Source organism: Paenibacillus roseus (assembly GCF_016424485.1).
In the GTDB taxonomy this organism is placed as follows: domain Bacteria; phylum Bacillota; class Bacilli; order Paenibacillales; family Paenibacillaceae; genus Paenibacillus_D; species Paenibacillus_D roseus.
The window spans coordinates 57,672-115,342 of the sequence record NZ_JAELUP010000097.1 but is presented as its reverse complement, the minus strand read 5'-3'; the positions used below and the strand labels follow the sequence as shown (position 1 = coordinate 115,342).

The window sequence follows — 57,671 nt, the reverse complement described above, 5'->3', positions numbered from 1 at the left end:
TCGCGGATACGGATGAAAATCATGTTTCTGTCTTGCCTGGGAATGGAGATGGGACACTGAAGGCGGGCATTCAATATGTGGTTGGTGATCAACCGTTGTCCACAATTGTCGCGGACTTCAATGGAGATGGGAAACTGGATGCAGCAGTCGCGAATTTCGGTGATCATTCCATATCCCTATTGCTGGGCAAAGGTGACGGAAAGCTCGAAGATGCTGTGCGTTATGCCGTTGGACGTAATCCGATTTCTATTGCCGTTGGCGATTTTAATGGCGACCGGAAGCCCGATATTGTAGTTGCCAACTCTGGTCAGGGTGGAGATGGTTCCTATTCGATTTCGGTTCTTAGGGGCAAGGGAGACGGTACATTCGAATCAGAAGTCCACTATCCGGTTAGCGCTACACCGAGAGCTGTAGTCGTGGGCGATTTTAACGGAGACGGAAAGCTGGACGTGGCGGTTGCACATACCGGAACGAATACGATATCTGTATTACTAGGAGCGGGAGACGGCACATTCCCAACAATAAAGACTCACACTGGCGATGGGAATATCACTTCTCCGCGATCATTAGTGGCTGCAGATTTTAATAACGATGGCAAGTTGGATTTGGCGATTGCTAATGTGGGAGGGGAGAAAAAAGTCTATCTTCTTGAAGGTAAAGAAGATGGTACGTTCCAAGCAGGGGAAAATACTTACGGAGCAGCAGGCAGCATTCCCTACTCACTAGCAGTTGGAGACTTTAACCAGGATGGAAGGCCAGATATTGCCGTTGCTAGCGCCAATCCGAATCAGGTGTCCGTACTCCTCAATAAGGGAGACATGACATTTGAAAGTCGTGTGGCAGGCAGCTTCCCTGCGGGTCAGGTACCTGTTTCTGTAGCGGTTGGCGACTTTAATGGAGATGGGAACCTTGACCTTGCGGCAGCGATCCCATTCTATAATCGGGTCTCGGTTTTGGAAGGGGACGGTGCCGGAGACTTTGCAGCAGCAATCCCATACAGCACGGGCGATACACCGCAGTATGTAGTGACAGGTGATTTAAACGGAGACGACAAGTCGGATATCATCGCGGCCAATTTGTATGGCAACAATATAACGGTACTGCGAACCACTCCATCGAAGTGGAAGGTACGCCTGTCCTCCTCCACAAGTAGTGTTAATGAAAATGGCGGGAATGCTGTCGTATCCGTGCAGCGCGAGGGCAGCAGCAGCGGCGTATCCAGTGTCTCTTACTCGACTGTGAACGGAACGGCCCAAGCAGGCGTGGATTACACGGCTACATCTGGTGTTGTACATTTTGCTGATGGTGAGACGAGCCAAACGATCACGATTCCGATTTTGAACGATAATGTCTATAAAGGCAATCGAACTTTCAGTGTGAAGCTTAGCAATCCTACAGCAGATACGGTTTTAAGTGCACCGACTGCAGTTGTGGTAACAATTGTGGAGGATGAGCAGGAGCCGGGCACAGGGACTCCGTATTGGGGAAGCGGAGTGCAGTCTCCTAAGACGATTGAAATCGTCGTTGACGGAGTTGTACAAAGCGGGCTAGCTACGTCAACTATCCAAAAAATTGGTGACCAATCTGCGATTATCGTAACGCTGGATCATAGCAAGATCATTGCCAAGCTTAGTAAAGAAAATAATAAGCTGCTTTCTATTCCAGTGACATCATCGTCTGATATCGTGATTAGTGTGCTGAACGGAGAGCTTGTTAAAGTGATGGAAGATAAGGGAGCCGCTATTGAGATCAAGACAGATCGTGGTACTTATACGCTGCCAGCGGCTCAAATCAACATTGCACAGCTTGCGGCTCAGTTAGGCCAATCCGTAAAACTGGAAGACATTAAAATTAACATTACAATTTCCAAGCAACCGCAAGCGGACGTGGACTTGGTGAATGCTACAGCTAAGAAAGACGGATTTACGGTTGCCATCCAGCCGATTGGGTTTGAGATTACCGCGTCTTACGGAGGTAAGACGGTGCCTGTTAACGAGTTCAATGGCTATGTGGAGCGTCAAGTGTTCATCCCACAAGGCACAGACGTTAGCCAAATTACAACAGGTGTTGTGGTGAATCTGGATGGAACGGTCTCCCATGTGCCGACGAAAGTCGTCGAGAATAATGGGCAACCCTATGCTGTCATCAATAGCTTGACGAACAGCTCTTATGCTGTCATATGGAATCCGAAAAGCTTTGCGGATGTGGAGAAGCATTGGAGCAAGGCGGATGTCAATGACATGGGCGCCAGACTGATCATTAAAGGTGTAAGTGATAAGGAGTTTCAACCAGACCTAGCCATTACCCGAGCGGAGTTTACAGCTATTATTAGCAGAGCCCTTGGTTTGAAAACCACTTTGGCAGCGGGAATGTTTACGGATGTAGCGACAACCGACTGGTTTAAAACTACAGTAAACGCAACAGCAGCATATGGTTTAATTACCGGCTATACAGACGGTACCTTCCGTCCAAACCAGACGGTATCTAGACAGGAAGCCGCGGCGATTCTCGCCAAAGCAATGAAAATGATCAAGAAATCGGAAGCTGCCTTGTCTGAGAAGGAAATGAACAGCCAGTTGGACGTCTTCAAGGATGATGCGGCAATTGGAGAATGGGCGAGAGAAGCGCTCGCATCCACAGTAAAGGCGGGTCTACTGAAAGGCTACAACGATAAACTGGCGCCGAAGGAGAACGTCACGCGCGCTCAAGCGGCTGCAATGGTGAGAAGGTTGCTCCAGACTAGCAATCTGATCAACTAGGTTGAATATAGGCAATCGAAGTTAGCGGCGCTGACCATTACGAGGCGCCGCAATTTCAGCGCTCGTTAAGGTTGGTCTAATTTATTTTTAAGCTTTCTTTTTTATACTTATGTACAGAAGTGTAAAAAGAAAGGCTGAAAGACATGCAAATATTGGTGGTCGAAGACGATGTCTCATTAATTCATGCCGTGTCCAGTGTGCTGCGCGAAGAAGGGTTCCAGGTTCATGAATCGATGCGCGGCGACGAAGGCTTGTACATGGCGGAACAAAATATTTACGACTTGATCATACTCGATATGATGTTGCCAGGCATGAACGGCATTGAGCTTATCCATCATTTGCGATCACAGGGCGTGATGACGCCTATTCTGCTACTTACCGCGATGGACGCGGTCGAGAAGCGGGTCAAAGGGCTGGACGCCGGAGCCGACGATTATGTCGTCAAGCCGGTCGCGTTTCCAGAGTTGCTTGCCCGTTGCCGGGCCATACTGCGTCGGCACGGCTCGCTTGGCGAGGAGGGCGAAATTCGTTTCGGCTCCCTCACGATCAAGCCGAAGCTGCAGGAAGGCTACTTCGGCGATACGCCGCTTAAGCTGTCCATAAAGGAGTTCGAGTTGCTTGAATTTTTGCTGATTCACTGCAATCAAATATTGACCCGCGAGCAAATTTTGGATCGGGTATGGGGGTTTGATTCCGAGGCGGGCACGGGCATCGTCGATTTGTACATTCATTATTTGCGGAAAAAGCTGGCCGTTCATCAATGTGCGGAAATAATCGAAACGATACGCGGCGTCGGCTACATTGTGAAAGGCAAGCGCCATGTTCCGTAAAACAAGAATGAAATTGACGCTGCTTAACGCATCGGTCCTTTTTATCATTTTGCTTATGCTCGGCGCGGCTATGTACCTCTATTTGCGGTCCGCCATATTCGGTCAAATCGATGAAGCGATCGAGCAACGTGTCACACCGTTCACCTTGCAGACTATGATTCCATTGGAAAAAAATCCCGTTACGCTCAGCCCGCCACTGCCTATAGAGAGGGGAACTTCCGCGAGTACGTCGGCGCAAGTCGCAGTCACCGGCATTGTCGGCAAGATTACCCGAAATGTCGATACGGTCGCCTGGAACCGGGATCGCAACGTCATAGGCGTGTTTCCCGACCGATATTCGGAGCAATTGCTGCAACAATTTGAACGTGCTCTGGACAAGGAACGAATTGTAACAATCCGGCAAGGCGGAGAAACGTACAGGGTCAAAACGGTCAAAGCATCGAAACCGGAGATGACGATGGCGATCCCCGAGCCTTATGACGTAGGTGACAAGATAGCGCATTATCAGCTTGTTATGAATATTAGCGCGGAAGCGAATATGCTTGTTACGCTGCTTGTCTTGCTTGCCATCGGCATTGTATTGGGCGGAGCCGTCTCCATTCTGGCGGGTCTTTATCTCGCCGACCGGGCGCTGGTGCCGATCCGCTCGTCCTGGGACAGGCAGCAGCAATTTGTCGCCGATGCTTCGCACGAGCTGCGTACGCCGCTTGCCGTTCTGCAGACACATACGGAGCTTCTGCTTAGACATCCGACCCATACGATCGAGCAGGAAAGCCGCGAGCTGTCGACTATTCTGAAGGAAATTTCGCGTATGAAGAAGCTCGTTAACGGGTTATTGACGCTGACGCAGTTGGATGCCGACAAGATGGTGCTGCATCCAAAGCCGCTTAGCGTCGACAAGCTCGCCAAACAGGCGTTAAATCAATTCGCTCCCCTCGCTGCATTGAAGCATATTGCGCTAGACGGACGGATTGGATCCGATCTGAACGTTAACGGCGACGAGGAACGATTGCTGCAATTGTTCGTGATCATAATTGACAATGCGATCAAGTATACGCCGACTCACGGGTTCGTCCGACTCACTTGCAAAAAAGCGGCCGGCTCCGTTATTTTGCAAGTGCAGGATAACGGCATTGGCGTCGCCGCTGAGGAATTGTCTCGTATTTTCGAGCGGTTTTATCGGGGTGATAAGGTGCGAAGCCGAACCGAAGGGGGCAATGGTCTCGGCCTTGCCATCGCCAAATGGATCGTTACGCTTCATGACGGTAAAATCGACGCGGCCAGCGAGCTGAACAATGGGATGACGATTACGGTGACGCTGCCGGCTGCCAGTATCAATTGAACAAGAAAATACAGTGCAAGTCAAAGAAGATCGCTTCCGTCGCCATTTGGCAGACGGCTGGCGATCTTCTTTTTTATGTCGTAAACGTCGATTTTAAGGTTGCCTTAAGGTTCGCAAATGGTTTTCTAATTCTTTTCCGGCACCATAGACAATGTCCAAAAGATCTATTTAAAAGAGAGGGGAACACATAATGTATTCCATTTATCGAAAAGGGATTGTCTATTTCCTGCTTTTGGCCGTGCTGATTGCCGGTTGCTCGTCAAAGAACGAAGAAGCTTCTCAGAAGCCGGCCATCGATCCCGACACGCCGGTGACACTGAAGGTCGCTTATATGAACGAACAGATGTTTTATCAAACCTACGGCAATATTTTCAGCGCGAAATATTCAAATGTGCAATTTGAGGTCGTGCCGACGATGGAAGTCGCCATGAGCGACGATCCGGCTCAAGCGATGATCGATTTGATCGATGCCGAGCAGCCGGATATCGTCATGCTGTCGATGGATCAATACGAAACGTTGGCAACGGAAGGCAAGCTGTACGAGCTTGATGCGATGATTCAGCAAAGCGGCTTCGATCTGGATAAAATCGTAGGCGGAGTCGTTCAATTGCTCCGCGACGCCGGCGGAGGCAAATTGTACGGATTGTCGCCGACATTTAATACTAAGGCGCTTTATTACAACAAAGATTTGTTCGCGCAATATAACATTCAGGAGCCGACAGACGGGATGACCTGGGATGAAGTGATGCAGCTCGCGGCCAGATTTCCGAGCGACGGAGACGACGAGACGCGCATTTACGGCTTCTCAAGCTCAATGTTCGCAAGCGATAGCTTCAAGCTCATTCAGGATATGGCGGCTGCCAAAGGGCTTAACTACTTGAATGCCGATGCCACGAAGCTGACAATGGAGGAGCGGGAATGGAGGGACATCTTCCGTGCTGTCGTCGAAGGCTATCAGCAGAAGTACGTGCACATGCCGACGCCGCCGCAACAGCAAGGAGGAGAAGGAGGAGGCATAAGAATGGCGCCACTCTCCATGCTGTTTATGGAAGGCCGTGCGGCTATGGTCGTCGATAACTCGACGATGGTCAACATGCTTGGCGCTGGCGCAGGGAGAGGCCAGGTTGGTTCGGGCAAGGGAAGCGGCACTAGCGTCGGAGCAACCGGCTCCATGCAGCGCAAAAACATTAATTGGGGCGTGGTTACCGCTCCGGTAGATGCGTCCGCACCGAATATGACAAGCTCCTACAGCGTATCGCAAGTTTTTGCGATTAACGCGGCATCTTCGCAAAGTGCTGCGGCATGGTCGTTCATCCAGTACGTTCATAGCGACGAAGCGGCCAAAATCCGCTCGAATACATCAACGGAGCTGCAATCGCGCATCGGTTACGAAACGAATGCGAACGGCATCAATTTGGAAGCTTTTTATAAGCTGGACCCGCTTCCGATGGAAACGACGCGCTGGTTTCCGAAGGGCTTCCGCACCAGCTTCGAAGCTATTGCGAACGAAGAGGTCGCTGCGGCGGCGAAAGGTTCAAAAAGCATTGACGAGGCGTTCGATTCGATTTTGAGCCGGGGTGCCGACGCGCTGGCCGAAGCCAACTTGAGCGGCGAAAAAGAGCAGGGAGGGGCAACATTTGGCGGAGCTACAGGCGTCTTCATTGGCGGTTAGTGTCATCGGTGTGCATAAGCGCTTTCGCAACGGTTCGGCCGAGGTCCATGTGTTGAAGGGAGTTGACTTCAGCTTGGCGCCGGGGCAACTCGCCATGCTGAAGGGACGCTCGGGCTCCGGCAAGACGACACTTATGAACTTGATCGGGGGGTTGGATGTGCCGTCCGAGGGCAGCGTCATTGTTAATGGACTTGAGCTTCACAAGCTAAACGACAAGGAAAGGACGCGCATGCGGAGGCGCGATGTAGCGTTCGTGTTTCAATCGTTCGCCCTCCACCCGCTTATGACCGCATGGGAAAACGTCGAACTTGGCATGCGAATGGCCGGCTTGCCATCTGCTCAGTGGGCTGACAGAATTGAGTATTGTCTGGAGCAGGTAGGCATGGCGGAGCGGGCGCAGCATCGTCCTTACGAGCTGTCCGGAGGTGAGCAGCAGCGGGTTGCAATCGCGAAAGCGATTGCTCCCGGTCCCCGATTGCTGCTGGCCGACGAGCCGACAGCCGAGTTGGATACGAAAATGTCGGCGCGCGTTTTGAGCCTGTTCCAATCGTTGCGGGTCGAAGAAAAAATGGCGATATTGATGACAACCCATGATCAAACGATGCTGGAGGTAGCGGATCATGTACTTGAAATGGAAAGCGGGAAGCTGGCTTAAATTATGGACGGTCCGCGCGCCGCGCCGTTTGGTCGCGCTGGCGATGCTGGTCGCGCTGACCGGCTGCAGCTTTACTACTGCGACACCGGAGGCGGAGCTGCTGGAGTTGGTCGAACCGCCCAGCATCTCCAAAAAACCGGAATATACCGCTGTGAAGGCAACGATCGAAATTACGGCGAAAGCGACGGGCAAGCTGATGAGCGAGAAGAAGGAAAGCTTGCAATTTTCCGTTGACAGCGGACAAATTGCGGAAATTCTCGTCGCGGTGGGAGAAAAGGTAAGCAAAGGACAGGTAATTGCCAAATTGAACACGGCCACTCTCGAAATGCAAATCAAGCGAAAAGATATCGAGGTGCGGCAGGCGGAGCTAAACATGATCGAAAAGCTGCGAGATGATAACCGAACGGAGCGGCAGAATGAATTGGACGCGCTCAGTTTCGAGCTGCTTAAAAGTGAGTACAATGATTTGAAAGCACAGCTGGAAGCATCGATGCTGAAGGCGCCGTTCGATGGCACGCTTGAATCATTTAGCAAAGCGGTGGGCGAATCGATAAAAGCCTTTGAGGCGGTCGCCGTAGTTGCCGACTTGAATAAGCTGGCCGTTGCTGTACGATTCTCATCGTCTGATTTGGAAACGATCGCGCCGGGCATGGATGCGATCGTTAATATTAATACGGCTGGCAGCTATAGCGGAAAAGTGCTGCGCATGCCGATCGGCTCCTCAAACGACGAGGATTCCTTGGATCAATATGTGCTGATCAAGCTTAATGAACTCCCGTCCAATGTCCGTGCCGGCACGCCGCTAAGCGCTGCAGTCGTCACCGAGCGTAAAGAAAATGCAATTCTCATTCCGCCTGCGGCGCTCCGCAACGTTGCCGCTTCAGGCAGAAACTATGTGCAGGTTGTGGACGGGGAGGGTAACAAACGAGAGGTCGATGTTGAGGTCGGCTTGACGACGGCAACCGAAATCGAAATATTGAAGGGACTTGAGCCGGGTCAGAAGGTGATCGGCAAATGAGGCCGATGATACGTTTTTTGCGCCGCAAAATGTGGAACAACCGTGCGATGACGATCAGCTCCTTTATCGGCTTGCTGCTCGCCGTTTCCTTTGCGGCAGCGATCCCGCTTTATACGAATCATGCGCTGTCGCGGATCATATCCGTCTCGCTGGCCGAGGGAGACAATGCAGGAGCCCCGCCCGGCTCGCTGCTTACGCGTTATCAAGCGGCGCGAGGCGAATATACGGAGCCGTCGGCCATTGCCGCTCTGAACGAGTATATGTCAGACAAGCTGCCCGGCCGCATCGGCTATCCTCAGTTGCAGTCGGTTGCCGCTTATTCGTTGGCCCAGTCGCCTCTGCGGCATGTCGGCCCTGACGGTTCGGCGGATAACCGAAGGAGACAAATGTCGCTTATGGCGCAGACGGGGCTTGCCGATCACGTAACGCTATCGGCAGGCGCCATGTATGACCCGGAATCGAAGAATGAGTACATCGAGGCAATCGTATCGGAAACGGCGCTGGCCCGCAATTATTTAAAAATCGGCGACGTCTACCAATACCAGCTGCCGACCAAATTCGGCAACAAAACGATCGAAGTCAAAGTCGTAGGCGCGTTCACTCCAAAAGACGAGTCTTCCGACTATTGGCATCAAGGACTCGATGTCTACACGAGCATGCTAATGATCGCGCCGGAAACGTTCGTCTCGTCGCTGCTCGAAACGAATTCGGCGGTGATCGGTTCCGCTAACTGGTACGCGCTCTACGATTTGGCCGGGCTTGGAACGAGCGACTTGAACCGGCTCGAGAGCTTGCTGCAGCGATTGGAGACGGATATGTTCCAGATTATGCGCAATACGCGCGTGGATATCAGCTTTCTGGATTTGATCGCCGCTTTCAAGCGCGAAAGCTTGCAACTGCAGGCTATGCTGTTTACGCTGGCGGCCCCGATGCTGGCTATGTGCTTCTACTATATCTACATGAATGCGAGGCAGTCGCTGGAGAGACAACGCAATGATATCGCCGTGCTGCGAAGCAGAGGCGCGGAGATGGGATTGATTTACCGCATTTATTTGTTGGAAGGCTTGTTGCTTGGCGCGGCGGCTTGGTTGCTGGGCATGCCGATTGCGGGGGTCATGGCCCGATTAATGGCAGCGACCGACGGGTTTATGCAGTTCGCACCGGGCAAACAGGCGAATCTGGCCTGGAACTCGTCGGCCGGCGTATACGGGCTTGCCGCTGTCGTCGTGGCCGTGCTGGCGAGTACGCTGCCCGTCTCTGGCTACGGCAAGCAATCGATCGTCGACTACAAGAAGGAACTGGCGCGGGCCGACAGGGCGCCGTTATGGCAGCGTCTATATTTGGATGTAGCGCTTGCGCTTGCGGCTGCCGCCGGCTGGTATGCGTTTTATTCCGGCCAACTGCAAGCGGGGCAGCAGACGGAGGCGGGCGGCATGCAGCTTCATCCGCTCTTTTTCTTTGTGCCGGCCGTGGCGATCTTTGCCGCCGGATTGCTTTGTCTAAGGCTGTTCCCCATTGTCCTGAAGCTGCTGCATCGCATGCTTCGCCGCCGGATTCCGGTGGCGCTTCATCTCGTACTTGTGCAATTGTCCCGTTCGCAAAAGACGTATTTTCCGCTCATGCTGCTGCTTGTGATGACGATGGGACTCGGCATTTATCATGCATCGGCGGCTCGTACGATCGATCAAAACGAGACCGAGCAGCTTATGTATGCCAACGGCGCGGATGTCGTACTGCAACCCGTCTGGGAAGCCGAGGTCGAGCTTTACGACGCGGAGGGCAATTACATCCCGGAGGATCAGCCGAGAACAATTCATTACGCGGAGCCGCCTTCGGCGCCGTTTGAGCAAATGCCGGGCGTCGTATCCAGCGCCCGTGTGCTGACGCAGGACGGAGATATCGGCATCGGGGGGAAAAGCCTAGGCAAGGTCAAGCTGATGGGAATCGACAATGTCGGCTTTGCCTATACGGGATGGTGGCGATCGGACTTGTACAAAAACGCGCATCCGTATACGCTTCTGCGTTTACTGGGCGCGTACGAGCACGGAGCGATCGTATCGAAATCGTTCGCGTCCCGCCATGGCCTTGCGCCCGGTGATTTAATCCGGGTGACCTTGCAGGGCGAGCCGATCGAGCTCGTCATCGTGGCCATTACGGAATATTGGCCCTCGTTGGAGCCGTCAGCTCCTTTCGTTATCGCAAATATTGACTACGTGTACGACCATATCCCGCTTATGCCTTATGCGCTTTGGCTGAAAATGGAGGAGGGAGCGAGGATGATGCCCGTAGTCCAGCATTTGCGGGAGCATGGCATTGAGACGGCCAGCGTAAAGGATGCGCGGAACGAAACGATATTGCGCCGGCTGCAGCCCTCAAGGGAGGGCGTGTTCGGTATTTTGACGCTCGGTTTTCTCGTGTCAGTCGCCGTTTCGTTTATTGGCTACTTAATATTTTGGCTGTTCAGCTTGGCGCGCAGGACGCTGCAAATGGGCATTTTTCGTGCAACGGGCTTGTCCCGCGGCGGATTGACCTTCATGCTGCTGGTCGAGCAGCTGCTTACGACAGGCCTTTCGATTGCGCTTGGTCTGGCAATCGGCAGAGCAGCCAGCCGGCTGTTTCTTCCGTTTCTCCAGGCAAGCGGGCAAAACCAGACGCCGCCATTTGCCATCGTGTTTCATATGAACGATACTGTTCAATTGCTATCGATCGTTACGGTTATGATTGCGATCGGCGCATTTCTGTTAACGATGCAAATCAGAAGACTGCGCGTCCACCAGGCGGTCAAGCTGGGCGAAGAAAGGTAGGATCGCATGATCGATTGCGAAGGGCTGGTCAAAATATTCAAATCGGACGGCGTAGAGGTCGTTGCGCTACAAGGACTTAATCTGAAGGTGGAAAAAGGCGAAATGTTCGCCATTATCGGCAACAGCGGAAGCGGTAAATCGACTTTGCTGAACATATTGGGCGGTCTCGATCGTCCAACGGCGGGAAAAGCGATTGTTGGCAACTGGAACCTGCTCGAAATCGGCGAGAAGGAGCTTGTTGATTACAAGCGCAATACGGTCGGTTTCATTTGGCAAAATAATTCGCGCAATCTGCTGCCGTACTTGACCGTTCTCGAAAACGTGGAGACGGCCATGATGGTCGCCGGCGGCTGCGATAGCGCCTACGCGAAGCAGCTTATCGAGTGGGTAGGCTTGACCCCGCGCATAAATAACAAGCTGACGCAATTGTCGGGGGGCGAGCAGCAGCGAACCGCCATCGCAATCTCGCTCGCCAATCGTCCGTCCTTGCTGCTGGCGGATGAACCGACCGGTTCGGTGGACGCGCAAACCTCGGATCAAATTATGGGTATTTTTCGCAAGCTGAACAAGGAAACCGGGGTTACGGTCGTCATCGTTACCCATGATTTGTCGCTGGCGCGCAAGGTTGATCGCGTCGTCGCCATCAGGGACGGCATGACGAGTTCGGAGATGGTCAAACGTTCACCGTTGCTTGCGTCGGAAGAAGACGACCCGTCGGCCGGTGAGCATGAGGAATATGCGGTTGTCGATCGATTTGGGCGGCTGCAAATTCCGATCGAACTGCGCGAGCGTATTGGCATTAAAGATAAAGTCAAGCTAACGGCGGAAGGCTCGAAAATTACGATCGAACTGCCGGAGCCGTCTTAGATTCGGAGTACAAACTTAGATTAAGGATAAGGAGTTGTTAGGAAATGTCGGCTTTACGAGCGCGCGAATACGAAACGGTCGTTCGGCCCTATATGCCGGAGTTGCGTAAATATTGTCTTCATTTGTCGGATTCGGTTTGGGACGGCGAAGACTTATATCAGGAAGTGCTGGCCAGGACATTTCGTTATTATGCGTGCTCCGGACCGATTGCGGATGTGAAGCCGTATTTGTTTCGTGCAGCCAGAAACCTGCGTATTGATCAGTCCCGCAAGCGAAAGCGACAACGGATCGGGTGGACGGCGCTCGAAACGTCTTGGAGGGATAGCAGCTTTGTTGAAGTGAGGGGATGGGTCGAGTGGGTGTACCGACGGCTTCCCTATCGCCAGCTTGTCGTCTGGCTGCTTTCCGATTATTTCCGTTATGCAATGAGCGATATTGCGCACGGTATTGGAATGACGATGTCGGCGGTTCGCTCGCTGCTTCATCGGGCCAGATCCAAATTGCGCGCATGTGTGAAGGAGCGGTTCGGCGATGGCGAACCGACCGTCAAGGAGCGCTTCGGCCCGGAAGCAGGCAAGCTGATCGACCTTTGGATGACCTGTATCATGAAGGATAATCCGGCAGCGTTGCTTCGGCACGCCGCGTCAGTCGGCGGAACGACATTCGGATAAGCACGTACGCATGATTGCAAGGGATTTGCCGCGCAGGGCGGCAATTATACAAGCACTCCTATGTTGCGGATAATCCGCTTCGTACGAGTGCTTTGTTTATGCCTATGGGATAGAATCCGAGCTTTACCTTTAATACTGTCCATAATCGTTTCCCTTGCCCTGGGAGAACATTAGATTGCTCTTTATTTTTTCATTAATAAGTAGATGAAATACGGAGCGCCGATTATAGCTATCATGACACCAGCCGGAATACCGTCCGGGTCTAGTATATTGCGTCCCAATGTATCAGCAATTAACAGCATCCAACTGCCGATAAGAATCGCAATAGGAATAAACAGCTGATTTCTCGGTCCCACCATGGCTTTGGCGATATGCGGGGCCATGAGTCCGACAAAAGAGATCCCTCCTGTGACAGAGACAGCAGAGGCAGCGAGCGCTACGGCAGTCAGGATTAAACTGATTCGTTCTTTTTCTATAGATACGCCTACCCCAATGGATACAGATTCACTGAGCATTAACAGATTTAAACGGTTAGCCTTGTATAACGAGAACGGAATCAGGATAAGCAACCACGGGACAATCGCCCAAATAAAGGGCCAATCAGCACCCCAGATACTGCCTGACAGCCATCTGGCAATAAAATCTACTTTTGATCGTTCTGCAGAAGAGATAAGCATAATCATAGCGCCGGATAGTGCCATGGAGAAGCCGATTCCGACAAGAATCAAACGGATGGGCTGCAGGCCAGTCTTTTTGTTATAAGCAAACAAATAGATCACGCAGGCTGTTGCCAGAGCGCCAATAAACGCGGCCAGGGGCAGCATGTAGATGAATGATCCTGCATGAATAGGAAAGAACAGAAAGAAGACGGCGACCCCAACTCCAGCTCCGGAGTTGATTCCGATGATGCCAGGATCAGCCAGATCATTGCGTGTCACTCCTTGCAGGATGGACCCGGATAAGGCCAATGCCATACCGGACAATAGGACAATGATAATTCTAGGCAATCTTACGGAGAACAGTACAAACTCTTCTTTAAAAGTACCTTGACCAAGCAGAGTCGGAAGTATTCGGTCAAAAGATACGGAGGATCTCCCTAGTCCTGCAGCCACAATAGCTGTGATGAGAAGAAGAGCCAGCAGCGTGATCACCGTAATGCGTTGTTTTCTAATTACTGAAGGATGGATCATGAGAGCACTTTGCCTCCTTTGTGAACAATTATCAGGAAGAATGGCAAGCCGAGCACAGCAATAATAGCTGCCACAGGAGTCTCATAATGTGTGTGGACAGTTCGTCCCAGTGTATCTGCAAACAACATAAATGTTGCTCCTGACAGCACGGACATGGGTAAAATGAAACGGTAGTCCTTGCCTACGAAGAAGCGGACAATATGGGGGATCATTAACCCTATAAATGCCATATTTCCTACCAGTGCAACGGAAGCGCCTGCCAAAAGGATAATGACCAGATACAGCATCATTTTTATTTTCACTATATTTTGCCCTAGTCCGGCAGCTACTTCTTCACTGAGACTAAGAATTGTCAATTGTCTGGATAGAAAGAGCGATACAATGATCCCAAAGCAGATAAAGGGAACGATAACCTGGAGTTGAGCCCATGTTGTTCCGACTAAGCCGCCAGATGTCCATAAAGAGACATCCTTTGATATTTTGAAGTAAAGGGAAATGCCTTCAGCAATTGCAAATAGGAAGGCTGAGATAGCCGATCCCGCAAGTACAATGCGTAGAGGGGAGAACCCGCCTTTCTTCATTGAGCCAATACTGAATACTAGCAAGGTTCCCACCCCAGCGCCGATAAAGCAAGCAATCATGATGCCTAACGTGCTGAGAGAAGGAATAAATGCCAATGCAATAGCTAAAGCAGCGTTAGCTCCTGCTGATAATCCCAGCAAGCCGGGATCAGCCAGCGGGTTCCTGGTCATGCCCTGCATAATTGCCCCAGATACGGAAAGCGCTGCTCCTACAAAGGCAGCAGCTACTTCCCGAGGCAAGCGAATTTGGCGAATAATCGATATGTTGTCTCCCTGGGCATGTGGTGTCAGTGCAGACCAAAGTTCATGGAATGTAATATCCGCTGCACCAAAAATCATCGCAATGATAAACATAGCCACAAGCCCGATAATTCCTGCGAACAGTTTATAAATAAAAGGGATAAAAATCGCTCCTTGCAAGGATTATTTTCCTAGAAAATGCTCGATAAAGAAGTCCAGTTGATAATCCAGGGTAAGCGCATCATTGAAGTAAAATACTTTCGCATTTGCTTCAAATACACGATTATTTTTCACAGCAGGCAAGTTTTTGTAGATATCTGTATTCTGGAAACTGTTGTCTGCATCAGGGTCTTTACTGAAGATGAGGTAATCTCCCGCATATTGTGGAAGAACCTCCACTGACAAAGCGTAGTAACCGTCTTTAAGAGCGCTCTCTTTGACTTTCTCAGGCATATTCAGCCCCATTTGTTGGTACAAAATTTCTGTTCCGCGTCCCCAGTTGTCGCCAAATACATAGAGTTCTTTCATGGAACTTTCAATAACAGATACGGTTGCATCTGGCCCGATCTTTGCCTTGATTTCTTCCCCGGCCTTGGATGCCCGAGATTTGAAGTTGTCGATCCAGGCTTGGGCTTCTTGTTCTTTATTTAATGCTTTGCCAATCTCCAAATGTTGAGCCAGAAAATCCAGCTTGCCATAGGTATATGTTATTGTAGGGGCAATCGTTTTTAATTTATCAATATTTTTGGCGATTGAAAGCCCGATAATCAAATCAGGTTCCAGTTCGATGATTTTCTCCAGATCTTCGTCAGAGACAGATTCCACATCTTTAAGTGCTTCTGCAAAGCGTGGATTTCCCTTCTCCCATGAAGTCACACCTGCCAGTGGAACACCAAGCTGCATTACATTGCCGGCAAAACCTGCCAGGACGACAACACGCTGCGGATGAGCAGGAACCTCAATAGGTCCATCTTCGGATTGATAAGTGATCGTGTCTTTTGTATGATCGGAAGCAGTTGCATTGCCTGAGGCTTCTAGTGTGCGGGCCGTGTTGGCAGAGGTGTTATTCTGCTGGGCTGAATTGCTGCATGCGCTAACGGCCAGCACCAACAGTATCAAGGGTAGTAGGAACAACTTTTTCATAACTAGAATCTCCTTTTAATAAATTGTAGGTTACACACATAGGTTTTTTGGTTCGCTGATCGATGCCAACCCAATACTTACTTCTTCTGTATAGAGGCGAACCATAGAATATCCTCCGTAAGTTATTCATTAATACTGATAATCATTATCAACATTGATAAATATATCGTCATTCTTTTTTAATGTCAATTGTTTTCTTGAATTGAGTCGGCTCGGGCAATGCTCGCGTGCGCTGCGAATCGATTATAATTTAGCTTTTTCTTTCCAGTTGCTGAACAATCGGTACACCATGTCCGTTCACCAGCCTCTGGACGGACTCCATTTGCTGAATATACTTCTTTGGCGTTAAGAAACTGAACTCCTTAAACTCTTTTATGAAATGATTTTGGTCAAAGTAACCCATCTCGAAAATACGATCAAGCGCCTCATTGTATTGCTTACGCTCCAGCAAATGAAGCACATTCTGGAAGCGCACGATACGGCTGAGAAGCTTGGGTGACACCCCTACAAATTTTTCAAAGGTTTTCAACATATAACGGCTCGAATATCCGGTATCCTCAGATAATTCCTTTACATTCAATGCCCCCCGGGAAGTAATGATTTTCTCTGTTAAATACTGGACGAGAGGAGGAATCTTCAGATCGTCGCGAAAATGCTTCAGATAAAAGATTTCGAACGCACGAATTCTACCCTCGAAACTGGATTGCTCCGCAATTTTCTCAAGCAGTTCCGTGGCATGGGGGAACACTTCTTGCACCGGAATTTGCATCTCACTAAATTCGCCGATCGGATACTTAAAGAAAAACTCCGCGTATCCAGGCATGAAGCATATGACGAAATATTCACATTCCGAGCGGATAAAAACACCCTGCCTGCCTGTGAAGATATTCCCGCAAATATTGGCCGATGGATGCTCCCTGTGACAGCAAATCACGAGATGCAGGCATCTGTCGGGAGCTATGAATATCTGGTTTTTATTGAACTCATTGATATAAAATCCATAAAATAAAAGCCCGCCTTGAAAGAGGGGCGAAGCATCCGTTCGGCGTTCAATGTATGTGTCCAGAACCTTTTTGAAAATGTGCGGGTGATACGGATATGTTCTTCCATTAGCCGGCCTCATGAAAACCTCTCCCCTTTCTAATCCCAATAACTCCTATAGGATAATATTAATGTTTTATAATAATCACTTTCCTCTAGGTTGTCCTTTTTATAGTTCCGTTTTTTACTATATTTTCGTTCTAAATCCCCATATAATCTATTAAACCGAATGAGTTTACTCGGAATTGTAGTTTAAGGAGGCTTTGATATAACTCTAATTTAGAGTGATAAATAGAGGATTATCATTTTGGAACTAGGACTTGATTATCTTTTGAACACAGTGTCAGAAAGAGAGAGGCTATGAAACTAAATATATATAACGACTGTCTGAACCGGGACTGGGAACGTGTAGCCCAAATTATGAATTACTTCGGGTTATCCGACGCTCTGGACCAAGCCCATAAGCAGGCCTTCGAGAACAGCTACGTTGTTACTTTCGTTTATGACGACGAGACTTTGATCGGATTCGGACGCGCCATCTCTGACGGTGTATCCCAAGCTGCCATATATAATATTGCCGTAGCTCCAGAGTATCACAATCAAGGTATTGGCCGACTGATTATTGAGGATTTGTTGAAATTCGTCAAACACTGCACTGTCGTCTTATATACACACCCTGATAAGGTGAATTTTTACAAACGTCTAGGGTTTCGTCGAATGAAAACCGGGATGGCTATCTATCGGAACGAAGACAAGCTCGAGGAAATGGGATTTATTGAGTAGATTTGGATATTTGTCTAATCAAAGGGTAATTTAAGGGAGATAGAACGATGACGACAGAGAATTTGCAATCCAATGCCAATCCAAGACCAAAAGAAATCGAGCATGAGCTCGACGAAAAAGGATATTTTAACCGTCAAAAAAATCGTTTTACCACCCCGTTCGGCGATGGTGAAAGCAAACTTCCGATTGAAGCGGGGCGCTACCGTCTGATCTGGTCCAAAGGCTGCCATTGGTCAAATCGGACTTCGATCGTACGGGAACTGTTGGGTTTAGAAGAAGCAATAAGTGTTAATTTAGTGAAACATGGAGAACATGGGCAGGATGTTGGCTGGGAATTTCTCTACGATGAGAATGGAACCGACCCGGTGCTTGGCGTACAGTTTCTGAGAGAATTATATACGAATGCGGAGCAGAATTATGAAGGAAGGGCGACCGTGCCGGCAGTAGTTGATATTACAACGAAAAAGGTCGTCAATAACGATTACGTATGGTTAACCAATTACTTGGAGAACGAGTTCGCCCCGTTTCACAAGCCAGGGGCCCCTGATTTGTATCCCATCCACTTAAGGGAAGCAATCGACAAGTATAACGATTTTTTGTTTCACAACGTCAACAATGGTGTGTACAAGGCGATGTTCGCTCGGTCCATAGAAGCTTATAATGACGCCTATAACCAGCTATTTTCGGCGTTGGATACTATTGAAGAGACATTGGATACGAATCGCTTTCTCTTCGGCGACTATGTTACGGACTCCGACGTCCGGTTGTTTGTTACACTGGCCCGCTTTGACACTGACTATTTCAAATATTTAGGACCGCTTCGCAACCGTATCGTTGATTTTAAGAACATCTGGGGTTATGCGCGCGACTTATACGAAATTCCGGCATTTAAGAACAATACTTATCTGCGGGATATAGTCAAATCAAATGGAAACAAATCGATCCTTTTTGTAGATTTCAACACCCGGTTTTGGGATCAAATCGATTATGAAGGTCTTTGGTCAACGCCGCATGACAGACAAACTAAAAGCGCTGACCCGGAGCAAAAATTTTTTACTGGGCAGGCAGGGGGATTCTAAAAGATGAGAAAAACAAGCAAGCTCGCATTTGTTCTGACGGCCGCACTTCTGCTGATCGTCGTCACAGCCTGCGGAAATAACGCTGGCAAAGAAACAGCCAGCGGGGGACAGACTACTGTAAATATCGCCACAGGAGGCTCAGCCAAGCCTTTTACTTTTGTGAACGACACTAATAAAATCGACGGATACGATATTCAAATCGTAAAAGCGATTTTTGAAGGACTGCCCCAATACAAAGCAAATATTGAAACAACCGAATTCTCGTCCATCTTTGCCGGATTGGATACCGATCGTTATCAGATCGGCGCCAACAATTTGGGCAGCAATAAAGAAAGAAAAGAGAAGTACATTTATTCCGACCCAATTTTCGAAAATCAATTCGTGATTGCCGTCAAGGCAGGTCGGACCGACATCAAGACATTCTCTGATCTTGAAGGTAAAACGACCGAAGTCAACCCCGGCGTAAACTATACGATTGCTTTGGAAAACTATAATAAGGATAGCGCTAAAAAGCCGGTTGTATTGAAATACACAGAGGCCGAGCTGGCAGCCCAACTGCAGCATGTGGAGGACGGGGTGATCGACTTCTCTATATTGGATGGCCCTATGCTTCAGCTCTACATCAAGGAGTATCATCTCAAGCTTACCGGAATTCCGCTATCGCAGGAGGATTCTGATCGGATTGGCGTACCGTACAGCTATCTCATCCTCAGCAAGGGCAAGAACAGCGAACAACTGGTTAAAGATGTTAACCAACGAATTAAGGAATTGATTACGGACGGTACGATTTCCAAGATAAGCCAACAATATCTGGATGGTGACTTTGCGCCTAAAATTCAATAAAGGAATCTTATTATGCCTACTATTTTTGATATTGAGCTTGTGTTTAGCCTGATTCCCAAGCTGCTTAAATACTTGCCGGTAACGCTCGAACTTACCGTTATATCCATGATTGCGGGGCTCCTGCTGGGGCTCCTGCTTGCTATCATCAAGATGAAGAAAATCCCCGTCCTTTATCAAATTAGCGTTGTGTTTATTTCATTTATCAGGGGTACGCCTATCTTGGTTCAGTTGTATTTGTGTTATGCTGGAATTCCGCTGCTCCTGAAATACTACAACTATTATCATGAGACAAGTTACAATGTGAATTCCATTCCGGCCGTCTTTTATGTGTTGATTACTTTATCGCTTAATGAAGCGGCATACAATTCAGAAGTCATTCGAGCTGCCCTGTTATCCGTTGACAAAGGTCAGACAGAAGCTGCTCAATCGCTAGGCATGACGTATGGACAGGTCCTAAGGCGCATCATCCTTCCGGAAGCCTTCATCGTCGCTCTGCCAACACTGGGCAATAGCCTGATTGGACTCATGAAGGGAACCTCGCTTGCATTTGTCTGCTCGGTCGTCGAAATTACGGCACAATCGCGGATTTTGGCCGGAAATAATCTTCGGTTTTTCGAGTCCTATGTTGCGGTGGCCTTGATTTATTGGGCGATGACGATATTGATTGAGCGGGCGATTGTATTCTTGGAAAAACGACTTGATATTGATTTCAAGAGTATGAGGAAAAGAAAAGGGGATGTGATCCTTGATTGAGATTCGGGGCTTAACAAAGTCATTTCATCCTCATACCATACTGAATCATATTGACTTGACGATTCGAACAGGAGAGATTGTTGCCGTTATCGGTTCCTCAGGCGCGGGAAAATCCACATTGTTAAGATCCATCAATCTTCTGGAAATTCCGGATAAAGGAACGATCAAGATTGGGGAAGTTAAGGTTGACATTGTTAAGCGAACAAAAGCGGAGACACTGGAGCTCCGTAAAAGAACGGCCATGGTATTTCAGCAATTTAACCTATTTCGTCAAAAGACAGCCCTTGAAAACGTAATGGAAGGATTAATTATCGTCAAGAAAATTCCCAAAGAAGATGCGCGTAAAATTGCTATGCTTCAGCTTGAAAAAGTCGGCCTAATTCATAGAATCCATCATTACCCAAAACAATTGTCCGGCGGGCAACAACAGCGTGTAGCGATTGCACGTGCTTTGGCTATGCAGCCGCAGCTCCTGTTGTTCGATGAACCGACCTCGGCTCTCGATCCCGAATTGGCCGGAGAAGTGCTGGATACGATCAAGAAGACTGCCGAAGAAGGAAACACCATGCTGCTGGTTTCCCATGAAATGAGTTTTGTCCGTAAAATAGCTACGAGAGTGCTGGTACTCGATCAAGGTGCTATCGTGGAAGACGGAGCGCGGGAAGAAGTATTTTCAAATCCCAAATCGGAACGAACCAAGCAACTGCTGGCCAATTACTATCGAGACCGGGACCCGGAATTCGCAATCTGAAATGGACCTTCCACGTATTCATGAAGAAAAAAAGCTTCTAACACCGCTTATTTGCCTAATTATTTTTGTATACTGTTCCAAAAAATTTTAAATGACACATCTAGCGCATATTCGAAGGATTGTTTTGTATTGTATAACAAATGAACGATCAATCCATCGAATAAAATGATGAAGCTTAGAGAACACTCATCCGGTGTAAAATTGAGTGATTCTTTCTCAAAGACCTTTACGATTTCTGTTTTTAAAGAATCTAAATATAAAAGGTAATGAGATGAAACAAAAGATTCAATTTCTAACGGCGTAGAAAAGGAGAAGATTTGCAAAAAGCTTGAATTTATCTTATCGTGTGCTCGCAATTTCATCTCCTTTAAGAATGTATAAAGGATTTCTTTTGAAGGTTTACTTGATAAATGATTGAAAAGTTGTTGAGTGAACAAAATTTCTTCCTCTATGACTTCACTATAAATTTCCTTGAACAATTCTTTTTTTGAAGGAAAATGGTAAGACATAGATTGCTTAGTTATACCGGACTCATTAGCGATTTGCGCCATCTTAACACCTTCATAACCATGCTTGTAAAAATGTTTAATGGCTATTTGCTTTATTTTTTTTTAGACATTTGTACCTCCTATAATAAGTTGAACGAAAGAACCTTTCACACGCAGGCCTTGCCTGACTTTCTTTCGTTCAACTTATATAGCTTATTGGATTGCTGCTTTTTTAGTACCAAGTAACCCACATACATCATAAACATTAAAATATAAATGAATGTGGCTACAATATAGGTCACTTGATAAGATGTTGCTGCTGCGACTAGCCCAAGTATTAGAGAGCCTCCGCCAATGCCGATATCAAAAAAGTTAAAAAAAGTTGCCATAGCATGTACGTGTTCGTGTTCATCAACTAAATTGATAGCCCATGTTTTAAGCGCTGGTAATAGAGAGCCAAAACCAAAACCGTAGAAGACGGCTGCTGTAAAGAAGGCAAAATCAGTAGTAGCGATATACAAAGTACTTAAAGCAATAATCGAAAAAATGGAACCTGGAATCAGGATAATAGGTGGTCCATATCGATCAAAGAGCTTTCCGGAAATTAAGCGAATGAAGAAACTTGCTGCTGCAATAACAAAGAAAAATAATCCGACTTGTGAAAAGTTTTTTTCAATCGCATATAGGGAAAAGAATGACATGATTCCCCCTGCAGCTATACCTACTAATAAAATGAGAATTGCAGGAAAGAGAACCCTCTTTTCCAGTAATTTCATTTTAACCTCGGTTTCTTTATCTAATTGTTTTCCTTCCGGCGCTCTTTTAATAAGAAAGGCCATTACGGCAGCTAAAAGCAAAACGGCCAATCCCCCTAAAAACAACCTTTGGAAGTCGTAGAGTTCTAGTGTCATGGTCCCCAACATTGGACCAACAGATATGGCTACTGTTTCTCCTGCACCAAAATAGCCGATACCTTCCCCGCGACGTTGTTTAGGTACTATTTCGGCTGCAAGAGTAGCAAAGTACGTCGTTATGAGACCGAATCCTGCCCCATGAATCAAACGAATGATTAACAACATACTTATATCATTTGAAAGATAATATGCACCTGTTGCAAGGGCATTAATCATAATACCAAAAGTCAACAAAAACTTTTTATCCATTTTACTCGCAAGTAAGCCTGAGAATGGCCGGATCAGTATAGCTGATAGCATAAATATACCAGTAACTAAACCAACCTGACTAGCCCCGCCTCCTAAATTTTTAACAAACAACGGTAAGGTGGGCAAAAGCATTTCAAATATCATAAAAACTAAAGCGTTTGAAACTACAATAAAAATAAAGGATAATGACCACATTTTATGATTTACTTTTGTGCTATTCATACAGCATGTCTCTCCTCTTTGTTTTTAGCCGACAAGATCATTATATATGACCATAGTCACAAGTCAAGTGTTATAAAATAAGGTTTTTATTTTAATTTTATATGACACAAGTCATATAAAATGATTTTGCTTTGCCCGAAAATGTTATTTCAATGACGTAGCTAAATGCAAACATTAATGGAACCTAAACAACCGGGGAACAAAGCCATGACGATGATGAATATTACGCCATATGTGAATCATCATATGGACGAATTGTCAGGCGGTCAGCGGCAGCGGGTATGGATTGCTATGGCGCTTGCCCAGCAAACGGATATTCGCCGGCAGAAGTCATTACGAGCAATCGAATCTATGAAATTTTTGGCCTCAACTGTACGGTCAGTAAGGACCCGGTATCCGGCTCGCCCTTAGTCGTGCCTTCATGTACAAGCAGGGCTCTCTTGCTAGTTACAATGGAATTGTTGCAATGAACCTTCATTTTCACTTCAATCAGATTCGATGACAAGCGTATTTATATTGAATCCATTGCTGCGCTTACTCCACTATTCGATTGTTGACAATGTCTGTATAATGGATTTTAGTAAGCGTTTTCTGCCCCCCCAGGGATGGCAAAGCCCACTTACGCTTGCAAAGGCGATAGAAAGGAGAATGAGTGGATGCAGGTTGCCAGGCAATGGATGAACCAGGTGAGGCAACGATTATCTGATATCAGCATTACGAACAAATTGGCGATATTTTATGTCCTGATTCTGATCATTTCAATTACCGTCTGCACCTTGCTCTATCAACAAATCTATTCCAGATTGGTCTATAACAAGATTGGCGAAGCATCCATCCAAATTCTTTATTCTATCAAGTCGAGTGTCAATCAGACGATCGACAATCTGAATAACTATTCCAAGATGACGTTAGCCAACGAGGATCTGCAGTCCACGTTAAGGAATCGCAATATATATTCGGATTTGGCGACGCAGAAGCGTGTCCATGAATATTTAGTGCACTTAATCGAGGCGGTGCCGCAGATCGAATCGGTCTATTTCTTTGACAACGAATCCCATGAATATATGGTAGGCAACCTTGGCATCAACCAATTCAAGCTAGGCAGCATTGAAGATGCGAGCTGGTATCACGAGGTTCTGGACAATAATGGCTCTTATATTCTGAAGCTGAACGGAGGAGGAGCGTTCTTTAAGGATGAGAAGCGCAACTTCGTCTCGATGATTCGGGTGGTACGGGATACGGAGAGCATCAAGCCGATCGGCATTTTAATTCTCAATATTCGTGAATCGGCTTTCCAGCTTTCTTATGGCGATATCGTTGATCAATACAAGACAAATATTACCCTGTTGGATGAGAACAAGGAGAGCATTGTCAACACGGACGATGCTACTAATGAATTGGAGGGCTATCTGAGTAAGGTAGAAACCAAAGAATACGACGTCAAAAGAATGCAGATAGACGGAGATGACATGATCGTCTCTCACCTTAGAGATAGTCAGTTCAACTGGAATATCGTCAGCATGATGCCTGTAAGGGAACTGTCGAGCGAGTCCAGAGCTGTCAATTGGATTGGTGTTGCCGTTATCGTCATGAACAGCATTCTCTTGTTCATCGGGTCGGTGTTTATATCCAGAATGATTACAACTCCCATTAAGAAGCTGCTTGCATCCATGCGAGGTATTGAGCGAGGTGTGTTTAAGCCGGTGGAGATCAATGTCGGGAGGAATGAGATCGGTCGGCTCAGAGACGGCTACAATATCATGATCAGCGAAATTCAGAATCTCATCAAGCGAGTCATCGAAGAGCATAAGATCAAGAGGCAAACCGAGTTGAACTTGCTGCAGGCGCAAATCAAGCCCCATTTTTTATATAATACGCTGGATTCGATCAATGCTCTGGCCATCACAGGCAAGACGGATGAGGTTAGCGAGATTGTAGAGGCGCTGGGCCATTACTATCGTATCAACTTAAGCAAAGGCAGGGAGATCATCACAATCGGGGAAGAACTGGATGGGCTAAGAAGCTACCTGGCGATTCAGAAAATCCGATACGGCAGCATGTTCGATGTTGTCTACGAGGTTGATGAGCGTATTCTTAACCGCCGCATTCCGAAATTGATTCTGCAGCCGCTGGTGGAGAATGCTTTGTACCACGGCATTCGTGCACAAGGCGAGCCTGGTGTCATTACGGTAACAGCCAATCTCGCGGCTGGTTCGATTTTGCTTCAGGTAGCTGATGACGGCGCAGGGATGGATGAGGAGATGCTGCAACTGCTATCCGGCGAGAAGCTGGATTCGGATGCTGTCAGCTTCGGAGTGAGAGGAACGATGGAACGTTTGCGAATTTTCTTTGGGGTCGACCACATCTGTCAGATCGAGAGCAAACCTGGGAATGGGACCAAAGTGACCATACAGATACCGGATACGGAGGGAAGCGAACATGATAGAGGCTCATTCAGCCAGTATGATTAGATTGATGCTCGTCGACGATGAATTTTTGATACGGGAGCTATTGAAGAGACGAATCAATTGGGCGCAACTTGGCATGGAGATTGTGTGCGAGGCCGCGAGCGCTCATGAAGCGCTGGAACTCGTCGAACAATTCGAGCCCGACATCATTGTAACGGATATCTGCATGCCTGTTATGGACGGGATTGAACTAAGCAGACAGATTCTCAAGAAGCGTCCGGGCATGCAAATCGTGGTGCTGACCGGGCATGAGGAATTCGAATACGCCAAGCGCAGCATTAATGCGGGAATCGCAGATTTCTTATTAAAGCCGATCAATGCCAATGAGATCGAGCGAGTTGCGCTCAAAATCAAGGCGAAGCTGCTGGAGGAACGGAACCAGCGGCATGAATTGGAGGCGTTAAAGCAGAGACTGGAAGTCAATCTGCCCTTCTTGAGAGAGAAATTCCTTCATGAGTTGATTCATCAGGAGCTGGAGTTGGATGATATCCAGGAAGCGCTGTCTTACTACGGGTTGAACATACACAGGGATGAAGCGAATTATCAGATCGCTATCCTGGAGTCGGAATTCGACCACACTGCCGAAGCGAACGGGGAAGAGGCCAAACTGCTGCTTGGTATGCAGTGCAAAGCCGTGATCTGCGACTATTTTCATGGGCGGGGCAGCGTTCATCTCTTTTCCGAGTACGACAAGCGAATCGTTCTGCTGAGCAACGACGCGGAAGTGAGTTTGTCAGAATGTTGTGAAGTGATCCAGTCTGAACTGATCGAGCGGTTTTCGTGTGTGGTGAATATCGGGATCGGCACTGCGGTTCATGAGCTTAAATATTTGCAGCGGTCGTACAATGAAGCTAGCGAGGCGCTCGATTATAAAATTATCGTTGGCAAAAATCAGGTGGTCTGCTATGACGAGCTCGTTTTCTTAGCTGGCGGGCATGCTCCAATGCAACCGAAGGGACTAGATCAGCTCAAGTTCTATATCAAAACTGGACTATTGGAGAAGGCGGATCTGCTGATCGAGGACCTGTTCACGAATGTCGGCCCGCTTCAGAGCGGAACGCTCGACGCTATAAGGCTGCTGGCCCTGGATGCAGTGACTGCCGGTTTGCATGCGCTGCACGAATTGGGAATCGAAAGCTCGGACGGTTGGATAGAGCAGGTTCAGCCTTTCAATTCGATCCTCAAGCTGGATACGCTGCCAGCTATCAAAACTTACTTGAAGGATTTTAGCTTAAGCATGATCACCTATATTAATGGGCTCAATACGAAGAAAGTCAATCTGGTCGTCCAGCAGATTAAGGAATATATTCAGCAGTACGCAGAGGACGCCAGCCTGTCTTCTTCCGGAATCGCCAAAACCTTCTATTTGAATCAAAGTCATCTAAGCCGGTTGTTCAAACTGGAGACGGGCCAGACCGTAATTGAATATATGACGCGGATTCGAATGGAGAAAGCTATTGAACTGCTGAAATCTACGGATTTGAAAGTGTACCAGATTGGGGAGCGGGTAGGAATTCCAGACCCTCACTACTTTAGCATCGTGTTTAAGAAGGTCACTGGCAAGTCCGTCAACAATTATCGAAAAACGTCACTATGAAGGTTCATGGGCAACAGGAGTCGTGGAAGGACGGTTAGCGCGCGCTAACCGTCCTTCCCATCTATAAAAAGGCGTTTTTTTGAAAATATAAGAATTTACAAAGTTCCTGCTATAACTGGCTTATATTTCACCACGAAACGAAGTTTTTGCTCGTCAAAGGACGGCAAAGCCGTTTACGCTTGCAGGCATGCAAAAATAGTGAAATCTTGCGTCAAAATTATGAATCGAACCGCAAGGCGAAAGCTGGTACTCTAAGTACAGAAAGAAAACAAAAACTTTATGGGAGGTCGATTTTGTGAAAGGGTTTTCAATCAAAGCAATTTCGCTCACAATCATTGCCGGTGTAATGCTTAGTCTGGCTGCTTGCGGCTCCAGCAATAGCGGTTCAACTCCTGCGTCGCCTGATTCATCTGCAGGTTCATCGGATTTGAAAGCGTCTACAAAAAAAGTGACGTTGAAGATGTGGCACCAATGGGCGTCCCCTAACGACGGCAATACGAAAGCGCTTCGCGAAGTGCTGGACGAATGGAATCGCAACAATCCTGATATTCAGATTGTCGACGATGGAATCGACGGGGAGTCGTACAAGACCAAGATCAAAACGGCAATCGCCGCAAACGAAGCACCCGATATTTTCTATGCGTGGGGTGCGGGCTTTGCGAAACCATTCGTAGAAGCGAACGCTGTGCTTCCACTTGACGACTATTTGAAAGACGGCACAAGCGAAAAGCTGCTTCCGGGTTCTTTGACAAATGTGACGTATGACGGGAAAGTATACGGATTGCCTACCAGCCTTTCGGTGGCTTCCTTGTACATCAACAAAGAAATCTTCGACCAGAACAATGTCAAGATTCCGACGACGTTCAGTGAACTGCTGGATGCCGTCAAGGCGTTCCGGGAGAAGAATATCACGCCGATCGTAGTGGGACAGAAGGATCTCTGGCCGGGCATGTACTGGTACGACATCCTTGCGATTCGGACTGCTGGCGCTCAAGGTGCGCTGGATGCGCTGAATAACCAGGCGTCCTTCGATACACAGCCATTCAAGGATGCAGCTGCAAAACTGCAAGAACTGGTTGCAGCAAAAGCATTCAATGACAGCAAGTTTTCGACTGGCTACAACGAGATGGTTAGCGACTTCACGCAAGGCAAGGCTGCGATGGTCTACCAGGGCAATTGGCTTGGCGGTTCTGTTGAAGATGATCAGTCGCTCGTCAAAGGGAAAGTTATCGCGATTCCGTTCCCGGCAGTTGAAGGCGGCAAGGGAACAGCAGACGAGTTCTTCGGCGGCGCGATTGATGCATTGTGGGTAAGCGCCAATACGAAATATAAAGAAGAAGCAGCCAAGGCTGTAAAATATTTGACCGAGCAAATGTCCAATAAGCTGTACGAATCCGGCGCGGGTCTGCCAAGCTGGCAAGTATCGGGCGTTGACGAGTCCAAGATTAGCGATCTGACCAAGCAGACGGTAGAGATGCTGAAGAGCGCGACCCATACCGTTATGTGGTGGGATATCTTCCTTGAAGGCAAAGATGCGGACAGGCACAAAAATCTGGTAGCGCAGTTGTTCGACGGCAAAATGACGCCTGACGAATATGCCGCACAGATGCAAAAAATTAATGAGGCTAAGAAATAATCAAGCTGAGCAACTGGCACAGCACTCCTCAGAGGCGGCCGGCGCCTGTAAACCGGTCGTCGCTGTGGAAGGAGGAGGACTATGGATAAAGTATTAGGAGATCGAAGGGCGATTGCTCTGTTTGTTTTGCCCACGCTCATCTTGTTCGCAGCAATTATCGCAGTGCCTATTTTACTATCCGGCTATTACAGCTTGTTGGACTGGGACGGTATCGGTGAAGGAACCTTTGTCGGCCTTCAGAATTATGCCAATCTCTTGTTCCAAAATACGGACGGCTTCGGCAAGTCAGTTGTCAACTCCATTATCCTGCTTCTTCTCTCTGTATTCGTGCAGCTGCCGATTGCGCTTGCCCTGGCGCTTATTCTGGCAAGAGGTATTAAAGGGGAGGTACTATACCGGACCGTATATTTCATTCCGGTTATTATGTCTACGGTTGTCATTGGGCAGCTCTGGTTGAAAATTTATAACGCGGATTACGGTCTGTTAAATGCAATGCTTGGAAGCATCGGGCTGGATTCATGGAAGTCAGATTGGCTCGGCGATACAAGCAAAGCGTTGCTTGCAGCTTTTGTTCCTATTCTATGGCAGTACACGGGGTATCACATGCTCTTGATGTACGCTTCGGCAAAATCAGTATCTGAAGAAATTTATGAGGCGGCGCGAATCGACGGAGCAACAGGCATCACGAGCGCGCTCAAGATCACTATTCCGCTAATTAAGCCGATGATCGAGGTATGTATCATTTTTGCCGTGATCGGCTCGCTGAAAATTTTCGATCTGATTTATGTGTTGACTCGGGGAGGCCCGTTGCATGCGACGGAAGTGCCCAGTACATTGATGTACAAATCGATCTTCGACCAGTATCAATACGGTTACGGCAGCTCGATTGCCATATTTATTATTGCTGAATGTATTATTTTCACACTTATATTACAGAGAGCCTTCAAAAGCGAATAAAGAGATAGCAGGTGAAGAGATGCGAAGAAACTATATTTCGTTAAAAGGCGGATGGGATATCAAGATGATCGGTTTAAATATTGTGCTGGTCATCGGCATGCTTACTTGCTTATATCCGCTAATTTGGTTGGTGTTGTTCTCACTTAAGGACAACAATGAGATATTCGGGGGAAATATCGCGGGTCTACCCACGCAGTTCCTCTGGGAGAATTACAAGGAAGCGCTGATTCAGGCCAAAGTTGGGGTTTATTTTACCAACAGCGTGTTTGTCACGGCCATTACGATCGCGGCTACTTGCTTTCTGTCGCTCACTTCTTCCTATGCGATTATTCGGATGCGTTGGAAGCTTAGCAAAGTTACATTGAATTTGTTGCTGCTCGGGTTGATGGTGCCGCAACATGCCGCTTTGCTTCCCCTCTTTATTATATTGAAAAAATTGAGCATACTTGATTCCTATTGGGCATTAATCATTCCCTATACATTATTCGCCATTCCGATGGGTGTTTTTATCTTCTCCGGGTTCATGAAGGGGATTCCGAGAGAACTGGAAGAAGCGGCATGTATTGACGGATGCAATATTTATCAGATTTTGTTCCAAATCGTGTTGCCGCTTGTAGCGCCGGCACTGGCTACCATTGCAATTTTCACGTACCTGTCTTCATGGAACGAGCTGATGTTTGCCGTGACCTTCATTAATTCCTCCTCGCTTAAGACGATAACGGTGGGGATTCAAACGATGGTCGGTCAATATTCGACTTCCTGGGGACCGATAGGGGCCGGACTCGTTGTTACAACGCTGCCGACGATTCTTATCTACACTTTCCTGAGCGGACAGGTGCAGAAAAGCTTAATTGTTGGTGCGGTTAAAGGATAAAAAAATAAAAGAGAAGTGGAGAGGCTGCTGGTGCTAAACAAGTTAAAAACATTTCATACGGACCAGTTTCTGTACGGGGTTTGCTATTATCCCGAACATTGGGACGAGGAATTATGGGACGACGACTTTCGCAGAATGCGGGAAATGGGGATAAACGTAGTTCGCATGGGGGAGACGGCCTGGAACCTGTGGGAGCCAGAGGAGGATGTTTACTCCTTCGACGTGTTCGATCGGGCAATCGAGCTTTGTGAAAGCCATGGACTGAAGGTAATTCTGGGAACGCCTACGTATGCGCCTCCCGCTTGGCTGACAGCCAAGTATCCCGAATCGCTGCGTCAGGACTTCTATGGCAATGTCATGCATCACGGTTCACGCAGACATGTGAATTACACAAGCCGCATTTTCCTTGAAAAGTGCGAAAATATTGTAGCCGCTTTGGCTGAGCATTATAAGAATCGCGAAAGTGTGATTGGCTGGCAGATTGATAATGAGTTGAATTGCCATATGGATGTCAGTTTCGCGGACAGCGATCGCGAAGCATTCCGCGAATGGTGCAGAGCCAAATACGGCGGCTTGGCCGAACTGAACATAGCGTGGGGAACTGCATTCTGGGCGCAGACCTATACGGACTGGAGTCAAGTTGATCTGCCCCGTCCGACAGCGACTTATCATAGCCCGGGACATTTGCTTGATTTCTATCGATTTACATCCGATTCCGCGATCGGGTTCGCAAAGTTGCAATACGACGTTCTTAAACGCGCCAATCCGGAAACTTTCGTTACGCACAACGGTCTTTTCGATAATATTGATTTTGCCAAGCTTACAGAGGAAGCGCTCGACTTCATTTCGTTCGATTCGTATCCTGCTTTCGCGTTGATGCAGCGTAAGTCAAGCCCGGAATACTTTAAGGACCGGATATTCAGTATGAAGCTTAGCAGGGTGAGAGGGCTGTCCTCCAAATTTATCATTTTGGAGCAACAGGCTGGCCCTGGCGGACAATCCGGTTCCGTCTTGCTGAATGGTGTGAGCGACTATCTGCATAAGACGCCAAAACCTGGACAAATGCGGTTATGGGCGTGGCAGTCTGTTGCCCATGGGGCTGACGGCTTGCTGTTCTTCCGCTGGCGCACCTGTCCCTTTGGCGCAGAAACGCTATGGCATGGCTTGAATAACTATGGCAATCAACCAAACAGGCGGCTTGAAGAAGCAAAGCAGCTGGGTCAGGAATTTGAGAAGACGGGTCCGCTTCTGATTGCAAGCGATTCCAAGGCACAAGCAGCGATCCTGTACGATTACGATAATGACAGCAATAACAAAATTGACGGATACATCGGCCAGCAAATGTGGCGCAGTGAAGAATTGGTATATCAAGCGCTGAATGAGCGCCATATCATGACCGACGTTATTCCGAATACCGCTTCGATGACAATTGAGGACTTGAGCCAGTATAAGCTCGTAATCTGCGTCAATGCCCAACTGCTGGACGAGGAGGACGCGGCAAAGCTGCACGCCTATGCCCAAGGGGGAGGAACCGTTGTCTTTGGCCCGCGAAGCGGTTATAAGAACAGGAACAATACGGCTCGCATGCTGCCGTTGCCGGGTATTCTGAGAGAGCTTACCGGCGTTGAAATTCACGATTATACGATGGTGGATGAATCCGACGATGTGGGCGTGCAGTTCGAAGGAACGGACACCACCGTCAATACCTTTCACTTTAACGAGGTGCTGGAGGCGAAAGGGGAACACTCCGAGGTTGTGGCACGGTATACATCTGACTATTATGAGCGGGAAGCGGCAATTGTGCGGAATGCTGTCGGAGACGGGGTAGTTATCTACAGCGGAACGGTGCTTACAGTTGATACGACTGCATTGATTCTGGATAGCCTTCATATTCATGATTCGCTGGCTGATTGGGTCGAGGCGCCGAAGGAAATTGAGGTTGTAAGACGCGAGCACGCGGATGAGGCAATCTATATCTTCTTGAATTACCTGAATAAGCCCGTTCCAGTGAAATTTAATGAGGAGGTGATTGAGACATTATCTGGAAACAAGCTTGAAGGGCTGTTCGAACTGCAGCCTTATGATGTACTTTTCATCAGAAGAAAGGAATCTGCACATCCAAAACCACGTGGAGAGGAGTAATTGAATTTATGATGAAAATTAAACGGAAACAGATCACCAGGCTTATGAAGGGGACGCTGGCAGGACTGATTTTAAGTTCAACGCTAAGTTTCGGGAGCTCAGCCTTGGCGGCTGGAAATGCGACGATCAAGTGGAATACCGAGTATCAGGAGATTGACGGTTTTGGCGTATCAGGGGCGTTCCACCAAGCTTATCATTTGCAGCAAAGCAGCCCTACTGTCCAGAATGAGGTATTGGACTTATTGTTTTCAACGACCAATGGCGTAGGCTTATCGATTATCAGAAATGATATTGGAGACGGGGGCGTCTGGAACGATGTGGCCAGTTGGCCCCATGCCACCATCGAACCAACGGAAGGCAACTACAATACGGATGTGCTGAATGACGATCAATTATGGTTCATGAATGAGGGCAAGAAGCGCGGAGTTGATCGCTTCTTCAGTACGGTATGGAGTCCTCCGGGATGGATGAAGACCAACGGGAAGGTCGAAGAGGGCGGAAGCTTGAGACCCGACAAGTACCAAGCCTTCGCAGATTATCTGACCCGATATATTAAGGATTACAAGTCCAAATTCGGTATCGATATTTACGCAATCTCACTCGCGAACGAGCCTAACAACAAGACTTACTATTCGTCGAACGAATGGACGGGTGCACAATTCCGCGACTTTATTAAGTCCAACCTGATCCCGACGTTTGACAACAATAACATCACTTCGAAAGTTATTTTGGGCGAGACAGCCGAATGGGATGAAAGTATTGCGGTGCCGGCGCTACAGGACGCAACGGCAGGCTCGCGCGTCGATATTACAGGCGTTCACGCATACGACGCTGGAGTCGGTGTACTCCCGGTCTCGCAAAGCAAGAACAAAAAAGTTTGGCAGACAGAAGTCGGAAACTTGGGTCCTAATGACAACTCGCTTAACGACCAGTTGTTTTGGGCCAAATTGATTAATAGCCACATGCTCAGCAATGCAAGCGCCTGGATGTATTGGTGGGGTGTTACCGTCAAGGATAACGGCGAAGCCCTCGTTAATAACCTGAATTCGGCCACTAATACGTATACGATTTGCAAGCGCGTGTATGCAATTGGGAACTATAGCCGCTTTATTCGTCCAGGATATGTTAGAATCTCTGTGAATGAGAATCCGACAAACGATGTTTACGTAACGGCATACAAGAACAAAAGTGATGGCAAATTTGTAGTTGTTGCTATTAACGATAGCTGGTCTGATCAAAGCTTGAATTTCTCACTTGACGGCTTTACGGCATCGACAGTAACACCGTACCGGACGTCTGAAACCGAGCAGCTTGCCCAGCTTGCCAATGTAAGCGTAACCAACGGAAACACCCTTAGCCCTACGCTAAAAGCAAGAAGTATCACTACGTTCGTTGGTACCGCAACATCCACTGGCAATAGCGGCGCTCAGCTGTTTTACGATGACTTCGAGAGCAATGCAATCGGCTCGAATGCTGCAGGCTGGACGACAGACGGCGGCACGTGGCAAGTATTCCAACCAGCCGGCAACACAAAAGAATATCGTAAAACAAGCACTGGAGACAACACTTCGATTGCTGGGTCCAACTGGTCCAATTACTCCGTTCAGGGCTACATCAAGCTGAATGATATTACCAATGGAGGCGCAAGCCTGCTCGGTAGAGTACAAGACAACAGCCACTATTACCAGCTTGAACTCAAGAAGGATTCATCAGGCATGAGGAAATGGTGGATATGGAAAAATAATGGCGGCAGCTGGACTCAAATCGCTTCCGGTTACTATCCTTATGAAGCAGATAAGTATTACCTCATTAAACTTGATATGAACGGCAGCAATTTGACCGCTTCGATCTCTACTAATTTTGGCAGCACCTTCACAACGCTAGGCTACGGACAGGATTCGCAATATTCATCCGGCAAGATCGGTGTCAGATCATGGGGCACAGGCGGCGCTTTTGATGCCATTCGCGTTATAGCTAATAATTAACAGTTCGATTGTCATCGTAAATTAGTGTAGCTGGCAGAATACTTTACTATAATGATTGACTTAGATGGAATTTGATTGTAAGATATTTCTATGAGTCTATCGCGAAAAATGAATACTAGTAAAGGCCGATCCTTACGAAAGGAGGTTCTATTTTTCTTCAAGCAGAAAAATAGAACCTCCTTTTCCATTTATAAGTTGAGCTAAGAAAACATGACCATTCTGTGAAACGCATGCCTCAAACGAATTCATGTGATATGGAGGAATGAAATCGTGAGTACAGATTTTGAACTTAAATTGCGTTCAAAAGCAGCTCTTTTCCATGAGGGTCAAGATTTGTCTGAGGCAATCGAGCAGGCGATCGTACAGGAATGGAAGCGGATAGAGCAGGAGGTAGAAGCTTCCGGCGGAGAATTTTCACGACAGGCCTACACGCAGCCCAAATCCTTGGGAGAGCTGCTTACGAAACGTGCTGGTTTGTATCAAATTGGGAATGGAAATTCAGTCTATGCGGGAGGGCTAAGCGATTATGCTCATTCCTTATGGTCGGGGTGGTACGGCAACAGGGAACTTGCTCCTGTAAAGGATCATCTGGATCATGAGCGGTTATCCTTGTTGTATGGGATTACATTGCACCAGCAGAGCAGGCTGGCCACCACCTTTTACCCGATTAAAGCGTCTGCATTCAATATGGCGGAAAATACGATTATTGTGCGGACAGCTAACGGGCTTCGGCTTCGCGGCAAACAAACCTTTGGCTCAGACGCGTTGTTTGCAGACGAATTGCTGGTGTTCTTAAAACAAGAGGGAGAGAAGGAACCGTCAGGCATTGCACTCATCCCAGTAGATGCCGAACAACTTGAAGTTCAGGTCCATTCGGATTGGACTTCCGGTGTTACTGTCCACTATAACGATGTTTCCGTTGTATGGGAGCGTGTGTTGGTCGACGATAATGCAGACAGTGTCAAGCAGTTGCTTCAAAATCCTGTCGCTGTTTCGCTTGCCGATTATCAATGGGCATCCAGACAATTAGAACTGCTTCAGATCATTGCCGGAACTGCAATTGAGCTGGCCGAAAATACAGGTTTGGGCAAGGAATTGCACATCCAAACGATTTTAGGGGAGATGATACAAAATATTGAGGTTCTAAAGGCCTTTATCTACAATGCGGAGGAAGAGGGGGCATTGAATGAGGCAGGACTATTTCTCCCTGCTTTCACGCCGGTGAGAGCGGCTAAACAGGCCGGAGGAGGCTTTATACGCCATGCACTGGAGGTGCTTGAACGGGTCAGCCAAACGTTCCTTCTCGAATCGCCTGATCCCTCTCAGGCACAACAGCAGGTCAGCAGAGAGGTGACTTCACTTCACAATGCCGTTTGGTCACTGGTGGGCAGCGGGAAAGCTTATCGTATCAAGCAGCACGAGAGTTATACATTTGGTGACTTAATTGAACAGTCGACACTCTTTTATGAGCAATACAATTATTCATATTATAAAGAACTGTACAAGAAATTCTGGAGACAAGCAGCAGCCTCGGTACCATAGCTTCACAGGGCTGAGGTGAACGATGTAAGCAAGCCAATGACACTACTATATCATAACCCTTGAGGAGGTGAGCCAAAGCGCATCGCTTTGGCAAAACATGAAAATTAATGAACATCTTGAAGTACTGGAATTGAAAGCATCAATAGGTGGAAAGGAATCCGTGCTGAATCCGGTAGTTATCCGTGACGGAAACTCCTATATTTTAGTGGATACCGGCACGCCTGGCTCTCATGGCCCAATTACAGAACTATTGACCCAAGCCGGTATAGATCCATCGGAATCTCATTCCATTATTCTGACCCATCAGGATATCGATCACATTGGCAGCCTCCCACAGTTTAAGGGAGAAGGCGTGGATGTGTATGCTTACAAAGTAGAGCAGCCTTATATCGATGGCTTGACACCGCTGGCCAAGTATACTGAGGAACGGATAGAGGAACTGCTTGCCCCTCTTCCGCAGGATCTGGCTGCAGCTTTCAGGGACACCTTTTCAGGTGAAGTAAAGAACGTGACACGCTTGCTGGAAGACGGAGAACGGCTGCCTTTCGGCGGAGGACTTACGGTAATCCACACACCCGGACATACAGCGGGACACATTTGTCTATACCATGAACCAAGCAAAACTCTTATTGCCGGCGATGCTCTGATGAATGTGGCTGGAAAACTCCAGGCTCCCCCTCCGGCGTATAACACAAATACGGAGGAAGCGATTGAATCGATCCGCAAGCTTCAGGCGTATCCAATCGAGAGGTTAATTTGCTATCATGGAGGAATTTTTGAAGGTGATGTCCATGAAGCCATCGAAGAGTTGACGGGTAGTTTACAGAGCTGAACAACGGTATAAGTTCATAGTAAAGGAAAAGCTCATCGGGATTGTTTCTGATGAGCTTTTTTGCTTGTGGGCAGCACGGAGCGATTAACGCTGGCACAGCAAAAACATATTATAATAGAAGAAACTCGACTATTCGGGCTGTGATTAATGTCATTTAAAAAAGAAAATTGATAATGTTATAATATAAAAATTGGATATTCATCTATATTTTATGGGTGTATGTTCGATTCAATAGAAAGCAGATTTATAAATGAAGCTGCCCACTCAACGGGCAATTACATGTGGATGAGCAGCGAGTTTGAAACGGAGGTGTCTTTTGGATATAATTAGCCCTATATAACGGAACGGAAGCAAAGGAGGGGAAGGCTGAACAATGGTAGGGGGATGGGTAACATGGCTGCTGATATTATTCGGAATTATAGTGGCTGTTGTCGGAGTAATTGCTTATATGCGCATGGTGTCTACATCGTCTTCCGACCGTCCAATATCGAAACCGCAATCAAAGGAAAAGGGTGAGTAACGGAGTAACGCCATCTTTCCTCTTGCGTATCATAATGGTATAATGTATGTGAACCGAATATCTGGCTGAACCATGAGTAGCCTGACCGGGTGGATTGCTTGAGCTAAAGGAAGATTACGACAGCGCTTATACGCTGCATTCTCGTAATGGATTTAGGACGACCAACCAATATATGGGAGGGGATTTCATGGCGAAGAGAAGCCATAATGAAGTCAAGGACAGTCTGAAGGAACTCACGAGAATTTTTCAACCCAAAGATCCGAGAAAATTTGTTCGTGAATATATCCGCAAGTACCGGATTACGGGTGGATATGAGGATGAACTGACTTCCGTTGTGGAGAATGAACTCGGGAAAATCAATTCAGTCAGCTAACGGTCACTTTCGTCAAACAAATTGTATATGACAAGCCTTGCTCCTGATGAGCAGGGTTTTTTTGTGTGCCTAGCGGAAGAATACTCAGCCCCGCAGCGGCCCTAGCGTTAGAGGAAATTACATGCTTCAAGGCAGAAGCCTGTTTGGCAGGGAGATGTAATCTTTTTAACGGGATCAGAATACTGTGATGATAATCTGCATCTCGAAAGGTGGCCCTGGCAATGGCAAAGCTCAAGACGCAAGAAGAAATTTCACACATGCACAGAGCAGGAAAAATTGTAGCGGCCTGTCATCAGGAAATCGGAAAACGAATCAGGCCGGGTGTAACGACACTACACATTGATGCCTTTGTTGAAGAGTTTATGAGACGTCATGGAGCGGTACCCGCGCAAAAAGGATATAAGGGCTTTCCTTTTGCCACTTGCGCATCGGTCAATGATGTTGCTTGTCACGGATTCCCAAGCACACAGCCGCTTCAAGACGGTGATGTTGTAACTATAGATATGGTGGCTAATGTAAATGGGTGGCTGGCGGACTCGGCCTGGACATACGGCATTGGGCGTATCGATGCGTCCACACAAGCTTTAATGCAGACTGCGCAGCTTGCACTGTACAGGGGGATTGCGAAGGCCAGAGCAGGATACCGAATTGGTGACATTGGCCATGAAATTGAAAGCTTTGTCCAACGAAAAGGCTTTAAAGTAATTCCTGATTTTATCGGGCATGGCATTGGTACAAAAATTCATGAAAAGCCTGATGTGTACCACACGGGCAAAGCAGGCACGGGCGTTTTATTGGAAGCAGGAATGGTCATTACTGTAGAACCGATTATAGGCGCTGGCGGCGACGACGTATGGACCGATTCGGACGGCTGGACTGTCCGTACCTGGGATAGCAGCCGAACGGCGCAGTACGAGCACACGATAGCAATTACCGACGGCGACCCGCTGCTCTTGACACAGCAAATCTGAGGCGCCCATGCATATGCGAAAAACCCGCTATTGAAAGCGGGTTTTGGCAGGTCATTCAAAGCCAAGTGGAGTTAACGCTGATCCTTGGGTCCAATCGTCTTCAACTCATGTACAGACCTTGGCATAATGACTCCATCGGCGAACTGATATTTTACAAAGGTATTAAATTCACTGGTCAATGGGGTTAACGAACGGCCCGCCCATGCTTCCTTCGCGTAGTCCACCATTTCGTTGACAAATTCCTTATTGGCGGAAATATGGACTTCCTGTACTTTGGGAACAAAGTTGCGGATTTTGGCAGCAATGGTTTGCTTCAATTTCCCGGACAGCTGATTATTGTCGTTAACCGAGAAATAGGAGTTATAGGGCGTAATCAGCTTTTGGTTATTGTAGTAGGGAGAACCATTGTCATAGTTATAGGTTCCTTCATTGGTTCCGGTATTGTTTTGCTCTCTGGCGTCGCGGCCGCCTGTTTTCTTGGTTCCAACAGCAGTCCAGTCGAGCGCAATGCCGACATAGGCATTTTTGTCTGTCAGCATTACGATGCCGGTGGCGACGCCATTGATACCACTGACTTCACGAGAGAGCATGGAACTGTATTCGAAAAATTTATTGTCATGCTGATCCTTCCTGCCGGTCAAAGAACCGTAAAGCCTGGGCTGCAGCATTTTTGGGTCTCCCTTTTGTCTGGAGCCGTAGTCGTAATCACTATCTTGAACTCTCCGCGTATAATTGCAGCCAGTTAGAGCGGATGCGCCAATCACCAGAGACAGAAGCAATAAAAGAGAGCGGCGTGATGACAAGCTGCCCGCTTGGCGTAAAAAGAACATGCAGCGAACCCCCTTATGATTATTCGGTTAGTATTAGCTTTTGCGGAGCGCGATGAAATATACACAGACAAGCTATACATAAATGACCATGCAATTGGAGAAAATTGTAGAATGAAGTTTAATTCAACCCCTTTCCGGGTCAAGATAAAACATCAAAAAAATGCTTGTCTACGCAGCTTTAAGAACAATTTGTGAATTCTTTGTGGAACATTGACAAACAGTTGCTACAACTTTATATTTAATAAGTGATTTAGTTTGCAGAAGTCTGTAAAAAATGAAGTAAAACCGCACAGTTGCAGCATGAAAGCCGGCATGGAATCAGGCAGCAGGAAATGCAGAAAACCGCAGGTCGCCATTCTAAATGGAGGTACCGATTTGTACGAAAACATCGTTGCAAGCGGTATCTATCGTCTTCAGACCGCACACTCAAAAGAAATATGGGCACTTGTGCGCTGCTGATGGAGAGCGCTTATATTTCTGCTTGAGTAACGGCAAGTACATAAGCTGGTGATTATGCTATTGCAACTGTAGAAAAAGTCAAAAGTGGGGTAGATCAATGATGAATCGATGGCATGTAGTGAAACGGCTGTTGCCGCTCCTTGCCATGATGTCGCTGCTATTGTCAGCATGCGGGCGGGAGGACTTGTCCACGCTGAATCCGCAAGGACCCGTAGCAGAACAGCAATTCGGACTTATGAAATTGTCGATCTCGATCATGGTGTTGGTGGTCGTTATCGTGTTTGCCATCGCCATTTATGTTCTGATTCGTTTCCGCAGACGTCCGGGCGATAACAAGATTCCAGAACAGGTAGAAGGAAACCACAAGCTTGAAATTATCTGGACGGTTATTCCGTTGGTCCTGCTTGTTATTCTGGGGGTACCAACTATCCAAACGGTATTTGGACTGGCCAAGGATTACAGCAATGATGAGAACGCTATCCAGATCAAGGTTACAGCGCACCAATACTGGTGGGAATTTGAGTACCCTGATTTTGGAGTGAAAACCGCTCAAGAAATGATTATCCCTGCTAATACTACGATCTCGATTGAGGCCAAGTCAGCAGACGTTATCCACTCGTTCTGGATTCCGGCATTGGCTGGCAAAATCGATACGAATCCTGGCGGGAATGTAAACCGCATGTTCTTTGAAGCGAACAAGCCGGGCGTTTATTACGGCAAATGTGCCGAGTTATGCGGCCCTTCGCATGCTTACATGGATTTTAAAGTAAAAGCAGTGGACGAGGCTTCCTTTAAACGCTGGGTAACGGCAATGAAAGCGCCGGCTCAACTGCCTGCCGATCCGGCAATTGCAGAGAAATTTGTCAACGAATGTTTGACTTGTCATGCAATTGGCGACAAAGGCGGCACGCTGTACCCGAATCTGACAGGTATGGGTGACCGTGTATCGGTAGCGGGTTTCCTGATGAATACGGATGATCCGCTGTATAAGAACGAAGGCTCCGTCTATGATAACCTCAAGCGCTGGATTACAGATCCTCAAGAGGTTAAACCAGGCAACCATATGCCTAAGGTTAAATTGACAGAGCAAGAAATTGATGCAATTTCCAAATATCTGTCCGAGCAAAAGCTGGACTATTAATATGACAGTACGATAAGGGGGGACCAACCTTGGCTCACGGACATACCGTTAAACGTTACAGCGGTCTTATGGATTGGCTGACAACGGTTGACCACAAAAAAATCGGGATTCTATATCTGATTGCAGGGGGATTTTTCTTCCTGGTCGGTGGTCTCGAGGCCATATTGATTCGGCTTCAGTTATGGAAGCCGCTCAATGACTTTGTAAGCCCGGATACCTATAATGAATTGTTGACAATGCATGGTACGACAATGATCTTCCTGGCTGCAATGCCGCTGTTGTTTGCTCTTATGAATGCGATTGTTCCGCTTCAGATCGGAGCTCGCGACGTTGCTTTCCCTTTTGTTAATGCGCTTGGCTTTTGGACATTCTTCTTCGGCGGCGTTTTGCTGAACGTCAGCTGGTTTGCCGGAGGAGCTCCGGATGCAGGCTGGACATCTTATGTTCCGCTTGCAACCAATACCTACAGTCAGAACCACGGAGTAGATTTCTATGTACTGGGCTTGCAGATTGCCGGTATCGGTACGCTCGTGGGAGGTATTAACTTCCTAGTCACGATTATTAACATGCGCGCGCCTGGCATGAGCTTCATGCGTATGCCAATGTTTACATGGACAGCGTTTATTACATCCGCTCTGATTCTGTTCGCTTTCCCGGCCCTGACCGTCGGTCTGGTCGCTTTAATGTTCGACCGTCTGTTCAGCGCGAATTTCTTTGAAGTTTCAAACGGCGGTAACGCAGTGCTTTGGGAACATATCTTCTGGATTTTCGGACACCCTGAGGTGTACATACTGATTCTTCCGGCTTTCGGTATCATTTCCGAGGTTATCAGTACGTTCTCCCGCAAACGCCTATTTGGTTACAGCTCGATGGTGTTTGCAACTGTGCTGATCGGTTTCCTTGGTTTCATGGTATGGGCTCACCACATGTTTACAGCTGGTTTGGGACCTATCGCCAATGCGTTGTTCTCGATTGCTACCATGCTGATTGCCGTTCCTACAGGAATTAAGATTTTTAACTGGCTGTTCACGATGTGGGGCGGTTCCATCCGGTTCACAACGGCCAACCTGTTCGCAATAGGGTTCGTTCCTACGTTCGTAATGGGGGGAGTAACCGGGGTTATGCTAGCGGCAGCTCCGGCTGACTTCCAGTATCACGATTCCTACTTTGTTGTTGCACACTTCCACTACGTCATTGTTGGCGGTCTGGTACTTGGTATTTTTTCAGGCTTGCATTACTGGTGGCCGAAAATGTTCGGACGTATGCTCAGCGAAGGCCTCGGCAAGCTGACGTTCTGGACATTCTATATCGGATTCCATATGACATTCTTTTTACAGCACTTCCTCGGCTTGCTCGGTATGCCGCGCCGTGTTTACACGTACCAGGACGGATTGGATTTTAATCTGATGAACTTGATTAGTACGATTGGCGCGATACTGATGGGCATTGGTACAATCTTCTTCCTGATTAACATTGTAGTTACATCTGTGAAGCCTAAGAATGCTCCTGCAGATCCGTGGGAAGACGGTCGTACGCTGGAATGGGCAATTCCGTCCCCGGCTCCGGAATACAACTTCCTGCAAACTCCGCTTGTTCGCGGATATGATGCACTATGGAAAGAAAAAATGGACGGTAATAAAGGCATGACACCGGCTGAACCGATTGGTCCAATCCATATGCCATCGCCATCAATACTGCCGTTCGTAATGTCTGTTGGGTTATTCATTACTGGTTTCGGTCTGATGTACAGCAAGTACATTATCGCAGGCGCAGGCTTGCTGATCACATTTGCCTGTATGTTCCTGAGATCGATATTCGATGACCACGGGTTCCATATTGAACCGGAAGAACTGAAGGACAAGGGGGTAAAAGCATGAGCGCACATTCGCATGTAGATGGTCAGCTTCCGCATGAGCCGGAAAAAGCCACCCTTGAAGGCCGCAATAAAGTACTTGGCTTCTGGCTTTTCCTTGGCGGAGAAACCGTATTGTTCGGTACGTTGTTTGCAGCATACCTTGCACTTCGCAATCAGGTCGGAGACGGTAATCCTACTTCACAAGAGCTGTTTGATCTTGTCCTTGTCGGTGTAGCTACCTTTATCCTCCTTACTTCAAGCTTGACCAGTGTATTCGCTATTCAGGCGATGCATAAAAACCAGGTCAAATCGATGTTGATTTGGCTGGCCGTTACCGTATTGCTCGGACTCGGATTTCTTGGCTTGGAGATTTACGAGTTTGTACACTATGTTCATGAAGGCCATGGCTTTACGACGAGTGCTTTCAGTTCATCATTCTATACGCTTGTCGGCTTCCATGGAGGGCACGTAGCATTCGGTGTGATCTGGATTACCATTCTTATCTTCCAGGTACTGAAGAAGGGACTCAATGTTGTAACGGCTCCAAAGATTTATGTTGCCGGTATGTATTGGCACTTTATTGATGTCGTTTGGGTATTCATCTTCACAGTCGTATACCTGATGGGAAAGGTGGGCTAAACGATGTCAAGCAACCATTCCTCTTCAGAACAGCAAGGTCGTCGTCATAAGGTCGAAGGCCCGCAAAAGCATATTATCGCTTATGTATTCTCGCTTGTTTTGACCTTGTTGGCTTTTGCAACCGTTATTGCCGGTGAAGTCAACACGATGTTCACGTACATTTTATTGATTGTCATGGCAGGAATTCAGGTATATATTCAAATGGCGTTCTGGATGCATATGAAGGATCGCGGACATATGTATGCAATCGTTGGGATTTTGACAGGCGTTTTCGTTGTCTTTACCATGGTTGTAATGGCAGAATACTGGGTTTGGTGGTAACTTAAGCCGAACCAGATTCCCCGAGGACGGTCGCTGTTTGTGGCCGTCCTCTCTTTGTTAAAATATAGAATCTACCGCAAGCTGTTTACGCCTGAGCAAATTGGAAAACGTAGTCGTTTGCAAAGATTCATTGAGCTTGGACCACGAAACGGAGCCTGTGTCACCCTGCCGCGGCGCCGTTTACGATAGATAAGGAGGGAAATCCATCATGCTCGGTCTGGAGTATTTCACCTTCGCGGATTTGTGGAGTCCCATTGTATTTTTTATATGTGCGGCACTGACAATACTTTATTTTTATGTAGTTGGCCCGTGGCGTGAGAAGCGTTATCCGCTGGAACCTAAAGTTAGCGCCAGGAGCAAGTTCTGGTTTGTCCTGGGGATTACGCTGTACTATTTGTGCCAGGGCGGTCCGCTTGAACTGCTTGGACATTTGACGTTCACCTTCCACATGGCGAATATGTCAATTACGTATCTGATTGTCCCGCCGCTATTGCTGCTAGGGATTCCGGCATTTGTATGGAGGCATATCTTTTCGGCATCTGTATGGAAGCCTTTCAGATGGATGATGCACCCACTGCTTACTTTACTGATGTTCAACATTCTGTTCTCGATTTACCATATTCCAGATGTTCATGACTATGTGATGGTCAACTTTACGATACACCGTCTATATTACTTTGCTATGCTGATCACGTCTTTCATGATGTGGTGGCAGATTATTTGTCCGGTGGAAGAATGGACGAGGCTGACCGATGTAAAGAAGATGGGGTATATTTTTGCTAATGGAGTACTCCTGACGCCAGCCTGTGCGCTTATTATTTTTGCGGAATCGCCGATGTATGCAATGTACAATGACCCCCAAGTTTGGGCGAATGCGATGGGTTACTGTGTCTCAGGCGATCCTAGTGTGCTGCTATCCAAATTTGAAGGGCCAATGTTTTTTAACTTCATGTCTCCACTCGAAGATCAGCAGCTAGGCGGCATTGTCATGAAGCTGGTCCAGGAGTTTATGTACGGTACAATATTAGCTTATGTATTTTTCCACTGGTATAAAAGAGAACATTCGGACTCCAATGACAGCTTGCCGAATCCGGAGCCTGCGGGCAATTAAAGAGCCAACGAAATTAATGGCATTCAATGCTCCTATAGTCCGAACGGAAGCGCTCATGCCGATATTGGCAGTTTATAAGAAAATCAGCCAGAATATTTCTGGCTGATTTTTTTTGAAGACATTTTTGACCAAGGAATCGGACTTTAACAGCGATCGGAAGGGTCCTCTGCCCCGCACATTTCCCCTCTCTAAAGGTACAGCGCTATTTTTGGTTTTATATAGGAGTAAAGGTTTAGGTCGAAATAGACACAAAGAGACATTATGCGACATTTAAACTAAATATGTTGACATATTGCACCAAATTATAGTATAAATAAATAGTAAATAAGAACTAATAGGGGCAAACTTAGTGAAAGCTAAGGGCGCAAAGCCACGGGCCTAAAGCAGGGAAGCTATGGCAGCCGGGTTGCAAGAGCTATGCATGTTTCTTTGCGTGCGTAATTATTGCCCTTACTTTTGTATAGGGTTATTTTTTATGTTCGTATTCCTAATTCTAAGGTTTAGAGGATGAGGTTATACGGTTTTGAGTCTTATTTAGAGGATGTGTAGATCGAATGGCTTTGAGCTTGGAGTACTATAAAGCTGTATCAAGAGTAGGTTCCAATGTTCTGTCCGGTTATCTCGGAATGACTGTTTCCACAATGGAATTGCGGGAGCAGGTCAAGCTTGAAGCGGAACAGGACATCGCCGTCAAGATTGAAATGCTGGGTCAACTGGATGGACGGATTATTTGCACCATGAATGAAGAGACAGCCAAGCAGATCGTTGGTCGGATGTTCGGAGGGATGGAAATTCAGCATCTCGATGAAATGGGATGGAGTGCGATTAAAGAGTTTGGCAACTGGTTTGTCAGCGGGATCGCAACTGAATTCTCCAATCAAGGGATTGAGGTAAATATTTCTCACCCTAGCATTGAGCAAAATGATATTGCTGGAGAGTATTCGGATCATTTTGTCGTCACGCCTCTTGAGAGTGAATACGGTATAATCGATATTTATTCTAAACTTGTCATAAAATCAGCATAGAGTAAAGAGAGGTCAGTTCAGGATGGCTAAAGTAATGATAGTAGATGACGCTGCTTTTATGAGAATGATGGTGAAGCAAATTTTGACGGAGTCTGGCCATGAGGTTGTTGCCGAGGCCGTGAACGGACTGGAAGCGATTCAGAAGTATAAAGAGAACATGCCAGATATCGTTACAATGGATATTACAATGCCTGAACTGGATGGGGTAGAGGCGGTTAAAGCGATCCGTCAATTTAATTCCAAGGCGAAAATTATTATGTGCTCCGCCATGGGGCAGCAGCAGATGGTCGTCAGTGCGATCCAGGCTGGCGCATCCGATTTTATCGTGAAGCCTTTCCAGAGAGATCGGGTAATTGAAGCTGTGGAGAAGGCATTAGGGTAGTTGTGAACAGAATGAGACAAGCGATTGAATCTCCCTCGACAGGGAGATTTTTTGTTTTTGATGAGAGTTTAGAGTAATAAGCTTGACAAAAACAGTACTAGGTCATTATACTGTATATAAGGATATACACAGTATAATGACTGCTGAGGAGGAGTACATGAACACTTGGCGAGGCGCCCTGCATATTTTCAAGAACGATATGAGGAAGGATCGTTACGGCTTCATCTTTAACTTCCTGTTTTACACTTATATTGCCGCTGCTCTGACTCCGCTTATCGATGTTACAGGGGAGGGAACAGACAAGATTTACCTGTATATGGACATTGTCTATATCGTACTTCTGCCTAATATGGGATACGTCATGACCCATGACTTGTTTCGATATTGGTTTAAAGATATATTTGGCCGTAAGTTATTCTTTTATCGGACACTTCCCATTTTGCCAGGTCAAATTGTAGCGGCGAGACTTATGCATCTGCTGGTAACAATGCTGCTGTGCTGGTTCTACTTTTTTGCCTTGCAGTATGTTCTGACATCGATTTTCTACGAAACGCCTAATTTAGCGGTTTATATAGGGAAGGCCTTATTCTGGCTCGGTTATGCTATTATCGTCAGCGTAACCTATGTTTATTGGGAACTGTGCTACTCTGGCAAAGTGTTCGCCATCATAATGCTGCCTTACTTCCTTGCTTTTGGTCTGTTCGTTTATCTGTGCTATGCTTCGGGATTTTCGTTTATCCTCCTCATTAACGATCAGATAGTTCAGGGAAGCTGGTGGATTCCAATAACAGCATTACTGGCAGCAGCCGCGGTGATATGGACAGGTTGGAAGGTCATTACCATAAAAGTCAAGGCCCGTGTATTGAATTGAACGAGGGTGAGGTGATGATGGTATGTGGATTCCAATACAATTGAACGAGACGAGCGCGGAGCCATTGTACCATCAAATTACAGTTCAGCTCCGTGCGCTGATCGTGAGCGGACAGCTTGTTGAGGGAACACTGCTGCCTTCAATTCGCGAATTGGCGCAGCAACTGAAATGCAGCATTATTACGATTCGGCGGGTATATCAGGATTTGGAGGCTGAAGGTTTGCTTCGCACACGTCAGGGGATGGGTACCTATGTTGCCGAGGTGGAGGAGAGTGACCGTGACAAATACCGGCTTGCATCCGTGATTCCAGCATTTGAAGCTGCGGTTGATGCGGCGCTTCGAGTCCAGTGTACAACTGCTGAGATGGAAAGCATTTTGCGGCAGGCCATTGCTAAGCGGATTGAGATGCAATCAGAAGGGGGCGGAGAAAAGTGATGGATACAGCAGTTTACTTGAATAGGGTAAAGATGGAACGAGAGCATTTTTTACTTGGACCCTTGCAATTAGAGATTCCGAGAGGCTATATCTCCGCCATTGTCGGTCCGAACGGATCAGGCAAAAGCTCGACCTTTCAATTAATGCTGCGAATTTACAATCCGGATAGCGGACAAATTGAACTGTTCGGTGAACAATTGACAAATGAGGAGATAGAAGTTGCGTTAAAGCAGCGGATTGGTTATCTTCCTGAGGAAGCAAACGATATGGAGAGCTGGATGACCGGCTCGGAAAAGGCGGACTTCATAAAGTTTTGGTATCCTACATGGAATGTGAACCGCTATAGCGACTTGATCCGAATATTTGAGGTGGACCCGAAGCTGAAACTGGGCAAGATGTCCAAAGGGATGCGCCGAAAGTTCGATCTCGCGGTTGTACTCGCCCACAACCCGGAACTGCTGCTGCTCGATGAGCCTTCGTCAGGGCTAGACCCGATATCCTGGAAGAGAATGATTGAAATTCTCCAAAAGTATATGGAGGAAGAAAACCGGACGATTCTAATGGCAACCCATATTATTGATGAGGTGAAGAGGCTTGCTGACTATATCATCTTTATGGCTGGCGGCCGTATCCTGGGATTCTATGAAAAAGATGAACTGATGGGGAACTGGCATGCTTTTTTCGTAAGAGAGCAGGGGGATGTCGGCAAGCACCGTCTGCGGGAGGTTCCGGGCTTTGAGAGGTTGGAGGATATGGGCGGCGGCTTTATCAGAATTATATCGAGCAATGCAGGCCTTGCTGAGAAATGGTTCCAGGAAGAGGGGATTTCAGTGAGCGGGCAAAATTCGCTGGAACTGGATGATATTTTGGAAGTTTTGATCGAAACAAAAGCAAGCTTTTAATCACAATATAAAGGGGAGTTGCGTATGAAACCATTGGTGCTGGAGCAAGTATCAAAGCAATACGGAGAAAAAACGGCCGTCAACCGAATCAGTCTGGAAGTAGAGGCAGGTGAGATTTACGGACTGCTGGGAGCCAACGGCGCTGGCAAAACGACAACTATGCGTATGGTGCTAGGTTTGATCTATCCCGATGCGGGGAACATCTTCTATCAGGGCAGGCCTTACAGCCAGGAGCAGCTTAGCATGCTGGGATATTTGCCGGAGGAGAGGGGAATGTACCCCAAGGTAAAAATCAGTGACCAGATCATTTATCTGGCCCGCTTGAGAGGCATGAACCGCAAGGATGCAGATCGAAATTTGAAGCTGTGGCTGGAGAAGTTCAACATCTCGGAATACTACAACATGAAGATTGAAGAGCTGTCCAAAGGGAATCAGCAGAAAATCCAGTTCATCGCATCTGTGATTCATGATCCGAAAATACTCATATTGGATGAAGCTTTCAGCGGTCTGGACCCGGTTAATGTGGAGCTGTTGAAAAAGACGGTAAAGGAGCTGCGGGATGGGGGCAAGACGATCTTGTTCTCGACCCACCGTATGGAGCATGTAGAGGAACTGTGCCGCAACATTACTATTATGCATAGGTCCAACCCGGTCATTCAGGGCAATCTGAAGGACATTAAAAAGCGGTTCCCGCGGGAGCGCGTCATTGTTGGCGCAGATCAGCCGATCAGAGGGCTGGAGACGGTCTCCGGCGTGCAAAGAGTGGAGGAACTGGAGAACGGGAGCGGATATGCGGTCTGGATTGACCGGGAGGAGACGGCGCAGCAGTTGCTGCATTATGCCATGAAGCAGACAGTGCTGACTCGTTTTGAGTTGCTGGAACCAACGTTAAATGAAATCTTCATTCGATCGGTAGGTGAGTCCAATGAATAATTTTATGGCAGTTGTCAGTTTTACATTACGCAACAAAATGAAGACCAAATCTTTTATTGTGACTACGATCATTATTGCTGTAATTCTGAGTATCGGAGTCAATCTGCCTTATATCATTTCTCAATTCAAATCGGAGGGCGGGGCAACCAAGGTGGGCTATACATTGTCCAATCTTCCCGAAGTGACGGAACCGCTCAAAACTTATTTCGACACGAATGAAGGAACGAATATTCATCTGGTTTCATACCCGGACCAAGGCTCGCAGGAAGGCAATGAGCAGGTATTGAAGCAAGGCATTAAGGATGGAGAAATCAGCGGATACATTCTACTTGAAGAAGATGCCGCAGCAGGCTTTCCGAAGGTGACTTACAAATCGGAGAGCTTGATGGAATCGAGTGTCACTCGCACTCTGAGAACCGGGCTTCAAGCAGTTAAAGTCGATTATGTCATTAAGGATGCACAACTGTCCGATGCGCAAAAAAATCTGTTGTTAATGCCGGTTCAAATTGAAGCCGCACAAATCTCGGTTATGGATAATACGGGAACAGGCAAGACAGTGGAGCAGCAGGGACTTGCGATGGGCTTTGTATACGCGATGATTATTGTGCTTTTCATGGGGATTTTCATAACGAGCCAGTTGATTGCAACAGAAATTACGGCCGAGAAAAGCTCGCGTGTCATGGAAATTCTGGTTACCAGTGTAGCGCCGCTAAAGCAGATGTTCGGGAAAATTACAGGCATGTCTCTGGTGGGACTTCTGCAAATTGTCGTTTATATTCTGGTATTCTTGATCAATGTTTCGCTGCCGCACAATAAGGATCTGCTGGCAGGCTGGAATTTGAACCTTGGAGATATCGATCCGCTATTGTATGTGTACGCACTGGTTTTTTATTTGACGGGTTACTTCCTGTATTCGACGCTGTGCGCGGCTGTTGGTTCAATGGTGAGCCGTACTGAAGATTTGGCGCAAGCAATGATGCCGATTACCATGCTCGCGCTGGCTGGATTTTATATTGGAATCTTCGGCATGTCGTCTCCGGATTCGATGTTGATTAAGACGGCATCATTCATTCCGTTCTTCTCGCCGTTTGCGATGTTCCTGCGCATAGGATTGACTACCCCGGCCTGGTGGGAGATTGTACTGTCGCTCGCTCTGCTTGCTGCCGCTATATTCGTGCTCGGTTGGATTTCCGCTAAAATCTATCGCACCGGCGTACTTATGTACGGCAAGCGTCCGACGTTCAAGGAGCTTCGTAAAGCGATGAAGGCTTACAAGGTGTGAGTGGAACGAACAAAGCAGAATGGTATTTGTGATTGCGGTTCATAGGAGTCGCATATTTTGTAAGTAATGATTATTGTTGAGATTGATTACAATAAATTTGAGATAAAAGATCGCATATGTGTGAGACAATTTATAGTTGCCTGATAAACCAAAACCTTTGGTCTATCAGGTTTTTTCTATGCTGACGAAAAGTAAATATCCGTAATAGCAATCTAATACTTCCCATTGTCAATAGACGATTTTTTGGGGAATAAGTTAATCCTCCTTGTCGTCTAGTCTAGCAATTTAGGAAGCGATTTTGTCTGTTGAATATCATAATTGGTTTTGCAAACCCAATATGAGAAACGGAAGTGCTTTATCAAACCAGTTTTCCGTCCCGAAGGATTATAAATCGGAAATGTAGTGGCACATATAGTAAAGAGAGGTGGCGGCCACCTTTTTTATAAACGAATAAACTTGTTTTCATGAAGAATTGGAACGACTGTTGTTATATCCACTTGGGAGCAATGAATGACGTCTTGCTCGTACCCACGTTCGCGTAATTCACGACCACTCGCCGAGTCCCATATAAGTTCGCTTATTTTATTTTTCGAATATTCGTATGCACCAATGCAGACTTCCGCTTCGGGGGACTTGCTCCCAGTTAATTTTGATAGAATAATTCCTGCACCTAAGTAGTCTTCAATACTTGGACGCAACTTATCTTCATTTTTTAACGCATCCGGCCATTTCTCTCCACATGATACTACGGTAATATTTGTGCCTAGTTCAGCCCGCAAGAGGTTAGCTTTATTGGCAGTAGCTGACATAGGTGACAACGAATGACCTCCGTATTTTATTGACTCTGCTCTTCCCCAAACGATGTTTGCCCCGATTGTCTCTGCAAATGCTTTAGCGCTTTCGTTTATAGGTGGAGGGTATGGATAAATCTCTGCCCCATAATCAATGGCTGTCACAACAGTAGAAGAAAAGCTAAGGACATCAACGATGATTACGATATCGCCACGTTCGGAAGCGGCTCGCGCCCCTCTGTCCCCACTCTACCTTTATTTCAAAAGCGGGCTTGACCAAAAAACATTTAATTCACCACCGTAGTTTTTTGTAATCAATATACTATGTAGTTCATATTCCTCAGACCAATTTCTCTGGTAACTACGCGATAGAATATCGAGAGACTAGACTACTGAAAAATATGTTATTATTCAATGATCCGAGATAGGGTTACTTTAAATATATTGATCTTATAAATTGACTTTCTATTCTCAAATCGATTTTAATTTATAATACCACGTACTTAAAATGGATAGTATGGAATGGGCATTAACAGAGCGCCCGGTAATCCAGCTAAGTATGAACCGAGCAGATTCGAATTATTATTTCTTATAAACAAATAATAATATAAACCTTTACTTATATAATCGAATTCATATATAATCAAATTATTATATGATAAATACGACTGAGTTGGAAAGGAGTGTAGTTGATTGGATAAAATCGATGATTTATCTAAATGTCTGAAGCTGCTTTCGGATAAAACCAGGTTAATAATAGGTATCACTGTTTAAGTAAGACTGCAGCTAACTAGGAGGTATTATGCTCGTCATTGCAACGATTATTTTCCTGGTGACATTGGTTTTCGTCATCTGGCAGCCTAAGGGGCTCAGTATTGGTTGGGCTGCAGCGGCTGGCGCGCTTATTGCTTTAATCTTTGGTGTTGTGAGTTTTGCCGACGTCTGGGATGTTACTCAGATGGTTTGGAACGCAACGCTTACGTTTGTAGCCATTATTTTGATCTCATTAATATTGGACGAAATTGGATTTTTTGAATGGGCGGCCCTTCATATGGCAAGGTTTGCCGGAGGGAATGGCAGGCTGATGTATGTATATGTCATTCTGCTTGGAGCGGTTGTAGCGGCATTGTTTGCAAACGATGGAGCAGCTTTGATTCTAACCCCTATTGTCCTGGCAATGGTACGGGCTTTGAAGTTCGATGACCGAATGATACTTCCATTCATCATGGCGAGCGGCTTTATATCGGATACTGCTTCATTGCCTTTGGTGGTAAGCAATCTCGTGAACATTGTGTCTTCGGACTTTTTCGAAATAACATTTGTGGAATATGCCAGTCGGATGATTGTACCAACCCTGTTCTCGATCGCGGCTAGCTTGCTGGTTTTGTTTATATATTTTCGTAGAAGTATCCCCGTAAATTACGATCTGAAGCAATTAAAGCAACCGGAGAGCGTGATTAAAGATATGCGTTTGTTCCGCCTTTCCTGGGTGGTTCTCGGTATATTATTAATCGCCTATATGTTTAGTGAAGTGATTCAGCTTCCCGTTTCCGTTATTGCCGGAGTGGCGGCCATGGTGTTTCTTTTCTTTGCAAGACAAAGTCATGCGATTCATACATGGAAGTTGGTAAAGGGCGCACCCTGGGCAGTTGTCGTTTTTTCGATCGGCATGTATGTCGTCGTTTATGGGCTGCGAAATGTTGGACTTACAGACGAGTTAGGAAAAGTGTTCCAATGGGCAAGTGAACAAGGGTTATTTATATCGACTGTTGGGGCTGGTTTTATTGCCGCTATACTATCATCCATCATGAATAACATGCCAACGGTTATGATTGACGCTTTGGCGATTAAAGGTACGGCTACCGAAGGCATCATTCGCGAATCTCTAGTGTATGCCAATGTAATTGGGTCTGATTTAGGACCGAAAATTACTCCAATCGGCTCTCTGGCAACTTTGCTATGGCTTCACGTACTGTCCCAAAAAGGAGTCAAAATTGGCTGGGGTTATTACTTTAAAATTGGTATTTTGTTGACCGTTCCGACCCTTTTCATTACACTTGTTGGTTTGTATCTATGGTTGCTGGCAATCGATGGGGTATCCCTAAACATTTGGGTCATCATTGCAGCTATTTTAGTCATAGTGGGTATAGCTTTGTTTGTATTTATTAAGGTTCAATATAAAAAGTTAAGCAAGAACAATGCCTTTCATTCATCCATCTAAACCTAAACCAAGGAGAAATCACTCATGGAAAAAAAACCGCTCGTTTACTTCTTATGCACGGGGAATTCTTGCCGGAGTCAAATTGCGGACGGCTTTTTGAAAGCGCTGGGTGGAGACGAATTTGAAGTTAAAAGCGCAGGACTTGAAGCTCACGGGTTAAACCCGAGAGCGGTCGCAACAATGAAAGAGGCAGGCATCGATATTAGCGGTCATACGTCGGATGTCATTGACCCGGAAATCTTGAACCGTGCTGACTATGTAATTACACTCTGCGGTCATGCAGACGAGCATTGCCCTGTCATTTCCAATAAGAATGTGGTGAAATGGCATTGGGGATTTGAAGATCCTGCAAAGGCAACAGGTACTGAGGAAGAGATTACAGCTACATTCCGTGAAGTGCGTGATTCGATTAAGAATCGTATTAAGGAATTCGTTTGCCAGCGAGGAGATAGCAGCGAAGGGGCAGAGGAATTGTGGAGAAAACGAAAGTGTTCGTCATATAAAGGAATCGGGCTTTAACAGCGATCGGAACAATCCATAGATAGAGATTGAAATGCTCCCCCTACGGTAAACAGGTAAGGATAAAACCTGTTGCTGTAAGGGGAGCTTTTTCATGGCGAGAGGAGAACAAGGCTGCCTAACTATTTTTATGCATCCTCCTCCTCGCTAGAGGTAAGCACAGATTGTGATTTGGACACAAAATTGTTGCTCTCATACGAAAGCATCATTGGCAATGTATGTTGATATTTTATATATAAAATGATATATTTATACTCGAAATGGGTTTTAAAACCAAAATTAGAAAAAAGATTGGGTGATTTGAATCTTCTAAAGATTCTGAGGTTATGTTACTGCCTATAGCAAACTCCCATCGATGACATACATAGCAGCGGAAAACTGGAGATTCACGTTATAAGGTTGGCCGTTTTTAGTGAACCGACGCGGCCGCGAACCCTTGCGTAACAAAGGAAATTCGGGGTAGGTGGCTCGTATTGATAGAGGGCATCTTCACAAGGGGGAGAGGAGCATTGGCAAGCGAGGTCGTTGTCGATTCTATATATCTGACGATATAACAATCATTTATAAGGGAGGATACATTTTAATGAAACTCAAGGATTATTTAGAAAATGACGATCACCTGGTCAAAGCGCGCGATAAGATTGAAAACTTATGGGCGTATGGTATTGATTTTGCAAAAGATGAAGTTGAAGAGGCCAAACAAAATAACAAAATGTTGCTTCTGGACCTGGACTTTACGAGCGATTGTCAGCTTCACTGCTATTATTGTGATCGAACACCGGATCGCTTCAATCAAGGCACACGCAAGAAACTGGATACACAGGACAGAAAAAATCTGATTCTCCAAGCGAAAGCTCTGGGTGCTCGTACTGTCGAATTCCCAGGTTCGGGAGAGCCGATGATTGATGAAGGCTTTTGGGAAGTTATAGAATTTGTTCATCACAACGGAATGACGCCGGTAATTTTCACTTCCGGATGGCATCTTGATGATGAATCGATTGATCGACTATATGATCTGGGCGCAACCATTTTCTTGAAATACAATTCATCCAGTCCTGAAATCAATGACAATATCGTGAAAGTAAAAGGTTATGGCGCCTACGTGGAGACAATTTTGCAAAAACTTGTGGCTAAGGGATTTAGCAACACAGTGCCTACTCGCCTTGCGATAGATATGGTCATTACGCCTAAGAATGAGGATTTAACAGATATAGAAAACATTTTCCGGTGGTGCAGAAGGAATAATGTCCATAATTATATTGTGACACTGATCCCGGAAGGCATTGCAGATAATAAATCCAAACTTTTTGAAAGAGACAGAGCGAATTCTTTTGTCGAACGTTTGGCTCAAATCGATCGGGAAGAGTTTGGCCTTGAATATGACCCGATACTGCCTATGGCTGGCGGTTATCGTTGTCGTCAAGTCAACGTCGGTCTTTTCGTCAATTTATATGGAGAGGCTTACGATTGCAATGGGTTGGGCCGATTCCTGGGCCATACGAATATCCATTCATTACAGGAGATTTGGAACGCCAAATATGCTACGCACTTGCGCCAGCATGAACAGGATGGTCACTGCGCCGTTCGCGAGCGTGTCTGGGTAGATACGGAGTTAAAAGGGTTTGACCGTAAGCTGGAGGAGTACCATGTGTGGGAAGCCTTGAATGAGCAAGACAACATCATAGTGGATGGGTTAAGAGAACGGGAAAATCCGTCTAAAGCGTCCATTTCTTAAATAGAGAAAATTTAACAATAGAGAGATACGCACATTGTTCTCTCTATTGTTAAATTTATTTAAAGAGAAGGTGAGCCGTATTCACAACAGTCGGAAAGCTTGGCTAATCATTAGTTCCCAAAGTATTTCAATAGCAGGCGATAGTCTTCTATTGATGGTACTCCCGTTAATGATTCTTGAAAGAACGGGTTCTATTTTTCAAGTGAGTCTGGTTTTTATCCTTACGCAGGTGCCCGTTTTTTTAAGTTTTCTTTCGGGACTAATGAGGAGATACTTTCAAGCCAGAACCCTCATTATTGTCTATGATATCGTTCGATTTTTTATCCTTATGATCGTCAGCCTGTTCATTTATCTCGATTATTCAATGATTCTAGTCTATCTGATGATTTTCTTGTTTAATATTTTTTCAACCCTTTTCCGCCCTACTCGTATGGAATTCATCACTTATATTGTGGATAAGGAATCCCTTCAAAAGTTTAATTCCCTGGATCGCACATTTGAATCGGCGGCGTATGCAATCGGATTTGGGATCGGCGGATACGCGTTTTTCTATTTGCCTCTGCATTTGATTTTCCTTCTCGACTCCATCCCTTTCCTGCTGGCAGGAATTGCTCTGTATCTATTAAAAACACACAACGCTGCAAATAAAGATGAGCCGCTCACGCCACAAGTCAAAACATCATTCTGGAGCACCGCCAAATTCATCAACAAGCATCGTTTACTGTCATTTCTTGTCTATGGCGAAGCATTGGCAGGGTTGGCGTTTGGAATATTCATGTCATTATTTGTTGTATATTGCATTAACTATCTGGGTGCGAGTTCGATAGTGGCCGGGCATTCTGAGATGATACTTGCATTCGCCGCTACAACTGCAGGAATTCTGTTGTCGATCAACATAATCAAATTATCGGATAAAACCTTGGGTCCTATCGGTTACTTGGGCATGGGAGTCGCAATGGTGCTGCTAGGTTTTAATAAATCCATATGGCTAACTTTCCTTTTTGTAGCTCTGATCGGGATTTTCAATATGTTTTACAGCATTGCAATTCGGACTCTCCTGCAGAAGAATAGCCGCCAAGAAGAGCTTATACATGTCTTTGCCTTTGAATCCATACTTTCTCGTGCAGCGTTAATTATCGGTTCCGGACTGGCGGGAATAGCACTGGACGTCACCTCTCTAACCGTAAATTGGGCGATCTTGTTTTCTGGCGTGATTCTAATTCTAGTAAGTATTAAAGCTTTCCAAGTATTATATTTCGGGAATACAAAACTACAAGAGCAGGATGTGAGTGTATGAGCAAGCATATTGTATTTGTTGAGATGAGTATGACGGGAGCAGGCGAAAAAGCAATTCAATATGCGTTAGAGCAAGGATACCAGGTTACTCTAGTTGCAAAAGATCCCAAACGATATGCGTCCGCTAATA

50 protein-coding genes, 2 pseudogenes and 1 riboswitch (2 of these 53 cut by a window edge) are annotated in these 57,671 nt (G+C 46.7%); of the genes and pseudogenes, 44 read left to right on the top strand and 8 right to left on the bottom strand.

What is annotated here, in order from left to right; all coding sequences use genetic code 11:
• From JFN88_RS16845 to JFN88_RS16805, 9 genes are all read left to right on the top strand, one after another.
• Positions 1 to 2,759: the 3' portion of an FG-GAP-like repeat-containing protein gene (locus JFN88_RS16845; RefSeq protein WP_199020471.1), read on the top strand. 1,093 nt of this gene lie to the left of the window's left edge; 2,759 of the gene's 3,852 nt are visible here — the last part of the coding sequence; its start codon lies beyond the left edge, outside the window; the stop codon is at positions 2,757 to 2,759.
• Positions 2,760 to 2,902: 143 nt separating this feature from the next.
• Positions 2,903 to 3,589, top strand: coding sequence for a response regulator transcription factor (locus JFN88_RS16840; RefSeq protein ID WP_199020469.1), 687 nt, complete (start codon positions 2,903 to 2,905; stop codon positions 3,587 to 3,589).
• Entirely contained in the window at positions 3,579 to 4,931 is a 1,353-nt protein-coding gene (locus JFN88_RS16835) for a sensor histidine kinase (protein WP_199020467.1), read from the top strand. The genes JFN88_RS16840 and JFN88_RS16835 overlap by 11 nt, the downstream gene beginning before the upstream one ends.
• Before the next feature lie 190 nt (positions 4,932 to 5,121).
• Entirely contained in the window at positions 5,122 to 6,603 is a 1,482-nt protein-coding gene (locus tag JFN88_RS16830; RefSeq protein ID WP_199020466.1) for an ABC transporter substrate-binding protein, read from the top strand.
• Complete coding sequence (locus JFN88_RS16825; RefSeq protein ID WP_199020463.1) at positions 6,569 to 7,258, top strand: ABC transporter ATP-binding protein; 690 nt, start codon at positions 6,569 to 6,571, stop codon at positions 7,256 to 7,258. The genes JFN88_RS16830 and JFN88_RS16825 overlap by 35 nt, the downstream gene beginning before the upstream one ends.
• Positions 7,224 to 8,276, top strand: coding sequence for an efflux RND transporter periplasmic adaptor subunit (locus JFN88_RS16820; protein ID WP_199020461.1), 1,053 nt, complete (start codon positions 7,224 to 7,226; stop codon positions 8,274 to 8,276). The genes JFN88_RS16825 and JFN88_RS16820 overlap by 35 nt, the downstream gene beginning before the upstream one ends.
• Positions 8,273 to 11,080 carry an ABC transporter permease gene (locus tag JFN88_RS16815; protein WP_199020459.1) on the top strand — a complete coding sequence of 936 codons (2,808 nt, stop codon included), beginning with the start codon at positions 8,273 to 8,275 and terminating at the stop codon, positions 11,078 to 11,080. The genes JFN88_RS16820 and JFN88_RS16815 overlap by 4 nt, the downstream gene beginning before the upstream one ends.
• 6 nt (positions 11,081 to 11,086) lie before the next feature.
• Positions 11,087 to 11,947 (top strand): ATP-binding cassette domain-containing protein, encoded by an 861-nt coding sequence (locus tag JFN88_RS16810; protein ID WP_199020457.1) that lies wholly within the window; start codon positions 11,087 to 11,089, stop codon positions 11,945 to 11,947.
• 44 nt (positions 11,948 to 11,991) lie between these two features.
• The gene (locus tag JFN88_RS16805; protein WP_199020455.1) at positions 11,992 to 12,618 is read left to right on the top strand and encodes an RNA polymerase sigma factor; all 627 of its coding nucleotides are present in this window, start codon (positions 11,992 to 11,994) and stop codon (positions 12,616 to 12,618) included.
• A gap of 182 nt (positions 12,619 to 12,800) precedes the next feature.
• Here the strand turns inward: JFN88_RS16805 and JFN88_RS16800 are convergent, their stop codons facing one another.
• From JFN88_RS16800 to JFN88_RS16785, 4 genes are all read right to left on the bottom strand, one after another.
• Complete coding sequence (locus JFN88_RS16800; protein ID WP_199020453.1) at positions 12,801 to 13,808, bottom strand: FecCD family ABC transporter permease; 1,008 nt, start codon at positions 13,806 to 13,808, stop codon at positions 12,801 to 12,803.
• Positions 13,805 to 14,809 carry a FecCD family ABC transporter permease gene (locus JFN88_RS16795; RefSeq protein WP_233167958.1) on the bottom strand — a complete coding sequence of 335 codons (1,005 nt, stop codon included), beginning with the start codon at positions 14,807 to 14,809 and terminating at the stop codon, positions 13,805 to 13,807. Before JFN88_RS16795 ends, JFN88_RS16800 begins: the two co-directional genes overlap by 4 nt.
• A gap of 3 nt (positions 14,810 to 14,812) precedes the next feature.
• Complete coding sequence (locus JFN88_RS16790) at positions 14,813 to 15,772, bottom strand: iron-hydroxamate ABC transporter substrate-binding protein (protein ID WP_199020451.1); 960 nt, start codon at positions 15,770 to 15,772, stop codon at positions 14,813 to 14,815.
• A 250-nt stretch (positions 15,773 to 16,022) separates the two neighbouring features.
• Positions 16,023 to 16,895, bottom strand: coding sequence for a helix-turn-helix domain-containing protein (locus JFN88_RS16785; protein WP_199020449.1), 873 nt, complete (start codon positions 16,893 to 16,895; stop codon positions 16,023 to 16,025).
• 278 nt (positions 16,896 to 17,173) lie between these two features.
• On the opposite strand from JFN88_RS16785, the gene JFN88_RS16780 reads away from it, so the two are divergent.
• The 5 genes from JFN88_RS16780 to JFN88_RS16760 are packed head-to-tail and all read left to right on the top strand — an operon-like array spanning position 17,174 to position 21,022.
• Positions 17,174 to 17,596 carry a GNAT family N-acetyltransferase gene (locus JFN88_RS16780; protein WP_199020448.1) on the top strand — a complete coding sequence of 141 codons (423 nt, stop codon included), beginning with the start codon at positions 17,174 to 17,176 and terminating at the stop codon, positions 17,594 to 17,596.
• A gap of 47 nt (positions 17,597 to 17,643) precedes the next feature.
• Positions 17,644 to 18,675: a glutathione S-transferase C-terminal domain-containing protein gene (locus tag JFN88_RS16775; RefSeq protein WP_199020446.1), complete on the top strand. Its 1,032-nt coding sequence runs from the start codon at positions 17,644 to 17,646 to the stop codon at positions 18,673 to 18,675.
• Between the two features lie 3 nt (positions 18,676 to 18,678).
• Complete coding sequence (locus JFN88_RS16770) at positions 18,679 to 19,518, top strand: transporter substrate-binding domain-containing protein (RefSeq protein ID WP_199020444.1); 840 nt, start codon at positions 18,679 to 18,681, stop codon at positions 19,516 to 19,518.
• 12 nt (positions 19,519 to 19,530) lie between these two features.
• Positions 19,531 to 20,271, top strand: coding sequence for an amino acid ABC transporter permease (locus tag JFN88_RS16765; RefSeq protein ID WP_199020442.1), 741 nt, complete (start codon positions 19,531 to 19,533; stop codon positions 20,269 to 20,271).
• Positions 20,264 to 21,022, top strand: coding sequence for an amino acid ABC transporter ATP-binding protein (locus tag JFN88_RS16760; RefSeq protein ID WP_199020440.1), 759 nt, complete (start codon positions 20,264 to 20,266; stop codon positions 21,020 to 21,022). Before JFN88_RS16765 ends, JFN88_RS16760 begins: the two co-directional genes overlap by 8 nt.
• A gap of 59 nt (positions 21,023 to 21,081) precedes the next feature.
• On the opposite strand, the gene JFN88_RS16755 is transcribed toward JFN88_RS16760, so the two are convergent.
• Both JFN88_RS16755 and JFN88_RS16750 read right to left on the bottom strand, forming a co-directional pair.
• A complete protein-coding gene (locus tag JFN88_RS16755; protein WP_332908496.1) occupies positions 21,082 to 21,612 on the bottom strand; it encodes a TetR/AcrR family transcriptional regulator in 531 nt (176 codons plus the stop codon).
• 65 nt (positions 21,613 to 21,677) lie between these two features.
• Complete coding sequence (locus JFN88_RS16750) at positions 21,678 to 22,895, bottom strand: MFS transporter (protein ID WP_199020436.1); 1,218 nt, start codon at positions 22,893 to 22,895, stop codon at positions 21,678 to 21,680.
• 201 nt (positions 22,896 to 23,096) lie between these two features.
• Between JFN88_RS16750 and JFN88_RS16745 the strand changes: the two are divergent.
• The 13 genes and pseudogenes from JFN88_RS16745 to map all read left to right on the top strand — a co-directional run.
• Positions 23,097 to 23,365: pseudogene (locus tag JFN88_RS16745) on the top strand (hypothetical protein); the annotation flags it as partial.
• A 186-nt stretch (positions 23,366 to 23,551) separates the two neighbouring features.
• A complete protein-coding gene (locus JFN88_RS16740) occupies positions 23,552 to 25,366 on the top strand; it encodes a sensor histidine kinase (protein ID WP_199020434.1) in 1,815 nt (604 codons plus the stop codon).
• Positions 25,335 to 26,960 (top strand): response regulator, encoded by a 1,626-nt coding sequence (locus JFN88_RS16735; protein ID WP_199020432.1) that lies wholly within the window; start codon positions 25,335 to 25,337, stop codon positions 26,958 to 26,960. Before JFN88_RS16740 ends, JFN88_RS16735 begins: the two co-directional genes overlap by 32 nt.
• A 295-nt stretch (positions 26,961 to 27,255) precedes the next feature.
• Positions 27,256 to 28,596: an extracellular solute-binding protein gene (locus tag JFN88_RS16730; protein ID WP_199020430.1), complete on the top strand. Its 1,341-nt coding sequence runs from the start codon at positions 27,256 to 27,258 to the stop codon at positions 28,594 to 28,596.
• Between the two features lie 81 nt (positions 28,597 to 28,677).
• Entirely contained in the window at positions 28,678 to 29,553 is an 876-nt protein-coding gene (locus JFN88_RS16725; protein WP_199020428.1) for a carbohydrate ABC transporter permease, read from the top strand.
• 19 nt (positions 29,554 to 29,572) lie between these two features.
• Positions 29,573 to 30,427 (top strand): carbohydrate ABC transporter permease, encoded by an 855-nt coding sequence (locus JFN88_RS16720; RefSeq protein WP_199020426.1) that lies wholly within the window; start codon positions 29,573 to 29,575, stop codon positions 30,425 to 30,427.
• A 30-nt stretch (positions 30,428 to 30,457) separates the two neighbouring features.
• The gene (locus JFN88_RS16715) at positions 30,458 to 32,569 is read left to right on the top strand and encodes a beta-galactosidase (protein WP_199020424.1); all 2,112 of its coding nucleotides are present in this window, start codon (positions 30,458 to 30,460) and stop codon (positions 32,567 to 32,569) included.
• 8 nt (positions 32,570 to 32,577) lie between these two features.
• The gene (locus JFN88_RS16710; RefSeq protein WP_199020423.1) at positions 32,578 to 34,554 is read left to right on the top strand and encodes a glycoside hydrolase family 30 protein; all 1,977 of its coding nucleotides are present in this window, start codon (positions 32,578 to 32,580) and stop codon (positions 34,552 to 34,554) included.
• A 270-nt stretch (positions 34,555 to 34,824) separates the two neighbouring features.
• Positions 34,825 to 36,096 carry a 4-hydroxyphenylacetate 3-hydroxylase C-terminal domain-containing protein gene (locus JFN88_RS16705; RefSeq protein ID WP_199020421.1) on the top strand — a complete coding sequence of 424 codons (1,272 nt, stop codon included), beginning with the start codon at positions 34,825 to 34,827 and terminating at the stop codon, positions 36,094 to 36,096.
• A gap of 160 nt (positions 36,097 to 36,256) precedes the next feature.
• Positions 36,257 to 36,928 carry an MBL fold metallo-hydrolase gene (locus JFN88_RS16700; RefSeq protein ID WP_332908495.1) on the top strand — a complete coding sequence of 224 codons (672 nt, stop codon included), beginning with the start codon at positions 36,257 to 36,259 and terminating at the stop codon, positions 36,926 to 36,928.
• 373 nt (positions 36,929 to 37,301) lie between these two features.
• On the top strand, positions 37,302 to 37,448 hold the full coding sequence (locus JFN88_RS16695) for a hypothetical protein (RefSeq protein WP_199020419.1): 147 nt from the start codon (positions 37,302 to 37,304) through the stop codon (positions 37,446 to 37,448).
• A 187-nt stretch (positions 37,449 to 37,635) separates the two neighbouring features.
• Complete coding sequence (locus JFN88_RS16690; protein WP_028563775.1) at positions 37,636 to 37,821, top strand: hypothetical protein; 186 nt, start codon at positions 37,636 to 37,638, stop codon at positions 37,819 to 37,821.
• Between the two features lie 221 nt (positions 37,822 to 38,042).
• The gene (gene map, locus JFN88_RS16685) at positions 38,043 to 38,792 is read left to right on the top strand and encodes a type I methionyl aminopeptidase (protein WP_199020417.1); all 750 of its coding nucleotides are present in this window, start codon (positions 38,043 to 38,045) and stop codon (positions 38,790 to 38,792) included.
• Positions 38,793 to 38,863: 71 nt separating this feature from the next.
• Here the strand turns inward: map and JFN88_RS16680 are convergent, their stop codons facing one another.
• Entirely contained in the window at positions 38,864 to 39,622 is a 759-nt protein-coding gene (locus JFN88_RS16680) for a YhcN/YlaJ family sporulation lipoprotein (RefSeq protein ID WP_199020415.1), read from the bottom strand.
• Between the two features lie 556 nt (positions 39,623 to 40,178).
• On the opposite strand from JFN88_RS16680, the gene coxB reads away from it, so the two are divergent.
• The 12 genes from coxB (at position 40,179) to JFN88_RS16620 (ending at position 50,979) form a co-directional block, all read left to right on the top strand.
• A complete protein-coding gene (coxB, locus tag JFN88_RS16675; RefSeq protein ID WP_199020414.1) occupies positions 40,179 to 41,222 on the top strand; it encodes a cytochrome c oxidase subunit II in 1,044 nt (347 codons plus the stop codon).
• A gap of 29 nt (positions 41,223 to 41,251) precedes the next feature.
• Positions 41,252 to 43,099, top strand: a complete 1,848-nt coding sequence (gene ctaD, locus JFN88_RS16670) for a cytochrome c oxidase subunit I (protein ID WP_199020412.1) — start codon at positions 41,252 to 41,254, stop codon at positions 43,097 to 43,099.
• Positions 43,096 to 43,716, top strand: coding sequence for a cytochrome (ubi)quinol oxidase subunit III (locus JFN88_RS16665; protein WP_199020411.1), 621 nt, complete (start codon positions 43,096 to 43,098; stop codon positions 43,714 to 43,716). The genes ctaD and JFN88_RS16665 overlap by 4 nt, the downstream gene beginning before the upstream one ends.
• 3 nt (positions 43,717 to 43,719) lie before the next feature.
• On the top strand, positions 43,720 to 44,037 hold the full coding sequence (locus JFN88_RS16660; protein ID WP_199020409.1) for a cytochrome C oxidase subunit IV family protein: 318 nt from the start codon (positions 43,720 to 43,722) through the stop codon (positions 44,035 to 44,037).
• 208 nt (positions 44,038 to 44,245) lie between these two features.
• Positions 44,246 to 45,148, top strand: coding sequence for a cytochrome c oxidase assembly factor CtaG (gene ctaG / locus JFN88_RS16655; protein WP_199020407.1), 903 nt, complete (start codon positions 44,246 to 44,248; stop codon positions 45,146 to 45,148).
• A gap of 329 nt (positions 45,149 to 45,477) precedes the next feature.
• Positions 45,478 to 45,562: riboswitch (cyclic di-GMP riboswitch) on the top strand.
• A 140-nt stretch (positions 45,563 to 45,702) separates the two neighbouring features.
• Entirely contained in the window at positions 45,703 to 46,173 is a 471-nt protein-coding gene (locus JFN88_RS16650; protein WP_199020406.1) for a chemotaxis protein CheX, read from the top strand.
• 22 nt (positions 46,174 to 46,195) lie between these two features.
• Complete coding sequence (locus JFN88_RS16645; RefSeq protein ID WP_199020405.1) at positions 46,196 to 46,555, top strand: response regulator; 360 nt, start codon at positions 46,196 to 46,198, stop codon at positions 46,553 to 46,555.
• A 157-nt stretch (positions 46,556 to 46,712) separates the two neighbouring features.
• Positions 46,713 to 47,426 carry a hypothetical protein gene (locus JFN88_RS16640; RefSeq protein ID WP_199020403.1) on the top strand — a complete coding sequence of 238 codons (714 nt, stop codon included), beginning with the start codon at positions 46,713 to 46,715 and terminating at the stop codon, positions 47,424 to 47,426.
• Between the two features lie 22 nt (positions 47,427 to 47,448).
• The gene (locus JFN88_RS16635) at positions 47,449 to 47,862 is read left to right on the top strand and encodes a GntR family transcriptional regulator (protein WP_199020401.1); all 414 of its coding nucleotides are present in this window, start codon (positions 47,449 to 47,451) and stop codon (positions 47,860 to 47,862) included.
• Positions 47,862 to 48,764 (top strand): ABC transporter ATP-binding protein, encoded by a 903-nt coding sequence (locus JFN88_RS16630; RefSeq protein WP_199020487.1) that lies wholly within the window; start codon positions 47,862 to 47,864, stop codon positions 48,762 to 48,764. Before JFN88_RS16635 ends, JFN88_RS16630 begins: the two co-directional genes overlap by 1 nt.
• A 24-nt stretch (positions 48,765 to 48,788) precedes the next feature.
• Positions 48,789 to 49,697: an ABC transporter ATP-binding protein gene (locus JFN88_RS16625; protein WP_199020399.1), complete on the top strand. Its 909-nt coding sequence runs from the start codon at positions 48,789 to 48,791 to the stop codon at positions 49,695 to 49,697.
• Complete coding sequence (locus tag JFN88_RS16620; protein WP_199020397.1) at positions 49,690 to 50,979, top strand: ABC transporter permease; 1,290 nt, start codon at positions 49,690 to 49,692, stop codon at positions 50,977 to 50,979. The genes JFN88_RS16625 and JFN88_RS16620 overlap by 8 nt, the downstream gene beginning before the upstream one ends.
• Positions 50,980 to 51,419: 440 nt before the next feature.
• On the opposite strand, the gene JFN88_RS16615 is transcribed toward JFN88_RS16620, so the two are convergent.
• Positions 51,420 to 51,788 carry a 2-phosphosulfolactate phosphatase gene (locus JFN88_RS16615; RefSeq protein ID WP_233167966.1) on the bottom strand — a complete coding sequence of 123 codons (369 nt, stop codon included), beginning with the start codon at positions 51,786 to 51,788 and terminating at the stop codon, positions 51,420 to 51,422.
• Positions 51,789 to 52,572: 784 nt separating this feature from the next.
• Here JFN88_RS16615 and JFN88_RS16610 point away from each other — a divergent pair.
• The 5 genes and pseudogenes from JFN88_RS16610 to JFN88_RS16590 all read left to right on the top strand — a co-directional run.
• A complete protein-coding gene (locus tag JFN88_RS16610) occupies positions 52,573 to 53,991 on the top strand; it encodes an arsenic transporter (RefSeq protein ID WP_199020395.1) in 1,419 nt (472 codons plus the stop codon).
• A 24-nt stretch (positions 53,992 to 54,015) separates the two neighbouring features.
• Positions 54,016 to 54,432 (top strand): annotated as a pseudogene (arsC, locus tag JFN88_RS16605) (arsenate reductase (thioredoxin)); the annotation flags it as partial.
• A 661-nt stretch (positions 54,433 to 55,093) separates the two neighbouring features.
• Positions 55,094 to 56,245 carry a radical SAM protein gene (locus JFN88_RS16600; protein WP_199020392.1) on the top strand — a complete coding sequence of 384 codons (1,152 nt, stop codon included), beginning with the start codon at positions 55,094 to 55,096 and terminating at the stop codon, positions 56,243 to 56,245.
• Positions 56,246 to 56,315: 70 nt separating this feature from the next.
• On the top strand, positions 56,316 to 57,542 hold the full coding sequence (locus tag JFN88_RS16595; protein ID WP_332908494.1) for an MFS transporter: 1,227 nt from the start codon (positions 56,316 to 56,318) through the stop codon (positions 57,540 to 57,542).
• On the top strand, positions 57,539 to 57,671 hold the start of the coding sequence (locus tag JFN88_RS16590) for an ATP-grasp domain-containing protein (RefSeq protein WP_199020389.1). 1,115 nt of this gene lie beyond the right edge of the window; the window shows 133 of its 1,248 coding nt (coding positions 1-133); it begins with the start codon at positions 57,539 to 57,541; its stop codon lies beyond the right edge, outside the window. Before JFN88_RS16595 ends, JFN88_RS16590 begins: the two co-directional genes overlap by 4 nt.

Coding starts and splice junctions, on each gene's coding strand:
- JFN88_RS16790 (WP_199020451.1), bottom strand. CDS start 15,772: ATGAAAAAGTTGTTCCTACTACCCTTGATACTGTTGGTGCTGGCCGTT.
- JFN88_RS16830 (WP_199020466.1), top strand. CDS start 5,122: ATGTATTCCATTTATCGAAAAGGGATTGTCTATTTCCTGCTTTTGGCC.
- JFN88_RS16740 (WP_199020434.1), top strand. CDS start 23,552: ATGCAGGTTGCCAGGCAATGGATGAACCAGGTGAGGCAACGATTATCT.
- ctaG (WP_199020407.1), top strand. CDS start 44,246: ATGCTCGGTCTGGAGTATTTCACCTTCGCGGATTTGTGGAGTCCCATT.
- JFN88_RS16600 (WP_199020392.1), top strand. CDS start 55,094: ATGAAACTCAAGGATTATTTAGAAAATGACGATCACCTGGTCAAAGCG.
- JFN88_RS16785 (WP_199020449.1), bottom strand. CDS start 16,895: ATGAGGCCGGCTAATGGAAGAACATATCCGTATCACCCGCACATTTTC.
- JFN88_RS16775 (WP_199020446.1), top strand. CDS start 17,644: ATGACGACAGAGAATTTGCAATCCAATGCCAATCCAAGACCAAAAGAA.
- JFN88_RS16665 (WP_199020411.1), top strand. CDS start 43,096: ATGAGCGCACATTCGCATGTAGATGGTCAGCTTCCGCATGAGCCGGAA.
- JFN88_RS16835 (WP_199020467.1), top strand. CDS start 3,579: ATGTTCCGTAAAACAAGAATGAAATTGACGCTGCTTAACGCATCGGTC.
- JFN88_RS16805 (WP_199020455.1), top strand. CDS start 11,992: ATGTCGGCTTTACGAGCGCGCGAATACGAAACGGTCGTTCGGCCCTAT.
- JFN88_RS16820 (WP_199020461.1), top strand. CDS start 7,224: ATGTACTTGAAATGGAAAGCGGGAAGCTGGCTTAAATTATGGACGGTC.
- JFN88_RS16690 (WP_028563775.1), top strand. CDS start 37,636: ATGGCGAAGAGAAGCCATAATGAAGTCAAGGACAGTCTGAAGGAACTC.
- JFN88_RS16800 (WP_199020453.1), bottom strand. CDS start 13,808: ATGATCCATCCTTCAGTAATTAGAAAACAACGCATTACGGTGATCACG.
- JFN88_RS16660 (WP_199020409.1), top strand. CDS start 43,720: ATGTCAAGCAACCATTCCTCTTCAGAACAGCAAGGTCGTCGTCATAAG.
- JFN88_RS16810 (WP_199020457.1), top strand. CDS start 11,087: ATGATCGATTGCGAAGGGCTGGTCAAAATATTCAAATCGGACGGCGTA.
- JFN88_RS16840 (WP_199020469.1), top strand. CDS start 2,903: ATGCAAATATTGGTGGTCGAAGACGATGTCTCATTAATTCATGCCGTG.
- JFN88_RS16815 (WP_199020459.1), top strand. CDS start 8,273: ATGAGGCCGATGATACGTTTTTTGCGCCGCAAAATGTGGAACAACCGT.
- JFN88_RS16720 (WP_199020426.1), top strand. CDS start 29,573: ATGCGAAGAAACTATATTTCGTTAAAAGGCGGATGGGATATCAAGATG.
- coxB (WP_199020414.1), top strand. CDS start 40,179: ATGATGAATCGATGGCATGTAGTGAAACGGCTGTTGCCGCTCCTTGCC.
- JFN88_RS16695 (WP_199020419.1), top strand. CDS start 37,302: ATGGTAGGGGGATGGGTAACATGGCTGCTGATATTATTCGGAATTATA.
- JFN88_RS16710 (WP_199020423.1), top strand. CDS start 32,578: ATGATGAAAATTAAACGGAAACAGATCACCAGGCTTATGAAGGGGACG.
- JFN88_RS16610 (WP_199020395.1), top strand. CDS start 52,573: ATGCTCGTCATTGCAACGATTATTTTCCTGGTGACATTGGTTTTCGTC.
- JFN88_RS16680 (WP_199020415.1), bottom strand. CDS start 39,622: ATGTTCTTTTTACGCCAAGCGGGCAGCTTGTCATCACGCCGCTCTCTT.
- JFN88_RS16770 (WP_199020444.1), top strand. CDS start 18,679: ATGAGAAAAACAAGCAAGCTCGCATTTGTTCTGACGGCCGCACTTCTG.
- JFN88_RS16630 (WP_199020487.1), top strand. CDS start 47,862: ATGGATACAGCAGTTTACTTGAATAGGGTAAAGATGGAACGAGAGCAT.
- JFN88_RS16735 (WP_199020432.1), top strand. CDS start 25,335: ATGATAGAGGCTCATTCAGCCAGTATGATTAGATTGATGCTCGTCGAC.
- JFN88_RS16625 (WP_199020399.1), top strand. CDS start 48,789: ATGAAACCATTGGTGCTGGAGCAAGTATCAAAGCAATACGGAGAAAAA.
- JFN88_RS16615 (WP_233167966.1), bottom strand. CDS start 51,788: ATGTCAGCTACTGCCAATAAAGCTAACCTCTTGCGGGCTGAACTAGGC.
- JFN88_RS16620 (WP_199020397.1), top strand. CDS start 49,690: ATGAATAATTTTATGGCAGTTGTCAGTTTTACATTACGCAACAAAATG.
- JFN88_RS16780 (WP_199020448.1), top strand. CDS start 17,174: ATGAAACTAAATATATATAACGACTGTCTGAACCGGGACTGGGAACGT.
- JFN88_RS16750 (WP_199020436.1), bottom strand. CDS start 22,895: ATGAATAGCACAAAAGTAAATCATAAAATGTGGTCATTATCCTTTATT.
- JFN88_RS16635 (WP_199020401.1), top strand. CDS start 47,449: ATGTGGATTCCAATACAATTGAACGAGACGAGCGCGGAGCCATTGTAC.
- JFN88_RS16650 (WP_199020406.1), top strand. CDS start 45,703: ATGGCTTTGAGCTTGGAGTACTATAAAGCTGTATCAAGAGTAGGTTCC.
- JFN88_RS16765 (WP_199020442.1), top strand. CDS start 19,531: ATGCCTACTATTTTTGATATTGAGCTTGTGTTTAGCCTGATTCCCAAG.
- map (WP_199020417.1), top strand. CDS start 38,043: ATGGCAAAGCTCAAGACGCAAGAAGAAATTTCACACATGCACAGAGCA.
- JFN88_RS16645 (WP_199020405.1), top strand. CDS start 46,196: ATGGCTAAAGTAATGATAGTAGATGACGCTGCTTTTATGAGAATGATG.
- JFN88_RS16725 (WP_199020428.1), top strand. CDS start 28,678: ATGGATAAAGTATTAGGAGATCGAAGGGCGATTGCTCTGTTTGTTTTG.
- JFN88_RS16640 (WP_199020403.1), top strand. CDS start 46,713: ATGAACACTTGGCGAGGCGCCCTGCATATTTTCAAGAACGATATGAGG.